At 65.6% G+C, this 56846-nt stretch carries 57 protein-coding genes, 1 tRNA gene and 2 pseudogenes (1 of these 60 only partly in view); 45 read left to right on the top strand and 15 right to left on the bottom strand.

Translation table 11 applies throughout. The features are described 5' to 3' along the window. The 3 genes and pseudogenes from ctaD to IPK20_01690 all read left to right on the top strand — a co-directional run. Positions 1–519 carry the 3' portion of a cytochrome c oxidase subunit I gene (gene ctaD, locus IPK20_01700; protein ID MBK8015528.1) on the top strand. The gene continues 1062 nt to the left of window position 1, outside the view, so only the last 519 of its 1581 coding nucleotides appear in the window; its start codon lies beyond the left edge, outside the window; it ends in the stop codon at positions 517–519. Positions 520–648: 129 nt separating this feature from the next. Next, on the top strand, positions 649–1227 hold the full coding sequence (locus IPK20_01695; GenBank protein ID MBK8015527.1) for a cytochrome c oxidase assembly protein: 579 nt from the start codon (positions 649–651) through the stop codon (positions 1225–1227). Positions 1228–1251: 24 nt separating this feature from the next. Then, a pseudogene (locus tag IPK20_01690) lies at positions 1252–2099 on the top strand (cytochrome c oxidase subunit 3). Between the two features lie 163 nt (positions 2100–2262). Here the strand turns inward: IPK20_01690 and IPK20_01685 are convergent. Then, on the bottom strand, positions 2263–2460 hold the full coding sequence (locus tag IPK20_01685) for a twin transmembrane helix small protein (GenBank protein MBK8015526.1): 198 nt from the start codon (positions 2458–2460) through the stop codon (positions 2263–2265). 138 nt (positions 2461–2598) lie between these two features. Here IPK20_01685 and IPK20_01680 point away from each other — a divergent pair, with 138 nt between their 5' ends. The 4 genes from IPK20_01680 (at position 2599) to IPK20_01665 (ending at position 5457) form a co-directional block, all read left to right on the top strand. After that, the gene (locus tag IPK20_01680; protein MBK8015525.1) at positions 2599–3321 is read left to right on the top strand and encodes an SURF1 family protein; all 723 of its coding nucleotides are present in this window, start codon (positions 2599–2601) and stop codon (positions 3319–3321) included. 1 nt (position 3322) lies between these two features. After that, a complete protein-coding gene (locus IPK20_01675) occupies positions 3323–3856 on the top strand; it encodes a cytochrome C oxidase subunit I (GenBank protein ID MBK8015524.1) in 534 nt (177 codons plus the stop codon). Between the two features lie 105 nt (positions 3857–3961). Continuing rightward, positions 3962–4855: a protoheme IX farnesyltransferase gene (locus IPK20_01670; protein ID MBK8015523.1), complete on the top strand. Its 894-nt coding sequence runs from the start codon at positions 3962–3964 to the stop codon at positions 4853–4855. Beyond that, a complete protein-coding gene (locus IPK20_01665; protein ID MBK8015522.1) occupies positions 4849–5457 on the top strand; it encodes an SCO family protein in 609 nt (202 codons plus the stop codon). Before IPK20_01670 ends, IPK20_01665 begins: the two co-directional genes overlap by 7 nt. Before the next feature lie 220 nt (positions 5458–5677). Here the strand turns inward: IPK20_01665 and rpoH are convergent, their stop codons facing one another. The 4 genes from rpoH to ftsY form a co-directional block, all read right to left on the bottom strand. After that, a complete protein-coding gene (gene rpoH, locus IPK20_01660) occupies positions 5678–6532 on the bottom strand; it encodes an RNA polymerase sigma factor RpoH (GenBank protein ID MBK8015521.1) in 855 nt (284 codons plus the stop codon). Between the two features lie 119 nt (positions 6533–6651). Then, positions 6652–7557, bottom strand: a complete 906-nt coding sequence (locus IPK20_01655) for an ABC transporter permease (GenBank protein ID MBK8015520.1) — start codon at positions 7555–7557, stop codon at positions 6652–6654. Then, the gene (gene ftsE, locus IPK20_01650) at positions 7554–8207 is read right to left on the bottom strand and encodes a cell division ATP-binding protein FtsE (GenBank protein ID MBK8015519.1); all 654 of its coding nucleotides are present in this window, start codon (positions 8205–8207) and stop codon (positions 7554–7556) included. The genes IPK20_01655 and ftsE overlap by 4 nt, the downstream gene beginning before the upstream one ends. Before the next feature lie 6 nt (positions 8208–8213). Further along, entirely contained in the window at positions 8214–9179 is a 966-nt protein-coding gene (ftsY, locus tag IPK20_01645) for a signal recognition particle-docking protein FtsY (GenBank protein ID MBK8015518.1), read from the bottom strand. A gap of 157 nt (positions 9180–9336) precedes the next feature. On the opposite strand from ftsY, the gene IPK20_01640 reads away from it, so the two are divergent. Genes IPK20_01640 through IPK20_01620 form a run of 5 tightly spaced genes read left to right on the top strand, consistent with a single transcriptional unit; the run spans position 9337 to position 13378 of the window. Further along, positions 9337–10722 (top strand): insulinase family protein, encoded by a 1386-nt coding sequence (locus tag IPK20_01640; GenBank protein MBK8015517.1) that lies wholly within the window; start codon positions 9337–9339, stop codon positions 10720–10722. Positions 10723–10736: 14 nt separating this feature from the next. Beyond that, a complete protein-coding gene (locus IPK20_01635; GenBank protein ID MBK8015516.1) occupies positions 10737–12080 on the top strand; it encodes an insulinase family protein in 1344 nt (447 codons plus the stop codon). After that, positions 12077–12619, top strand: a complete 543-nt coding sequence (rsmD, locus tag IPK20_01630; GenBank protein MBK8015515.1) for a 16S rRNA (guanine(966)-N(2))-methyltransferase RsmD — start codon at positions 12077–12079, stop codon at positions 12617–12619. The genes IPK20_01635 and rsmD overlap by 4 nt, the downstream gene beginning before the upstream one ends. Further along, entirely contained in the window at positions 12616–13095 is a 480-nt protein-coding gene (gene coaD, locus IPK20_01625) for a pantetheine-phosphate adenylyltransferase (protein ID MBK8015514.1), read from the top strand. The genes rsmD and coaD overlap by 4 nt, the downstream gene beginning before the upstream one ends. A 19-nt stretch (positions 13096–13114) precedes the next feature. Next, the gene (locus IPK20_01620) at positions 13115–13378 is read left to right on the top strand and encodes a YfhL family 4Fe-4S dicluster ferredoxin (GenBank protein ID MBK8015513.1); all 264 of its coding nucleotides are present in this window, start codon (positions 13115–13117) and stop codon (positions 13376–13378) included. 29 nt (positions 13379–13407) lie between these two features. On the opposite strand, the gene IPK20_01615 is transcribed toward IPK20_01620, so the two are convergent. Beyond that, positions 13408–14370, bottom strand: coding sequence for an ABC transporter substrate-binding protein (locus IPK20_01615; protein ID MBK8015512.1), 963 nt, complete (start codon positions 14368–14370; stop codon positions 13408–13410). A gap of 413 nt (positions 14371–14783) precedes the next feature. Between IPK20_01615 and IPK20_01610 the strand changes: the two genes are divergently transcribed. Next, positions 14784–15893 carry a spermidine/putrescine ABC transporter substrate-binding protein gene (locus IPK20_01610; GenBank protein ID MBK8015511.1) on the top strand — a complete coding sequence of 370 codons (1110 nt, stop codon included), beginning with the start codon at positions 14784–14786 and terminating at the stop codon, positions 15891–15893. Next, positions 15890–18721, top strand: coding sequence for a response regulator (locus tag IPK20_01605; GenBank protein ID MBK8015510.1), 2832 nt, complete (start codon positions 15890–15892; stop codon positions 18719–18721). The genes IPK20_01610 and IPK20_01605 overlap by 4 nt, the downstream gene beginning before the upstream one ends. 123 nt (positions 18722–18844) lie before the next feature. Here the strand turns inward: IPK20_01605 and mutM are convergent, their stop codons facing one another. The 5 genes from mutM to IPK20_01580 are packed head-to-tail and all read right to left on the bottom strand — an operon-like array spanning position 18845 to position 23601. Beyond that, positions 18845–19660, bottom strand: coding sequence for a bifunctional DNA-formamidopyrimidine glycosylase/DNA-(apurinic or apyrimidinic site) lyase (gene mutM, locus IPK20_01600; protein ID MBK8015509.1), 816 nt, complete (start codon positions 19658–19660; stop codon positions 18845–18847). Positions 19661–19666: 6 nt separating this feature from the next. Further along, the gene (locus tag IPK20_01595; protein MBK8015508.1) at positions 19667–20509 is read right to left on the bottom strand and encodes a DUF4340 domain-containing protein; all 843 of its coding nucleotides are present in this window, start codon (positions 20507–20509) and stop codon (positions 19667–19669) included. Between the two features lie 25 nt (positions 20510–20534). After that, positions 20535–21890 (bottom strand): GldG family protein, encoded by a 1356-nt coding sequence (locus IPK20_01590; GenBank protein ID MBK8015507.1) that lies wholly within the window; start codon positions 21888–21890, stop codon positions 20535–20537. Continuing rightward, complete coding sequence (locus IPK20_01585; protein ID MBK8015506.1) at positions 21887–22630, bottom strand: ABC transporter permease subunit; 744 nt, start codon at positions 22628–22630, stop codon at positions 21887–21889. Before IPK20_01585 ends, IPK20_01590 begins: the two co-directional genes overlap by 4 nt. Next, a complete protein-coding gene (locus IPK20_01580) occupies positions 22627–23601 on the bottom strand; it encodes an ATP-binding cassette domain-containing protein (GenBank protein ID MBK8015505.1) in 975 nt (324 codons plus the stop codon). The genes IPK20_01585 and IPK20_01580 overlap by 4 nt, the downstream gene beginning before the upstream one ends. A 210-nt stretch (positions 23602–23811) precedes the next feature. On the opposite strand from IPK20_01580, the gene IPK20_01575 reads away from it, so the two are divergent. The 13 genes from IPK20_01575 (at position 23812) to IPK20_01515 (ending at position 35622) form a co-directional block, all read left to right on the top strand. After that, positions 23812–25629: a tetratricopeptide repeat protein gene (locus IPK20_01575; protein ID MBK8015504.1), complete on the top strand. Its 1818-nt coding sequence runs from the start codon at positions 23812–23814 to the stop codon at positions 25627–25629. 31 nt (positions 25630–25660) lie between these two features. Next, positions 25661–26314 (top strand): outer membrane lipoprotein LolB, encoded by a 654-nt coding sequence (lolB, locus tag IPK20_01570; GenBank protein MBK8015503.1) that lies wholly within the window; start codon positions 25661–25663, stop codon positions 26312–26314. Beyond that, positions 26311–27144 carry a 4-(cytidine 5'-diphospho)-2-C-methyl-D-erythritol kinase gene (gene ispE / locus IPK20_01565; protein MBK8015502.1) on the top strand — a complete coding sequence of 278 codons (834 nt, stop codon included), beginning with the start codon at positions 26311–26313 and terminating at the stop codon, positions 27142–27144. Before lolB ends, ispE begins: the two co-directional genes overlap by 4 nt. Before the next feature lie 10 nt (positions 27145–27154). After that, a tRNA-Gln gene (locus tag IPK20_01560) sits at positions 27155–27231 on the top strand. 25 nt (positions 27232–27256) lie between these two features. Beyond that, entirely contained in the window at positions 27257–28207 is a 951-nt protein-coding gene (locus IPK20_01555; GenBank protein ID MBK8015501.1) for a ribose-phosphate pyrophosphokinase, read from the top strand. 118 nt (positions 28208–28325) lie between these two features. Then, a complete protein-coding gene (locus IPK20_01550; protein ID MBK8015500.1) occupies positions 28326–28973 on the top strand; it encodes a 50S ribosomal protein L25/general stress protein Ctc in 648 nt (215 codons plus the stop codon). A gap of 106 nt (positions 28974–29079) precedes the next feature. Further along, entirely contained in the window at positions 29080–29688 is a 609-nt protein-coding gene (gene pth / locus IPK20_01545; GenBank protein MBK8015499.1) for an aminoacyl-tRNA hydrolase, read from the top strand. Between the two features lie 88 nt (positions 29689–29776). Continuing rightward, on the top strand, positions 29777–30871 hold the full coding sequence (gene ychF / locus IPK20_01540; protein ID MBK8015498.1) for a redox-regulated ATPase YchF: 1095 nt from the start codon (positions 29777–29779) through the stop codon (positions 30869–30871). A gap of 208 nt (positions 30872–31079) precedes the next feature. Further along, a complete protein-coding gene (locus IPK20_01535; protein MBK8015497.1) occupies positions 31080–31364 on the top strand; it encodes a ribbon-helix-helix protein, CopG family in 285 nt (94 codons plus the stop codon). A 14-nt stretch (positions 31365–31378) separates the two neighbouring features. Next, a complete protein-coding gene (locus IPK20_01530) occupies positions 31379–31672 on the top strand; it encodes a type II toxin-antitoxin system RelE/ParE family toxin (GenBank protein MBK8015496.1) in 294 nt (97 codons plus the stop codon). A 487-nt stretch (positions 31673–32159) separates the two neighbouring features. Then, positions 32160–32861: a hypothetical protein gene (locus IPK20_01525; protein MBK8015495.1), complete on the top strand. Its 702-nt coding sequence runs from the start codon at positions 32160–32162 to the stop codon at positions 32859–32861. A 115-nt stretch (positions 32862–32976) separates the two neighbouring features. Next, positions 32977–34725 carry a caspase family protein gene (locus IPK20_01520; GenBank protein MBK8015494.1) on the top strand — a complete coding sequence of 583 codons (1749 nt, stop codon included), beginning with the start codon at positions 32977–32979 and terminating at the stop codon, positions 34723–34725. Between the two features lie 93 nt (positions 34726–34818). Beyond that, a complete protein-coding gene (locus IPK20_01515) occupies positions 34819–35622 on the top strand; it encodes a hypothetical protein (protein MBK8015493.1) in 804 nt (267 codons plus the stop codon). 375 nt (positions 35623–35997) lie between these two features. Here IPK20_01515 and IPK20_01510 read toward each other — a convergent pair. Continuing rightward, positions 35998–36168 (bottom strand): annotated as a pseudogene (locus IPK20_01510) (VapC toxin family PIN domain ribonuclease). Positions 36169–36227: 59 nt separating this feature from the next. Between IPK20_01510 and IPK20_01505 the strand changes: the two are divergent. The 11 genes from IPK20_01505 (at position 36228) to IPK20_01455 (ending at position 46857) form a co-directional block, all read left to right on the top strand. Further along, positions 36228–36461, top strand: a complete 234-nt coding sequence (locus IPK20_01505) for an alcohol dehydrogenase catalytic domain-containing protein (protein ID MBK8015492.1) — start codon at positions 36228–36230, stop codon at positions 36459–36461. Then, positions 36458–37210: a zinc-dependent alcohol dehydrogenase family protein gene (locus tag IPK20_01500; protein MBK8015491.1), complete on the top strand. Its 753-nt coding sequence runs from the start codon at positions 36458–36460 to the stop codon at positions 37208–37210. The genes IPK20_01505 and IPK20_01500 overlap by 4 nt, the downstream gene beginning before the upstream one ends. 440 nt (positions 37211–37650) lie before the next feature. Next, positions 37651–38469, top strand: a complete 819-nt coding sequence (locus tag IPK20_01495; GenBank protein ID MBK8015490.1) for a nickel transporter — start codon at positions 37651–37653, stop codon at positions 38467–38469. Between the two features lie 119 nt (positions 38470–38588). Then, a complete protein-coding gene (locus IPK20_01490) occupies positions 38589–39080 on the top strand; it encodes a tetratricopeptide repeat protein (protein MBK8015489.1) in 492 nt (163 codons plus the stop codon). 181 nt (positions 39081–39261) lie between these two features. Continuing rightward, positions 39262–40170: an N-acyl homoserine lactonase family protein gene (locus tag IPK20_01485; protein MBK8015488.1), complete on the top strand. Its 909-nt coding sequence runs from the start codon at positions 39262–39264 to the stop codon at positions 40168–40170. A 104-nt stretch (positions 40171–40274) separates the two neighbouring features. Further along, positions 40275–41213, top strand: a complete 939-nt coding sequence (locus IPK20_01480; protein MBK8015487.1) for an ABC transporter ATP-binding protein — start codon at positions 40275–40277, stop codon at positions 41211–41213. After that, entirely contained in the window at positions 41210–41911 is a 702-nt protein-coding gene (locus IPK20_01475) for an ABC transporter permease subunit (GenBank protein ID MBK8015486.1), read from the top strand. The genes IPK20_01480 and IPK20_01475 overlap by 4 nt, the downstream gene beginning before the upstream one ends. A gap of 3 nt (positions 41912–41914) precedes the next feature. Further along, positions 41915–43420, top strand: coding sequence for a Gldg family protein (locus tag IPK20_01470; GenBank protein MBK8015485.1), 1506 nt, complete (start codon positions 41915–41917; stop codon positions 43418–43420). Next, positions 43405–43974, top strand: coding sequence for a DUF4340 domain-containing protein (locus IPK20_01465; GenBank protein ID MBK8015484.1), 570 nt, complete (start codon positions 43405–43407; stop codon positions 43972–43974). The genes IPK20_01470 and IPK20_01465 overlap by 16 nt, the downstream gene beginning before the upstream one ends. A 69-nt stretch (positions 43975–44043) precedes the next feature. Then, positions 44044–46224 (top strand): TonB-dependent receptor, encoded by a 2181-nt coding sequence (locus IPK20_01460; protein MBK8015483.1) that lies wholly within the window; start codon positions 44044–44046, stop codon positions 46222–46224. 153 nt (positions 46225–46377) lie between these two features. Further along, the gene (locus tag IPK20_01455) at positions 46378–46857 is read left to right on the top strand and encodes a TlpA family protein disulfide reductase (GenBank protein ID MBK8015482.1); all 480 of its coding nucleotides are present in this window, start codon (positions 46378–46380) and stop codon (positions 46855–46857) included. Positions 46858–46877: 20 nt separating this feature from the next. Here the strand turns inward: IPK20_01455 and IPK20_01450 are convergent, their stop codons facing one another. From IPK20_01450 to IPK20_01440, 3 genes are all read right to left on the bottom strand, one after another. Then, positions 46878–47450, bottom strand: coding sequence for a thioesterase (locus IPK20_01450; protein MBK8015481.1), 573 nt, complete (start codon positions 47448–47450; stop codon positions 46878–46880). Between the two features lie 900 nt (positions 47451–48350). Continuing rightward, the gene (locus tag IPK20_01445) at positions 48351–49136 is read right to left on the bottom strand and encodes a DNRLRE domain-containing protein (GenBank protein ID MBK8015480.1); all 786 of its coding nucleotides are present in this window, start codon (positions 49134–49136) and stop codon (positions 48351–48353) included. Between the two features lie 306 nt (positions 49137–49442). After that, entirely contained in the window at positions 49443–49748 is a 306-nt protein-coding gene (locus IPK20_01440; GenBank protein ID MBK8015479.1) for a hypothetical protein, read from the bottom strand. Positions 49749–49896: 148 nt separating this feature from the next. On the opposite strand from IPK20_01440, the gene IPK20_01435 reads away from it, so the two are divergent. From IPK20_01435 to IPK20_01405, 7 genes are all read left to right on the top strand, one after another. Further along, positions 49897–50106 (top strand): hypothetical protein, encoded by a 210-nt coding sequence (locus IPK20_01435; protein MBK8015478.1) that lies wholly within the window; start codon positions 49897–49899, stop codon positions 50104–50106. Next, positions 50096–50896 (top strand): SDR family oxidoreductase, encoded by an 801-nt coding sequence (locus tag IPK20_01430; GenBank protein MBK8015477.1) that lies wholly within the window; start codon positions 50096–50098, stop codon positions 50894–50896. Before IPK20_01435 ends, IPK20_01430 begins: the two co-directional genes overlap by 11 nt. Positions 50897–51019: 123 nt before the next feature. Further along, complete coding sequence (locus IPK20_01425) at positions 51020–51547, top strand: SRPBCC family protein (GenBank protein MBK8015476.1); 528 nt, start codon at positions 51020–51022, stop codon at positions 51545–51547. 82 nt (positions 51548–51629) lie between these two features. Then, the gene (locus tag IPK20_01420; GenBank protein ID MBK8015475.1) at positions 51630–53618 is read left to right on the top strand and encodes a hypothetical protein; all 1989 of its coding nucleotides are present in this window, start codon (positions 51630–51632) and stop codon (positions 53616–53618) included. A 13-nt stretch (positions 53619–53631) separates the two neighbouring features. After that, positions 53632–55359 (top strand): hypothetical protein, encoded by a 1728-nt coding sequence (locus tag IPK20_01415; GenBank protein MBK8015474.1) that lies wholly within the window; start codon positions 53632–53634, stop codon positions 55357–55359. Next, positions 55338–55838, top strand: a complete 501-nt coding sequence (locus IPK20_01410) for a hypothetical protein (GenBank protein ID MBK8015473.1) — start codon at positions 55338–55340, stop codon at positions 55836–55838. The genes IPK20_01415 and IPK20_01410 overlap by 22 nt, the downstream gene beginning before the upstream one ends. A 262-nt stretch (positions 55839–56100) precedes the next feature. After that, positions 56101–56718, top strand: a complete 618-nt coding sequence (locus IPK20_01405) for a PEP-CTERM sorting domain-containing protein (GenBank protein MBK8015472.1) — start codon at positions 56101–56103, stop codon at positions 56716–56718. The last annotated feature ends 128 nt before the right edge of the window (positions 56719–56846 follow it).

The following is a 56846-nucleotide window of genomic DNA, read 5'->3' as shown; positions in this document are numbered from 1 at the left end:
GTGGGCTTCCTGTTCGTGTTCTCCATGGGCGGGTTCACCGGACTGGTGTGCGCGATCACGCCGATCGACATACAGATCCAGGACACCTACTACGTGGTGGCGCACTTCCACTATGTGCTGGTGGCGGGTTCGCTCTTCGCGCTGTTCGCCGGCACCTATTTCTGGCTGCCCAAGTGGACCGGCCACATGTACGACGAGCGTCTGGGCAAGCTGCACTTTTGGCTGTCGATGATCTTCTTCAACATGACGTTCTTCGTGATGCACTTCCTCGGTCTCGCCGGCATGCCGCGGCGGATCCCGGATTACGCCACCCAGTTCGCGGACTTCAACATGATCGCCTCGATCGGCGCGTTCGGCTTCGGCCTCACGCAGCTCATCTTCCTGGCGGTGGTGGTGAAGTGCATCCGCGGAGGCGAAAAGGCGCCGGCCAAGCCGTGGGAGGGCGCCGATACCCTGGAGTGGACGCTGCCGTCGCCGGCGCCGTACCACAGCTTCGAGACGCCGCCCATCGTCAAGTGACCGGCACGATCGTCACTTCGTCATGAGCGGCACGGGCGACGTTCGCGGGGCAGGCAAGGCCAGGACACTGGGCTTGCTGCTCGCGATCGCCGCCGTGTTCTTCGCCGCCATCATCGTGCGACGTCTGCTATGGCCGTGATCCGCGAGAACCGCCGCATGCTGGGCAAGCTCCTGATCGTCGCGTGCGCGATGTTCGGGTTCGGCTTCGCGCTGGTGCCGTTCTACAAGAAGCTGTGCGAAGCAACCGGGCTCAACAATCTGCAGCAGGCAGACGAGGTGGCCAACACGCAGGTGGACCGTTCGCGAACGCTGATCCTGGAGCTGGACGCCAACACGCGCAACGAATTGCCGTGGAAGTTCCGTCCGACCCAGTCGAGCGTTCAGGTGCACCCCGGACAGCTCGTGCAGGTCACGTACGAAGTCCGCAACGAATCCGATCAGCCGGTGAAGGGACAGGCGATCCCCTCGTACGGTCCTCAGCTCGCGGGTCAGTATTTCCGCAAGCTGGACTGTTTCTGTTTCGCCACGCAGGAGTTGAAGCCGCGCGAGGTTCGCCAGATGCCGGTGGTGTTCGTGATCCATCCCGACCTGCCCAGGGACGTCGGCACGATCACGCTTTCTTACACGTTCTTCAGAGTCGAGGGGCCTGCCGGTTCCTCGCCGTCCGGCACGGCGCGGAACGCGACGGGCCAACGCACCGGAACCTGATTCTCAATGGGGGAGTAGAAAACGATGCAAGCCGCGCAACACTATTTCATCCCGAGCCCGTCCCACTGGCCGATCGTCGGCTCCGTCGCGCTTGCCTTCATGGGGTTCGGCGCAGCCTTCCTCATGAACGACATCGCGGCAGGCCCGTGGATGCTGGCCATCGGCCTCGCGATCCTGGCGTGGATGATGGTCGGCTGGTTCGGCACCGTCGCACGCGAGAGCGAGAGCGGCCGTTACGGTCCGCAGGTGGACATCTCGTTCCGCTGGAGCATGAGCTGGTTCATCTTTCCGAGGTCATGTTCTTCGCGGCATTCTTCGGTGCGCTGTTCTACATGCGCGTGCTGTCGGTGCCGGACCTCGCCACCGTGGACACGGGTGGGCTGCTGTGGCCGGACTTCAAGGCGGGCTGGCCCGTCTCGGGCCCCGGCATCGAAGAGACGTTCACGCCGATGGGTGCCTGGGGCATTCCTGCCATCAACACGCTCATCCTGCTCACGTCGGGCGTGACGGTCACCTGGGCTCACTGGGGTCTCAAGAAGAACAATCGCACCCAGCTCAATCTGGGACTCGCCGCCACGGTCGCGCTGGGCATCCTGTTCCTGTGTCTGCAGGTGTACGAGTACGTGCACGCTTTCCACGAACTCAACCTGACGCTGTCGATGGGTGCCTACGGCGCGACCTTCTTCATGCTCACCGGCTTCCACGGGTTCCACGTGACCATCGGCACCATCATGCTCATCGTGATCCTCGGCCGCTGCCTCGCGGGACACTTCAAGGCGGAGAACCACTTCGCGTTCGAGGCCGTGTCCTGGTACTGGCACTTCGTGGACGTCGTCTGGCTGATGCTGTTCATTCTCGTCTACTGGTTGTAAGCCCACGCCGTCACGATGCTGTCTCGCGAAGGCGAGGCAGCATCGTCAGCCCGGACTCTCCCGTCAGCCGGGTCTTTGATCTGCGTCTCGAATTCGAGGTCAGAAAATGAAATCGCCGCACGTGTCACGTGCGGCGAGCCATGGCCGGCGGCAGCGCCGGAATTCAGAGCCGGCCCTTCGGAAACCAGCCGAAGTAGTAGCCGCCCATCAGCAGCAGGAACAATCCCACCGACAGCGCAATGCGCAGAGTGAGTGCCTTCACGGTGCGCTCGGTGCTACCCTTGTCGCGCACGAGATAGAACAGTGCCGAGCCGAGACTGGCCAGGATGAGCACGATCACGGCGATGACGAAGATTCTCATGGCGAAGCACTCCTCCCGTAGGGTTTCGAGTGTAGCGAAACACCGGGCTTCATTGGAAAGCAATTCGATGCATCCGTCGCAGTTCGACGAATCGGACAAGCCGTCCACCGCGTTTGCATTTTCGCGCGAGGCCGGCCGATGAGCGCGCGGCGGCCGCGATGGATCGTGAATCTCGCGACGGTGATCGGCCTCGCGATCACGATGACTGCCTGCTATTGGCAGTACCAGAAGGGTCACCGCAAGGACATGCTCGCCGCGGAGTCGGAAGCAGCGCTGGGCATGGCGCCCGTGCAGGTGGGGAAGGAGCACTCCAGCCCGGACGCTCTGCGCTGGCGGCGTGTCTTCGCCGAGGGGAAATTCCTGCCGCACACGGTGATCCTGCTGGACAACCAGCCCCACGGCGCACAGCCGGGCTACGTGGTCTTCACGGCGCTCCGCCTCGATGGCGGCCGCCACCTGCTGGTCAAGCGCGGCTGGATTCCCGGTTCGCTCGACCGGTCGCAGCTGCCGGAGGTGACCACGCCTGCGGACCGTGTGAAGATCGAAGGCATCGCCTATCCGCCTTCCAGCCGTTTCGTCGAGTATGGTGACGCGGGTTTGAACCAGCGTGTGTGGCAGAACGTCAACGTGGAACGCTTTGCCGCCCGCTTCGGTCTGGATTTCGAGCCGCTCATCCTCCAGCAGGAAGGGGACATGGGCGACGGGTTGCTGCGGGAGTGGCCCAAACCGGCCACCGGTTCGGCAAAGAACTTCGGGTACGCGCTCCAATGGGGCGCGATGGCACTGTCAATCGTCATCTTCTATGGCCTCTCCGTCTACCGCAATCGCAAACAACAAGGCACCCAAGCGGGGTCGCCGTAGCCTGTTCCTGCTGGCGCTGCTCTGCGCTGCTCCGGTCATCGCGTCGTACTTCCTCTATTTCGCGTGGAAGCCCGCCGGCACGCGCAACTATGGCGAGCTGATCGCTCCGGCCGTGGTACCGGAAATCGCCGCGGCGGATCCCTCGCGACCGGATGTCGCAGGCCTGAAAGGCAAGTGGGTTCTCCTGAGCGTGGACGGCGCGGAGTGCGGAGATGCATGCCGCACGAAGCTCTGGCAGATGCGTCAGGTGAGACTCACCCAGGGCAAGGAAATGGATCGGATCGCACGCGCGTGGCTCGTCGACGACGGCGGGGTCCCGGGACAGCCGTTGATGGGCGAATATCAGGGAACCGTGCTTCTGTCTCCCTCCATCGCACCCAGGCTCTCGGAAATGCTCAAGGACCGGTCGCCGCGGGACCACCTGTTCCTCATCGATCCCCTCGGCAATCTCATGATGCGGTTCCCCAAGGACCCGGACATGACCAAGGTGCGAAAGGACCTCGGGCACCTGCTGCAGGTGTCGCGGATCGGTTGAGCGCATCCGCGGTTGCGGGCATGCGAAAGTCCGGGGCGGGAGCGCGGACTGCCCCGGCGCGGTGATACACTCGCGCGCTCATTTGAAGTTGTTCCGGAGATCAGGATGGCGTCCAGTCTGACCTTGCCCACGATCGGCTCACGCCTGCAACAGTTCTACCAGCTCACCAAGCCCAGGGTCGTGTCGCTGATCGTCTTCACCGCGGTCATCGGGATGTTCCTGGCCACGCCGGGATGGGTGCCGCTGCAGCCCCTGCTGGGGGCGACCATCGGCATCGGCCTCGTCGCCGGGGCCGCAGCCGTGATCAACTGCCTGGTGGAACAGAAGCTCGATGCCCTCATGGCGCGCACTCGCGCCCGGCCCCTTCCCATGGGGCAGCTCACCTCCCTGCAGGCGCTGGCATTCGCTTCGGTGATCGGCGGCCTGGGCATGTGGATCCTGTACACCTTCGTCAATCCGCTCACCATGTGGCTCACGGCAGCCACGTTCGTCGGCTACGCCGTGATCTACACGGTCCTGCTCAAGCCGGCCACACCCCAGAACATCGTGATCGGCGGCGCGTCCGGAGCCATGCCGCCGGTGCTCGGCTGGGCCGCCGCCACCGGCCAGGTGACGCACGAGGCGTTGCTCCTGTTCCTCATCATCTTCGTCTGGACGCCCCCGCACTTCTGGTCGCTGGCCCTGTACCGCCGCAACGAATACGCGAAGGCCGGCCTGCCGATGCTGCCCGTGACCCATGGCGAAAAATTCACGCGGCTCAACGTCCTTCTCTACACGGTGGCGCTGGTCGCCGTCACGATGCTCCCCTTCGCGGTGCGCATGAGCGGCTGGGTATACCTGGCCGGCGCCATGATCCTGGGCGGCATCTTTCTGCGGTACGCCTGGCGGATCTACGTCACGTACTCCGATGCCCTGGCGCAGAAGACCTTCCGCTACTCGATCGTCTACCTCACCGCGTTGTTCGCCGTGCTGCTGGTGGACCACTACCTGGGCTGGTGAGCACCGCGCGTCGCAGTTTCGTCCTCGGCACGGCGGGACTGGCCCTCGGGACCTTGCTGGCTGCCTGCGGCCGCAAGGAGGGTCCCCGGTTCCAGTCGACGGACATCACCGGGGCCGAATTCGCCCGGGACTTCACGCTCAAGGATCACAACGGAACCACGCGCACGCTGGCGGACTTCCGGGGCAAGGTGGTCGTGGTCTTCTTCGGTTACACCCATTGCCCCGACGTGTGTCCCACGACCCTCATCAAGCTCAAGGCCGTGATGGGTCTCCTCGGACCTGACGCCGCCAAGGTCCAGATGCTGCTCGTGTCCGTGGACCCCGAGCGTGACACCCCCGAAGTGCTGAAGGTCTACACGACCGGATTCGATCCCACCTTCCTGGGTCTTGCAGGCACCCGCGAAGAACTGGAGCGGACAACCAAGGAATTCCGGGTCATCGCCCAGAAGCAACCCGGGCAGACGCCGGAGACCTACACAGTGGATCACTCCTCGGCGCTGTACGCCTTCGACACGACCGGCAAGGTGCGGCTGTACATCACAGGCAGTGCCACGCCCGAGGCCATGGCAGCCGACCTCAGGTTGCTGGTGGCAGGCGCCTAGGAAAGTTCTGCGTCCGAGGGGCGATGGCTGATGAAGCCGGCTGCACTTCCGGCGTGGCCCCGCGCACCTCAGCCCGTGTCTGCGCCGCATGCGGTCGCGGCCACCGGAGTCCGCCTCGGCATTCGGTCCACCCGTCTGCTGTTCGCAGCGTTCGCAGGCACTGCCGAGCACAAACGAAAACGGCCTTCCGAGGAAGGCCGTTCGTTCGACCGGGGTCCGGTCAGGCGGCTTCTGCCATGGCCAGACGCAGTTTCTTCATTGCCTGCACTTCGATCTGGCGGATGCGCTCCGCCGACACACCGAATTCCTCGGCCAGTTCGTGCAGCGTGGCCGTATCCGTTTCACGCAGCCACCGGGCTTCGATGATTCTGCGGCTGCGTGGATCCAGCGCTGCCAACGCCTGGGCCAGACCTTCGGTGCGCACCCGTTCCGTCTGGGCGTTTTCCAGCAGGCGGCCTGGTTCGTCCTCCGGGTTGGACAGATAGGCGATCGGGCTGAACACCTCCTCGTCGTCGTCTGCCGGCTCCAGCGCCACATCGCCGCCACCCAGCCGGGTTTCCATCTCCACCACTTCCTCGGGTTTCACCCGGAGTTCCTGCGCCATGGCGTCCACTTCGTCCGGCGTGAGGGTGTTCAATCCCGCCTTCATGCTGCGGAGATTGAAGAACAGCTTCCGCTGGGCCTTGGTCGTTGCGATCTTGACGATGCGCCAGTTGCGGAGAATGAACTCGTGGATCTCGGCGCGGATCCAGTGCACGGCAAAGGAGACCAGACGAACGCCGCGTTCCGGGTCGAAGCGCTTGACCGCCTTCATCAGGCCGATGTTTCCTTCCTGGATGAGATCGGCCTGCTGCAATCCGTACCCCATGTATCCCCGCGCGATCGCCACCACCAGCCGCAGATGCGACAGCACCAGCATGCGGGCAGCTTCCAGATCTTCGTCGTTGCGATAGCGCCGGGCGAGATCCGTCTCTTCCTCCTGCGAAAGCAGGGGAAAGCGGCCCACCGACTGGATGTAGCTGTCGATGGTGGCCGGGGACGGAACCGGGGTCGCAAGGGACAGGGCGGTGGACATGGTGGTCATGGGGCTCTTCATCCTCCTGATGGACAGAATGCTAGCACTCTCAATCTATGAGTGCCAAACATCGGTCCGGGTTCCCGGATCTGGAGCCCTGATTCAACAAAAACCCGGGCTCACGGCTCCAGCCGGCGGAGAAAGAAGGTGGCCGACAGCCACGCCCCGCACCACCCGAGCACGGCGGCGCCTCCGCAGAGAAGCCCCACTTCGACCGGGGCCAGGCCCAGCAGGCTGCCGCGCGGGGAAACGAGTCCCACCGCATCACCGAGATTGTGTTCGAGGACGCGGATTGCAAGGGCGATGAGGCCCCAGCCGAACAAGCCGCCGAGGAGCGATTGGAGCGCTCCGAAATACAGGAAAGGCCGGCGGATGTAGGCATTCGTCGCGCCGATGAGCTTGGAAACCTCGATTTCCTCGCGTCTCCCCAGGATCTGCAGGCGGATGGTGTTGAAAGTGACGGCCAGCAGAGCCACCGCCAGGATCACGGCCAGGATCGCAGCCGAAACCCTGCCCGCGAGCAGCGTCGCGCCCAGCTGGCGCGCCCAGGTGCTGTCGAGCTGGGCATATTCCACCCCGGGCCACTCCTCGGCCGCCTTCTTCAAACCCTCCAGTTCGGCGGCGGCATCCTTGCGCGCCGACACGATGAAAGCGTCGGGAAGGGGGTTGCGGCCCAGTTCGTCGACGACGTCCACGAGGCCGGCGGACTGCTTGAGGTCGTCCAGGGCCTTGTCCTTCGACACGAAGCGCGCGCGGGCCACCGCCGCGTGGGCTTGAAGTCTGGCCGAGATGGCCTCGATCTCGCCCGAGGCCGCGGACGTGCGCAGGAAAAGGGTGAGCTGGGGCTCCGGGGCCGCCCGGGGCAACAGCTCGGAGACGTTCTTGAGGACGGCGTGAAGCCCTGCCGGCAATGCCAGCGCGAAACCCATCACCAGCACGTTCAGTACCGTCGCCGGACTATGCCTCACCAGCCGGCCCAGGGCATCCCTGACAGCGAGCACGTGCTCACGAATCCAGCGCCTCATGCGGCGACGGCTCCTTCCCGCAGATCCACCGTGCGGTGGTTGACGCCCGCAAAGGCCTCCGCGGAGTGGGTGGAGACCATGAGCGTCACTCCCACCTGATGCAGCGTTTGGAACAGGGACACGATCTCCCGGGCGTACGCTTCGTCCAGATTGGCGGTGGGCTCGTCGGCCAGGATGAGGGCGGGACGGTGAACCACCGCCCTCGCGATACAGACCCGCTGCTGCTCGCCGCCCGAGAGCGCGACGGGGTTCTCCCGCTCACGGTCCCGAAGACCCACGCGTTCCAGGGCAGCGCGCACACGGCGCCCGATGTCGGCTCCTTCGAAACCGGCTATCCGCAATGGCAGGGCGACGTTCTCGAAGACGGACCGGTCGTAGAGAAGCTTGTGGTCCTGAAACACCAGGCCCAGGTTTCGCCGCAGATAGGGGATGGCCGCCACGCTGAGCCGCGCCAGATTCTGGCCGCTCACTTCCACCAGGCCCGAAGTGGGGCGCTCGATGGCAGCCACCAGCTTGAGCAGCGTGCTCTTGCCGGCGCCCGAATGGCCGGTCAGAAGCACGAAATCGCCCTTGGACACCTCGAGAGATATGCCGCGAAGGGCCTCCCGTCCGCCGGGATAGCGTTTGACGACATCGGTCAGTCGGATCACGGCCGGTCAGTCGATCATGGCGTCGACGAAGGCCCTCGCCTCGAACGGCCGGAGATCCTCCAGGCTCTCGCCCACACCGATAAACCGGACCGGTACCGGCCGTTCCCGTGCGATCGCGGCGATCACCCCGCCCTTGGCGGTCCCGTCCAGCTTGGTGAGCACGAGACCGCTCAGGCCGATGGCGTCGTCGAACGCCTTCACCTGCGCCACCGCGTTCTGGCCGGTGTTGGCATCCAGCACCAGGAGGGTTTCGTGGGGCGCCCCCTCCATCGCCTTGTGCGTGACCCGCCGCACCTTCTTGAGTTCTTCCATGAGGTGAAGCTGAGTGGGCAGACGGCCCGCGGTGTCGGCCAGCACCACGGTGATTCCCTTCGCCGCGGCCGATTGAACGGCATCGAATATCACTGCGCCGGGATCGCCGGACTGCTGCGAGACGACCGTGACGTTGTTGCGGCTGCCCCATTCCGCGAGTTGTTCCCGCGCGGCCGCACGGAAGGTGTCGCCCGCAGCCAGAAGGACCGAGTGGCCCTGCGCCTGGAACAGATGGGCCAGCTTGCCGATGGAGGTCGTCTTGCCTGCGCCGTTGACACCGCACAGCAGGATGACGAAAGGCCTTTCCGCGCCGATCGCGAACGGACGCTCGAGCGGTGCGACGAGGTCCGCCAGGGCCGCCTTCAATTCATCCCGGACGGCCTCGGGTGTGGCTGCTCCGGACTTGCGGACGCGCGCCCGGGTGGCGTCGATGAGGTGGCGCGTGGCCGCCACGCCGACATCGCACGAGATGAGGATGGTCTCGAGTTCTTCGTAGAAGCTCTCGTCGATCCTGGCCGAACTGGTGAAGAGCTCCTTGAGCTGTCCGCCCAGCTTTTCGCGCGTCGCGGCCAGGCCGTCGCGCAACCGCTGAGTCCACGAACGCGACGGTTCGGCGGACTCCTTCTGGTCCTTGTCCTTGCCCTTCAGGAAACTCAGCATGGTGTTAGAGTGTCACAGCTGCCGTCCGGCGCACGACCAATGCAATGCGCATCGCTCGACCGAGCCGGTCATCTGGTGGGTGCGGTGGGTGCATGCGTGAGTGCGCATGCACCGCCAGCCCGAATTCTACATTGCCGATCTCTCCCTCCACCGACTCATGACACGTTTCGACAGCCTGACGCGCCGCTTCGCCGGTGCGGCACTGCTGGGAACGCTTGCCGTCCCGCTTCCGTCCCCCGCAGCACAGGGCGATGTCCGGGATCGCGTTCTCTCCAATGGAATGAAGATCATCGTGATGGAAGATCACCGGGCGCCCACGGTCGCCTCGATGGTCTGGTACCGCGCCGGCAGCATGGACGAGAAGAGCGGAACCACCGGCGTCGCCCATGTGCTCGAGCACATGATGTTCAAGGGGACCCGGGACAATCCCGGGGACAAGTTCTCCAAGACCATCGCCCAGGCCGGCGGACGCGAGAATGCCTTCACCAACAAGGACTACACGGCCTACTTCCAGCAGCTCCACAAGTCCAAGCTGCCGATCGCCCTGGGCCTGGAAGCCGACCGCATGCAGAACCTGGTGCTCTCCGACGAAGAGTTCGCCAAGGAGATCCGCGTGGTCATGGAAGAGCGGCGCATGCGCACCGACGACCAGCCGCGTTCCCTGCTGTACGAGCAGTTCAATTCCGCCGCCTACGCCGTTCATCCCTATCAGTGGCCCATCATCGGCTGGATGAACGATCTGGAGAACATGACCGTCGCCGATGCCCGCGAGTGGTACCGGACCTGGTACACGCCCAACAACGCGCTTCTCGTGGTCGTGGGCGATGTCGAACCCGAGGAGGTCTTCCGGCTGGCCGAGGAGAAGTTCGGACCGCTGGCCGCACGCGACCTTCCCGTACGCAAGCCCGCGGTCGAACCGCCCCAGCGAGGGACGAAGCGGCTCGTGGTCAAGGCGCCCGGCGAACTTCCCTATCTGCTCATGGGATGGCACGTGCCCGTTCTGCGCGATGTCGGGAAGGACTGGGAGCCTTACGCGCTGAGCGTTCTGGTGGGCATTCTCGACGGCAACGACGCGGCTCGCCTGGATCGCACCCTGGTGCGGGAACAGCGCGTCGCGGTGAGCGCGGGCGCCAGTTACGACAGCGTCAATCGGGGTCCGGGCATGTTCTTCATGGACGGTGTCCCGGCGGCCGGCAGGACCGTGGCCGATCTCGAGTCCGCGCTGCGCCAGCAGCTTCAGCGCGTGGTCGACGAAGGCGTGAGCGAAGTGGAACTGGATCGCATCAAGGCGCAGGTCATCGCGCAGCAGGTGTACGAGCGCGACTCCATGTTCTATCAGGCCATGCAGATGGGCATCCTGGAGAACGCAGGTCTTCCGTTCGATTCCGATGAAGTGCAGTCCCGCCGGGTGCGCGAGGTGACCTCCGAGCAGATTCGCGACGTCGCGCGGCGCTATCTCGTCGACGAACGCCTGACCGTCGCCGTTCTCGAACCCCAGTCTCTCGTGAAGCAGGCCGGAACCGTGCCTGCCGGGCACGATTGAGGAGCTGCATCTCCATGTTCTCTTCCCGTTTCACCGTCACCGCGTTCCTGCGATTCGCCGCGTGGGGTCTGTGTCTTGCCGCATCGCATTTCGCGCATGCGACGCTTCCCATCGAGGCCTGGACGCTGCCCAACGGCGCCCGTGTCCTCTTCGTGGAGAACCGCGCCCTGCCCATGCTGGACGTGAGCGTCGATTTTCCTGCCGGTTCCTCGCGCGACGATCCGGCCACGTCAGGGCTCGCGGGCATGACGGTCGCCCTCATGCGGCTGGGCACGCAATCTCTCGACGAAGCGAAGATCGCAGCAGAGCTGGCGGACGTCGGCGCGCAAATGGGCAGCCGGTTCGACACCGACCGCTCCGGCTACGGACTGCGCACTCTGTCCAGTGCGAAGGAGCGCGAGCGTGCGCTGGCGGTCCTCGCCGACGTGCTGCAGGCGCCCACGTTCCCGGCCGACGTCCTGGAGCGCGAGAAGAACCGGCTCGCCGCCGCATTGAAGGAAGCCGACTCCAAGCCCGAGACCATCGCCCAGCGGGCATTCAGCGCGGCCGTGTACGGGTCCCACCCGTACGGGCTGCGGGGTTCCGGTGAACGCGCCACGCTGGAACGCCTGACGGTGGCCGACCTCGAGCAGTTCTACCGGCAGTGGTTCCGATCCGACTGGGCCGTGGTCGCGCTCATGGGAGACATCTCGCGGGAGGAAGCCGATGCGGTCGCGCGGCGCCTCACCGAGCGCTTGCCCCGGGCCGGCGGGCCGGTCCCCCCGCTGCCCGCAGTCGAGGATCTCGCGGCTCCCGTGCAGCGTGTCATCGACCATCCGGCAAGCCAGAGCCACATCCTCGTCGGCCAGCCGGGCATCACCCGCACCGATCCCGACTACTTTCCGCTCTTCGTGGGCAACTACATCCTGGGCGGGGGCGGATTCGCCTCACGCATGGTGGAGGAGGTGAGGCAGAAGCGCGGCCTCGCCTACAGCTCCTACAGTTACTTCTCGCCGCTGGAGCAGCGCGGTGTCTTCCAGATCGGCCTGCAGACGAAGAAGGAACAGGCGGCGCAGGCCCTGGAGGTCGTCCGGGATACCGTCACACGCTTCGTGGCGGAGGGCCCCACGCCTGCCGAGCTTGAGGCGGCCAGGATGAACCTCGTCGGTGGATTTCCCCTGCGCATCGACTCCAACAAGAAGATCCACGACTATCTTGGCCTCATCGGCTTCTACCGGCTGCCGCTCGACTACCTCGACCGGTTCGTGGAGAACATCGAGTCGGTGAGCGTCGAACAGGTGCGGGATGCCTTCCGCCGCCGGGTGAACCCCGATCGCATGGTCACCGTCGTCGTGGCCGGGGCCGTGCCGCAGAAGTGAGGGCGCAGCAGGTCCGGATCATCGGCGGCCTGCATCGCAGCCGCCTCATCCGCTTTCCGGACAAGCCGGGGTTGCGTCCCACCCCTGATCGCGTGCGCGAGACGCTCTTCAACTGGCTCGGACAGGATCTTGCCGGACGTCACGTCCTCGACCTTTTTGCGGGCAGCGGGGCGCTGGGGCTCGAGGCCGCCTCGCGCGGCGCCTCGACCGTCGTCCTGGTGGAACGGGATGGCGCGGTGGCCGAATCCCTGCGCGAGAACGTCCGTGCACTCTCTCTCGCGACGGCCCAGGTGGTCCGGATGGATGCGCTAGAATTTCTGCGCACGGACCAGCGGGTTTTCGACGTCGTCTTTGCCGACCCCCCCTACGCGGACGCGGATCCGCCGGGCCTCGCGGCGAAGATTTCATCGCATCTGTCACCGGAAGGTCTGGCGTATCTGGAGGCTCCCTCTCCGATCGCCGATCTCGCGGGCTGGCACGTGTTGCGCCGGCTCAAGGCCGGCAACGTCCACGCGCACCTGCTGCAGAAGACTCCATGAGACGTGCCGTCTATCCCGGGACCTTCGATCCCATGACCCGTGGCCACGAGGATCTCGTGCGCCGCGCTTCCCAGCTGTTCGACTACGTCGTCGTCGCCATTGCGGAAAGCCGCGTGAAGAAGCCGTTCTTCACGCTGGAAGAGCGGGTCGGCATGGCGCGCGAGGTCCTGGCGCCGTACCCCAATGTGGAAGTCTGCGGATTTTCCGGGCTGCTCATGGCCTTCCTGAAGCAGGCCGACTCGCGCATCATCGTCCGCGGTCTGCGCGCCGTGACGGACTTCGAGTACGAGTTCCAGCTCGCGGGCATGAACCGCATCCTCTATCCCGATGTCGAGACACTGTTCCTGACCCCTGCCGAGCAGTACCAGTTCATCTCGGCCACCATGGTCCGCGAGATCGCCACGATGGGCGGCGACGTTTCGCCCTTCGTCAATCCGCTCCTACTGGACCGGCTGCGCGCCAAGGCGCAGGACTGACCCTTCCGACGCTGCGACCATGGCGCTGCTGATCACCGACGAATGCATCAACTGCGACGTTTGCGCGCCCGAATGCCCGAACGACGCCATCTCCATGCGCGAGCTGATCTTCGTGATCGACCCGCAGCGCTGCACCGAGTGCGTCGGTCACTTCGCGCAGCCGCAGTGCCAGGAGGTCTGCCCGGTCGACTGCGTCCTGCCCGATCCGGACGTGGCCGAATCGAAGGACCAGCTCGAGGTGAAGTACCGCGCCTTGATGCTCCAGAAGGCCAAGGGCGGTTAGCCGGACTCTTCGCAGTTGCTTCGAGGTTCTCAGGGGATCACGTGTGCAGTCGACAGGAATTCGTTGGTCCAGCGCGGATCTGCGGGGACCTCCGCACGCTTTGCCGTGGCCCCGATCCTGTTCTCCTCGAACGTGCCGAGGGTCTCCCCTCGGCGTCGTGGCGGCGCGATCAGCGGGCTGACCAGCCGCCACTTCGAGGATTCGACGGCTCCGTCGAGATGGGAGTTCGCCGCGAGCAGCGCATCCAGACAAGGTGATGCCGCGCGCACGCATGCGGCGTAGGCGCGTTGGACGATCTCCACGGTCCGCGCCACCTGGCGTGGTGACTCCGCGATCGTCCGCCGCGCGAACACCAGCACGTTGCCGTAAGGGTTCACCCCCAGATCGCGCCATGCCAGGCTGCGAAGCCGATCGCCGAAGGCGGATTCGAACTCGAGGACATGGTGGTAGAACGTACTGGCCGCCACGTCCGCCCTGCCTGTCAGCAAGGCATCCACCTTGGAGTTGTTCGGGGCGTCCACCCAAGTCACCGTCAGATCCTCCTTTCCGTTGAGGGCGAGGAGATACGGCCACAGCCGGCGGGCCAGTTCGTTCGGATCCGCCGCGATCCTTGCACCTCGCAGGTCCTCCAGGCCTCGGAGCGGGGCGGTCCGCCCCGACAGGAAAGCCAGCGGAGACTCGGAAACGATCGCCATGACGGCCACCGGGGCGTTGTCATGGGTGGGCGATGCCTGCACCGCACCGAAATCCGCCACGGCCGCATCGCACTCGCCGCGTCCCAGGCGTGACAGCGCATCCACCGAGCCACCCCCGGGAACGAGCGTGGCCGCCAGCCCGGCATCGGCGAACCAGCCTTCGCTGCGTGCGAAGTACAGCGGTGCGTGATCGGCCCCGGGCGACCAGTTCAGGCAGAGGGTCATGCGGTCCGCAGCAAGAGCGCTCGCGGCCAGGCATTGGAGGACCAGACACAGGAGGGAAGGCAGGATCTTCATGAGGAGCGGGGCAGGGCAGCGCCGAGTCGATGCCGGGCAGGGTCCGAGCAGCAGAAGCTGAAAGAGTTCCTGATAGCTTGGCCGCGGGCCGTCCTGCCCGCAAGGCCGGGCAGGTGTCGCTTGCCACGGCTGCAACCCGGTGTCTTCGGCCCTGCAGGCAGCCTGCCTCGAGGCCTGCGTCGGGACCCTCTGGCAAATTCACCACTCAAGATGACAGGTACTGCGCCGATCATCTGTCGATCGAGAGCCGGCCTCCTGCTCTCTCCCGTCCGGGAGGGAAAAGGCGCGGCAGAACAATGGAACCGCGACTGCAGCATGGGTGGAAGCACCTCATCGTCATCCGGACGGGCGCGCTCGTCCCGTGCGCCGTTGCGCCGCGCTCTTCGAGGCCCGTCCGAGCTACGGGGGTACCGTTGATCACCGTCAGGCGCGTGCTCCGGGCCGCAGGCATCGCCCTGTGGGGGATCGTCGCCACGTGGGGCGGCGGATCGGTTGCCGCCGGGTCCGAGAAGCAGTCCGACGCCGCGCCGGCCGAGGAGCGCGTGCTGCGCATCTTCAACTGGGCCGACTACATCGCACCGCAACTGCTCGAGCAGTTCCGCGCGCGCTACGGCGTGCGGATCGAGTATTCCACCTACGGATCCACCGAGGAGCTGTTCCGCGCGGTGCTGGACAATCCCGGTCATCACGACATCATCGTCCCGACCAGCTACGCCGTCGCCCAGCTTCGTGGCAAGGGCATGCTCGCGACCCTGGACAAGTCGCGCATTCCCAATCTCCGCAATCTGGATCCCCTGTTCATGAGCCCGACTCACGATCCGGGGAGCCGCTACTGTGTGGCGTACCTCTGGTCCAAGCTCGTCGTAGGCTACGACAAGCGCCGGGTGAGCACCCCGATCCGCCACTGGGCGGACCTCTTCGATCCCCGCCACAGGGGCCGCGTCGCGCTGCTGGCCGACAATCGCGAAAGCATCGGCATCATCCTGCTGATGCTCGGGTACAGCCCCAACACCACGAATCCGGTGGAGATCGCCAAGGCCCGCGACTTCCTTCTCGACCATCGTTCGCACATCCACTCCTTCGCCGATGACACCGTGCAGGATCTCCTGATCGCGGGCGAGGCCGACATCGTGCTTGAGTGGGAAGGCGACATGGTGACGGCGGAACAGAAGCATCCCCACCTGGCCCATGCCGTGCCCGCCGAAGGGTCGCTGCTCGTGACCGACAGCCTTTGCATCGCGCGTGGCGCGCCTCACAAGGCCACGGCGGAACGATTCATCGACTTCATCCTCGACGGCGCCAACGGTGCGGTCCTCTCGCGCGAAACGCGATATCCCACGCCGAACCGGGCAGCCCAGGCCCTCATGACGCCGGCCGAGCGGCAGCGTCTGGGAATGACCGACGAGATGCGGCACCGCCTGTTTTCCCTTACCGACGTGGGGACCAACGTTGCCGTGCTGTACGACGAGGCGTGGAGCAGGATTCTGGAGCGCCCGGCCCATCGTCAAAGGGGGACGCCGTGACGCGAGGCGCGCTCCGCCGGTTTGCCGTCCGTCTGCAGGGCCTTTCCCTGCGCACCCAGTTGCTGGCGGCGGTGGGTGTGGTGGTCGTCCTGGGCGCCTCCATCGCCCTTGCCGGCTACATGAGTCTCAGGAATCTCCAGGCCGGCATGGAGACCATGCTCGTCCGGACCAGCCAGCTGCGCGAGGCCGGACTGCAGGTCCAGAAGGCCTTTCTGCTGGTGCGCGTTTCCGAACAGGCCTTCCTGCAGGAGTGGCACACCGCCGGCCTGCAACCGGCGGTCGAGGAGCACGTGACGGCCCTGCGTCTGCGCCTGAAGGAAGCGAGGGCCCAACTCGCGAGCATCCGCGCGCATGCCACGGGCGTGGACGAGAGACGCGAGTTCGAAGCGGTGTCGGACCAGCTGGCCGGGCTGTTCGACGGCTACGAGATGGGTTTCAACGAGGCGCTGCAGAAGATTGCCATGCGGGCCGCCGGCGACGGGCTCGAGACCGATCTGCGCACGCGCGTCGGCGCGATCGCCGCAATGGCGGAGCGCACCGGCGACCGCCGGCTGCAGGAGCTTGCGCACGATCTCGAATCGGCGCTGCAGAACTACCTCGCGTTCGGAAGGGCCGAGTACTTCGACCGGGCGCGCATCACCGTGTCGTCCATCGTGGCGCACCCTGCCGCAACCAAGGCAATGAGGCGGCTGGCCTCCGCGTATCTCGCGCGGCACGTGGACCTCACCGAACTGCAGACGGCGGTGGAGGTGAAGACCGCGGCGTTCCTGGACACCACCCGGGAAATCCTGCGCACCACGGAGGAGATCGGCCGCAAGGCGGAACTGGCGTCGTTGTCGGCCGAGCGCGAGCTCGCCGCCATCAGCCGCCGCGGCGTGGGAATCCTCCTCCTCGCCACGCTCGCCTCCGCGGTCGCATCGCTGCTGGTCACCGCATGGTTGAGCCGGCGCATCGCCCAGCCGCTTGAACGCCTGAGCGAGGCGAGTCTCGCACTGGCGGGCGGTCACGTGCCCAGTCCGCTGGCCGTGGAAGGCAGCGGCGAGATCGCGCAACTGGGGCAGGTCTTCAATGCCATGGTGCGCGACGTCACCGCACGGGCGGAACAGCTGTCGTCCATCAACCGCGAACTCGGCCTGGCGATCGAAGAGGCGCGCGAGGCGCGCGAGGCGGCAGAGACCGCAAGCCGGGCGAAGAGCGACTTCCTGGCTGTCATGAGCCACGAGATCCGCACGCCCATGAACGGTGTGCTGGGCGCCGCCGAACTTCTGCTCGACACCGAACTGCGCAGCGAACAGCACACGCTCGTGGACACCATCGCGCGTTCCGGCCGCTCGCTCCTTTCCGTGATCAACGACATTCTCGATTTCTCCAAGATCGAGGCGGGCCGCATGGAACTGGAATCGGTCGCCTTCGATCCGCGCATGGTCATCGAGGACGTCGTCGAACTGCTCGCCGAGCGCGCCGACGCCAAGGGGCTCGAACTGGTGAGCCGCCTGCCGGCCTATTCGCAGCACCTGGTGCTGGGCGACCCCGGCCGGCTGCGTCAGGTGCTGAGCAATCTGGTCGGCAATGCCATCAAGTTCACGGCCGCCGGCTCGGTGACGATCCGGATGGAGTTCGGGACTTCGGCCAATCCCGAACTGGTGCGCTTCGAAGTGGTGGATACCGGCATCGGCATTCCCGCGGCCAAGCTCGGCACGGTGTTCGAGGCATTCTCGCAGGCCGACGTGTCCACCACGCGGCAGTACGGCGGAACGGGGCTCGGTCTGGCCATCGTCAAGCGGCTGTCCGCGCTCATGGGCGGCCAATGCGGCGTCGACAGCACCGAGGGGGCCGGCTCCACCTTCTGGTTCACGGCGCGCCTGCCTTCCCTCACGGTCGATGTTCCGGTCGAAATGCCGGGTGCGGCGGAGATGCAGGGCAAACGCCTGCTGATCGTCGAAAGCCGCATCGCCACGCGCGAATCGCTCGCCTCCAGCCTGGAGAGCTTCGCGGCGATCACCACGTGCGCGTCCGACACCGTCGAGGCCGCACGTCTGGCGCAGGAAGCATGCGACAACGATTCGCCGTTCGACGCAGTGCTGGTGAGTTTTCCCGACACTGCGGACGACGCGGCACGCTTCGTCGATGCCATGCACGCGCTGCCGTACGCGCGCCAGCCGCGCATCGTGTGGCTCATGAGCGTGTCGCAGGCGGCGCTCGAGGCACCACGTCTCAAGGCCGTGGACGGCTACGTCATCAAGCCCGTGCGGCTGCAGCCTCTGCTGCAGAGCCTGCAGATCGCGCTCGCCGCGAGAGACGAGCCGGCGCCGGAAACGGTCGTGGTCGCGACCGACACGCCGGCGCTGCCGGGCTCGGGGTTGCACGTGCTGGTGGTGGAGGACAACCCGGTCAACCAGAAGATCGCGTGCGCCATGCTGCACAAGATGGGCTGCACCTTCGATCTCGCACAGGACGGTTCCGAAGCCATCGCGATGGTGGAAGGTCTGGCCTACGACCTGGTCCTCATGGATTGCCAGATGCCCGTGATGGACGGGTTCGAGGCGACACGGGAGATCCGCGTGCGCGAACTGGAAGGACAGGGCGCGTGGGGACGGCCCAGGACGTTCATCGTGGCGCTCACCGCCAACGCGATGAAGGGTGACCGCGAACTGTGCCTGGCCGCGGGCATGGACGACTATCTCTCCAAACCGGTGACGCGGGACACGCTGGTCGAGACTGTCCGCAAGGCCGCGGAGAAGAAGGCCAGCCTCATGGCCGGCGGCGTGCATCTGGCCGACGAAGACTTCCTGGACGATCTGCTGCCGGCGCAGGCGCGCAGCGCCTAGGCCGGTCCGTCCCACGGCCAGGGGCGCGCGGCTCGGCATGGGACGTGCGCTGCGTGAAACGCGGCGGTGGCCGCGGGGCGCCCCCGGCGCCTCGCCGGTCCGCGACCGGTCCCACCAGGGACGCTACCGCTGGCAGCCCGCGCAATAGAAGGTGGCGCGCTGGCCCTGCCGGAACATGCGCACCGCCGCACCGCATCGCGGGCAGGCTTCGCCTTCGCGGCCGTACACGGCCGATTCCATCTGGAAATACCCCGGGCTGCCGTCGCCGTTCACGTAATCGCGCAAGGTCGATCCGCCCGCTTCGATGGCGCGTCGCAGCGTTTCCTTGATGGCCTCGGCAAGAACGTCACAGCGCGCTCGGGAGAGCCGCCGCGCGGGCGTCTTCGGATTGATGCGTGCCCGATGCAGCGCTTCCGAGGCGTAGATGTTGCCGACGCCCGTGACCAGCGTGCCGTTCATGATCACCAGCTTGATCGCGGCGGCGCGGGCGCGCGTGACGGCATGGAGGTACCGGCCATCGAATTCCACGGTGAGGGGCTCCGGCGCCAGCTGCGCCAGCAGGGGATGCGCGTCTTCGCCCGGGGGCAGCCAGTGGATGCTGCCGAAACGCCGCGGATCGTGATAGCGCACGATCCGGCCGTCGTCGAGCTGGATGTCCACATGGTCGTGCTTCACGGCGGGCACGGCGGCGTCCACCACGGTGAGGCTGCCGGACATTCCCAGGTGGACCATCACCGTGCCGCGGTCCGTCTCGAGCAGAAGATACTTCGCTCGCCGGCGCAGGGCCCTGACACTGGCTCCGATGAGATCCTGCGGCAGCGTTTCCGGGACCGGCCAGCGCAACCGCCGGTCGCGCACGGTCACACCGACGATGCGGCGCCCCAGCAACCGGCTTTCCAGCGAGCGCCGGGTGGTTTCGACCTCCGGCAGTTCCGGCACGGCGGGTTATTTCTTACGGGACGGCGCGAACAGACGGCCTGCCTGTTCGGCCGCGAAGACGAATTGCAGCTTCTCGTCTGGACGCACCAGCACGAGTTGCGGCACGCGCTGCGCGATCACGAACTCGACGGTGCGGCCGTCCTTCAGCACGAGTTTCGCGACATCCCCCTTGGGGACTTCGCCGACGGGCTGCGTGGCGAGACTCGACGCGTAACGCCATTCTTCGATCCACTGCTGCAGTTCGTCCTGTGACGGACGTTCGGCCTCCGCGGGCGCGGGAGACAGCACGAGCTTGCCGTCCTTGGGCAGCGCGCTCATGTTGCCCACGGTGATTCCCGCCGGTACTTCGTCCTCCGCGAGCAGCATGTGCGAGGCGAGCGAATCGGGCCGCGTGGGCAGGCCGAATCCGAACGTGGGCGTGATCAGGTACACGGCGCCGTCCGTCAACACGTACTGCTCGTTGGTGAGCGAGTTCACCGTGCCGAACGCGAACTCCTGCTTGTTCAGCGTCACACGGGCGAACGGCTGGTCGAGTTCGAAGCGCGCGAGATCGGTCGCGGGGAGCTTCTGCTTCGAAGTCGCCGCCGTCAGATCCACGAGGCGGCCGATCTGCGAGTTGTCGACACGGGCAGGGAAGGGCGCCGTCTGCTTCCATTGCTTGCCCTGGCGCTCCAGCACGAACTCCGGCAGATCCTTGCGCACGATGCGGACCGAGGTGATGTCGTCGCGCTTCAACGTGGACAGAGCCGACTGCGGCTCGGTCTTTTCGCCGGGTTGCAGGACCATCCAGGCGCCGAGTCCGGCGACCACGAGGGCCAGCAGGAGATTGATGACGAGGGATCGCTTCATGGATCGGACGGCCGCCGCCGCCGGGTCAGCTGTGGCGGCGGCGCCACCAGATCATGCCGCCGGTGAACAGGAAGGCGCCGGGAATCGCGAGCAGGAAGGTGAGCATCAGGAACAGCAGTTCCGAACGCGACAGCGTGAGCGAACCGTCGATGATGGCCTTGGGCTGCAGCGTGATCAGGTTCTCGTCGCCCGAGAGCCAGTTGATGAAATTGATGCCCAGGTCCAGGTTGCCCAGCAGCCCTGCATACGTGTTGGCGAGGAAGTGTCCGCTGCCCGTCACGACGATGCGTTGCGACTTGCCCTCGACCTCGCGCTCCAGCGCCGCGACGACCGTGATCGGCCCCTTGATGTCCCGGGCCTTGTCGAAGCCCACGTCGCCGCTCAGTTCGCCCATCTCCACCCAGCCGGACTGCGCCACTTCCACCAGGGGCGTGACCCGCCAGGTGCGGTCGTCGTCCGCCACCGCGATGCGGCGTGCGCTGGGGAAGGCGGAGTTCAACGCGAAGTCGCGCGTCGCCGGATGATTGCCGTACGCGAATGCGATGGACAGCGTGGCGGAGGCCTTCAGCGCGTTGGCGGCCGGGTCCACGACGACGCCGGGCCCGAGCTGCAGGCGCAGCAGGTCCGCGATGGGCTGCAGGCCGTGCAATGGTTCCTGGTCGATCATCCAGAAGATGCTGCCGCCCTTCTCGATCCATGCCTTGATCTTCTCGACTTCCACCGGCAGCAGATCCACCTGGGGATTCGCGATCACCAGCACGGCGGCGTTGTCCGGCACCTGCTGGGCGGCGGCGAGATTGAGCGGGCTCACCTTGAAGCCTTTCGTTTCGAGCCGCTTGCCGAACTCGCCGAGATCGTGATTCGCGATGCCGGACGGTTTGCGCTCGCCATGACCGTCCAGGAACATGATCGTCCGTTCGGTCTTCCGCGCGAGCCGCGCGAGCAGGTTCGTGAGCGACTGCTCGTCCAGGCTCGTGAGGTGTTCGCTGCGGCCGTCGTACTCGACGATCATCTCGCCGTCGACGCGGATGTTGGCCGCGCTCACGGCCTTGGGCTGCTCGCGCGGATCGATGAAGGCGACCTCGATGTCCTTCTTCACGCGCTGGTATCTGCCGATGAAATCGGCGATCCGCAGGCGGAGGTTGCCCAGCGTGGGGTTCTGCTCGGTGGCATAGCCGGTGATCCGCACGGGGCCCTTCAGCAATGCGAGCGTCTGCACGCTGCCTTCGCTCAGGCTGTTGCGCGAGTTCTGCGTGAGAGCCCAGTCCTTGAAGTGGCGCTGCGCGAGCGGCGCGACCAGGAGAACGGCGGCGACCAGCAGGGCGGCGAAGACGCCGTTCTGGATGAGATGGGCGATGCGGGTGCGGCGGGAGACGATCATGCGGCGAGCCGGTCGCGGTCGAGACGGCGGACGCTCAGGGCGAGGAACAGCCCGGTCAGCAGCACGAAGTACGCGAAGTCGCCCGTGTGGAAGGTCCCCTTGGCGAAACTCTCGTAGTGCTTGAGCAGCGACAGCAGGTGCATGGGGCTGTTCGGGTCCGACGCGCCCATGTTGATGATCCACAGCAGCAGCAGGGCCGCGAAGGCGGAGACGGCGGCGACGACCGGTTGCGCGGTCAGCGACGACAGGTACAGGCCCACCGCGGCGAACGCGCTGGCGAGCAGCACGAGCCCCAGCAGATTGGCGCCCACGAGCCCCAGGTCGATCCGGCCGCCGGCGTACAGCGATACGGCCATCACGGCCAGCAAGACGCACGCGAGCAGCAGGAACGTGACCAGCCCGAGGAACTTGCCGAGCACGATTTGCGTGATGCTCACCGGCGCGGACAGCAGGAAGGTGAGCGTCTGGTTGCGGCGTTCTTCCGCGATGAGGCGCATGGAGAGCAGGGGCACGATCATGAGCAGGATGATCGCGGCGAGCCCGCACGTGGGGCTCACGATGAGCTCGGTGGCGCCGGGCGGATTGGGGTACTGGGCGAGCTGCGGCTGGATCTCCAGGAAACGGTCCAGCCCCACGAGAAAGCTGTAGCCGAAGATGATCTGCAGCACGGCGAGCACCACCCACGCGAGCGGAGAGCCGAACAGGCTGCGCAGTTCCTTGGCGGCGATGACGAAGATCATGGCGCGGCCGTCTCCGCGGATGCAGCGGGAGCGTTCTCTTCCTCGCGCTGAGTCAGTTGCACGAACACTTCCTCCAGCGACGTCTCGACGGGCGTCAGCTCCGTGAGCCCCCAGTCCTGTTCCACGCTCGTGCGCACCAGCAGGTCCGTGGGATCTTCGGCGGGTTCGTGGAACAGACGGAAGTGCGCGCCACCCAGGGCCTCCGCTGCCTTGACGCCTGCCAGCGAGGACAGACGCTCGACCGCGGGCGGCCGGCGGAAGGCGACGGTCAGCGCATGACCGCCGCGGTGCTGCTTCAGCGCCGCGATGGTGTCGGTGTAGACCACGCGTCCGGCGCTCAGGATCTGCACGCGGTCGCACACCGTCTCGACCTCGGGCAGGATGTGCGTGGAAAGGATCACGCTGTGGCTGGCGGCCAGCTCGCGGATCAGCGCGCGGATCTCGCGGATCTGGTTGGGGTCCAGACCCACGGTCGGCTCGTCAAGCACCACCACGTCCGGATCGTGCACGATGGCCTGCGCGATTCCGACGCGCTGCTGATACCCCTTGGACAGCGTGCCGATCAGGCGATGTCCCATGTCCGGCAGGCCGCACCGGGTCTTCGCGCGCTGAACGGCCTCGGCGATCTTGCCGCGGGGCACGCGGTGCAGCCGGGCCGCGGTGCGCAGGTATTCGTCGACGGAGAAGTCGCGGTACAGCGGAGGCGTCTCGGGCAGGTAGCCGATCCGCGCCTTGGCGCGCGTGGGGGATTCCAGCAGGTCGACGCCGCAGACGCGGATCTCCCCGGCCGTAGGCGCCAGGTTCCCCGTGATCATCTGCATGGTGGTGGTCTTGCCCGCGCCGTTCGGCCCGAGCAGGCCGAGGACCTCTCCCCGCTGCAACGTGAGCGAGACGTCCGAGACGGCGTGGCGCGTACCGAAGTTCCGCACGAGCTTCAATGCGGATAGGGTCGGCTCAAGTCCGGCGTTCAAGGCAACGTTAAGGGATTTGAATGGATCGGGTTTGAATCGGTGCCGCGCACGGTCACGACAGCGGTGCGCAGCTTGTGAGTGCTCCGAAATATACCTAAACTGGCCCGGCGCGTCCAAGAACTAAGGCGCGTGGGGTGTCTCTAAGACAGGCGCGCGCGAAGGCCGATCCTCCCCGCCGGCCCACCCGTCAACTTCTTCATCGGTGTCGTCATGCCCATGCGCCTCCAAGTCCTCTTCGTCGCCCTGACACTGTCGCTGCCGGCGTGCGCGCAGCATGGCAAGTACCGCATTCCCGTGCAGCACGGCGTGGATCGCCTGTCCGCCGGGCCGCGGTTTCCTGACGCGCTGCTGCTCGCCCAGACGGACGGGGCCGAAGAAGTCGGCATCCAGCCCTCGGCCGGCGCGCCGGCCGACACGGAGAAGCCCGGCCGCCTGCCGTCGCATGCGCTGACCCGGGAATTCCTCTACAAGTTCCTGCTCGCGGAGATCGCCGGGCAGCGTGGCAACGTCCGGCTCGCGTCGCGCGCCTATCTCGAACTTGCCCAATCCACCCGCGATCCCCGCGTGGCCCGGCGCGCGACCGAAATCGCCATGTACGGCCGCTTCGGCGACATCGCCGCGGAGGCCGCCAGTGTGTGGCTGGAGATCGAACCCGATTCCCAGCAGGCGCGGCAGACGCTCATCGCCACGCTCGTGGGCAACAACAAGATTTCCGACGCCAAGCCGCTGCTGCAGAAGCTGCTGGCCGCCGACAAGGGGCGCGCCGGTTCCCTGTTTCTGCAACTGCATCCGCTCCTGAGCCGTTACCCCGACAAGGCCGCGGCGCTCAAGCTGATCCAGGAACTCGCTCAGCCCTATCCCGGCGTCGCCGAGGCGCATCTGGCCGTCGCCCAGTCGGCTTTCGGGATGGAGAACTACGACCTCGCCGAAACCGAGCTCGCCGAGGCGCTTCGCATCAAGCCCGACCTCGAACCGGCGGCCCTGCTGAAGGCGCAGTCGCTCCAGCGCACGTCGCTGGCCAAGGCCGCCGAGTACCTCAAGAGCTTCGTCGCCCTCAATCCCAAGGCCAGGGATGCCCGCCTGCTGTACGCGCGCCTGCTGGCCGCGGACCGTCACCCGAAGGAAGCCCGGCAGGAGTTCCAGCTGCTCGAGAAGGAACTGCCCGGCAACTCGGAAGTGGTCGTGATGATCGGCCTGCTGTCGATGCAGATGCAGGACTTCGCGGCGGCCGAAGCCAAGCTGAAACGCGCGCTCGAGCTCAACTACCGCGATCCCGACAGCCTGCGCTTCTACCTCGGTCAACTCGCGGAGGAGCGCAAGCAGTTCGACGAGGCGCTGGATTACTACTCGAAGGTCCAGTCGGGAGAGCAGGCGGTTCCGGCGGCCACGCGCTACGCGATGATCCTGGGCAAGCAGAACCGTGTGGACGAGGCGCGCAAGTATCTGCAGTCGCTGGATGTGCAGAACGACCAGCAGAAGACGATGCTGATCCAGGCCGAGGCCCAGGTGTTGCGCGAGGCCTCGCAATACCAGGAAGCCTTCGATGTCGTGAACGGCGCGTTGGACGCCCAGCCGGACAACCAGGACCTGCTGTACGACGTGGCAATGGCCGCCGAGAAGCTCAACCGCATCGACGTGCTCGAGCGCAACCTGAAGCGGCTCATCGAGCTCAAGCCCGACCATGCGCAGGCCTACAACGCGCTGGGTTACACGCTGGCCGATCGCAACCTCCGGCTGGAGGAAGCGCAGGGTTACATCGAGAAGGCGCTCACGCTGTCGCCCAACGATGCCTTCATTCTCGACAGCATGGGCTGGGTCCACTACCGGCAGGGCCGGCTCGACGAGGGCCTGGACTTCCTTCGCCGCGCCTATGCCCAGCGCCAGGACCCCGAGATCGCCGCGCATCTGGGCGAAGTGATGTGGATGAAAGGGCAGAAGGGCGAAGCCGAGCAGTTGCTGCGCACCGCCCTGCAGGACCACCCCACGAACGAAGAGTTGAAGGGCGTCGTCGCCAAGCTGCTCAAGTGACCCGGGCCGCTGCCGGCGCACTGCCGACACCGTGATTTCCCGGACGCTCCTTCTCCCGGCCCGCCCATGCGCTCCCGGCGCTGCCGATTCAGGCCGGCGCGCCGCCGTCGGCCGCCTGGCGGCACTGACCGGGGTGGCGCTGGCCCTGAACGGTTGTGCCTTCCTGTTCAAGAAGCCCCCTGTGGAAGGCAAGCCGGTGCCCGAGCGTTTCGAACTCGAAGGCAAGATCGCCGTGCGTTACGGCGACGACGGCTACAGCGGCACATTCCGCTGGCAGCATGCCGGTGAGCGCGACCGGGTCGAGCTGTTCACGCCCATCGGCACACTCCACGCGAGGCTCTTGCGGGAGCCTGCCGGGGCGATCCTCGAAACCGCCGACGGCAAGCGCGCGGAGGAACCCGATGCCCAGACGCTCTCCCTCCGCATCCTCGGCTGGGAACTGCCCCTGACCGAACTGCCGTTCTGGCTCTTTACCCGGCCGGCGCCCGGTGCCGGCGCCGCCGACGTCGAATCCGGTCCCGAAGGGCGGCCCGTCCGGCTGTCCCAGGGGCAGTGGCGCGTGACCTACCGGTCGTATTTCGCGTCCAAGGCGCCGTTGCTGCCTGAACGGCTCGACCTGGAGAAGCCCGGTCTCAAGGTGAAGCTGATCGCCAGCCACTGGGGCGAACCGGAGTTGAATCCTTGAGGGAAATCTGGCCGGCGCCGGCCAAGCTCAACCTCTTCCTGCACGTGACCGGCCGCCGGCCGGACGGATACCACACACTGCAGACGGTCTTCCGCTTTCTGGACCATGGCGACGACCTGCGCTTCGAAGTGCGCGAGGACGGGCTGATCCGCCGCGCATCGGGGCCGGCCGAAGTGCCGCCGGAGGACGATCTCGTGGTCCGGGCGGCCCGGCTGCTGCAGGCCGAGACCGGCAGCCGGCTCGGAGCGGACATCCATCTCCTCAAGCGGCTGCCCTTCGGTGGCGGGGTGGGGGGCGGCAGTTCGGACGCGGCCACCACGCTGATCGCCCTGAACGTGCTCTGGCGCACCGGTCTGGAGCGGGGACGGCTCCAGGCGCTGGGATTGCGGCTCGGGGCCGACGTGCCGGTTTTCGTGTTCGGGCGCAGCGCATTCGCGGAAGGCGTGGGCGAGAAGCTTCAGGCCATCGAGCTGCCGCCGGCGTGGTACGTGGTCATCAACCCGCCCGTGCACGTGTCCACGGCGGCGGTTTTCAGTCATCCGGAATTGACGCGCCATAGTGATCCAGTCAGAATGGCGACCTTTTTTTCGGGGCATACCCGCAACGATCTGCAGCCGGTCGTTTGCAGGCTGTACCCTGAAGTGGCCGAAGCGCTCGCCTGGCTGGAAAGCTTCGGTCCCGCCCGGATGACCGGTTCGGGCGCCAGCGTGTTTTGCGGGTTCCCGTCCCTGCGCGAAGCGCAATCGGTGTGGGACAGAAAGCCTGTGAACTGGCGGGGGTTCGTTGCTCAGGGAATGGACACTCACCCCCTGCTGGAGCCGGGTACGTAGTCGAAGATATTGGGGAGTCGCCAAGTTGGTTAAGGCACCGGATTTTGATTCCGGCATTCGAAGGTTCGAATCCTTCCTCCCCAGCCACCACAGCCCGCCCTACTGACCGCTCATGGCCTACGACAGCCTGATGGTGTTCACCGGCAACGCGAATCCGCGGCTTGCCGAAGACGTCTGCAAGAACCTGAACATCCACCTGGGCCGCGCCACCGTCGGGCGGTTCAGCGATGGCGAGGTGATGGTGGAACTGCTGGAGAACGTCCGCGGGAAGGACGTCTTCGTGCTGCAGTCCACCTGCAACCCCACCAACGACAGCCTGATGGAAGTGATGCTGATGGTCGACGCGCTCAAGCGTTCGTCCGCCGGGCGCATCACCGCGGCAATCCCCTACTTCGGTTATGCGCGCCAGGATCGCCGGCCGCGCTCCGCCCGGGTGGCCATCAGCGCCAAGGTCGTTGCGAACATGCTCCAGTCGGTCGGTGTCGACCGGCTGCTGACCATGGACCTGCACGCCGACCAGATCCAGGGCTTCTTCGACATCCCCGTGGACAACATCTACGCCGCACCCATTCTGCTGGGGGATGTCTGGAAGCAGGGGTTCCAGGATCTCATCGTGGTCTCGCCGGACGTCGGTGGCGTGGTTCGCGCCCGTGCCCTGGCCAAGCGCCTCGAATCCGACCTCGCCATCATCGACAAGCGCCGTCCGCGCCCCAATGTGGCGACGGTCATGAACATCATCGGCGATGTCGCCGGCCGTACCTGTCTCATCATGGACGACATGGTCGACACCGCCAACACGCTGTGCGAAGCGGCGCGCGCCCTCAAGGAAAAAGGCGCGGCCAAGGTGCTCGCCTACTGTATCCACCCGGTGCTGTCCGGCAAGGCCGTGCAGCGCATCGCGGATTCGGTGCTGGACGAGATCGTGGTCACCGACACCATTCCGCTGCGCGAGGAAGCCCGGGCGTGCCCCAAGATCCGGCAACTGGGCGTGGCCGGTCTGCTGGCCGAGACCATGCGCCGCATCAGTAACGAGGATTCCGTCTCGTCGTTGTTCATGGAGTAGGCGCCGCCTGCTCCTGAGGGTGGAATCGAAGGAAGCGTTCGCCGAACGCTTCTTCCGGTTCCGGTGAAGAATCGGTGCCCGCTGGTCGCGGCAGGCGCCGGGTCAAAGGAGAAACAACATGCAATTCGAAGTGATCGCGAGCCCGCGGTCTTTGCAGGGAACGGGTGCGAGCCGCCGCCTGCGCCGCAAGGGGCTGGTACCAGGCATCGTCTACGGAGGCGGCAAGGAACCCCAGGCCGTCGAAATCGACCATCAGGCGCTCTCGCTGCGTCTGCGCAACGAAGCGTTCCACGCCTCGGTGCTGACCATGAAGGTGGATGGCCAGGTCGACCGCGTGCTGCTGCGTGACGTGCAGATGCACCCCTACCGCCAGGAAATCCTGCACGTGGACTTCCAGCGCGTGGCCAAGGACCAGATCATCCACGTGAAGATTCCGCTGCACTTCGTCAACGCGGATGCCGCGCCTGGCGTCAAGTTCGGTCACGGCATCATCAACCACGTGATGAACGAAATCGACATCCAGTGTCTGCCCGACCACCTGCCGGAGTTCATTGCCGTGGATCTGGGTGCGATGGAACTCGGCAGCAGCGTGCACCTGGCCGACATCAAGTTCCCCGAGGGCGTGGAGTCGGTGCAGTACAAGCGCGGCGACAACGCCGTGGTGGTGACGATCCAGGTGCCGGGCGGTGCGGTGGAAGCCGAAGCCGAGACGGCGCCTTCCGCAGCCACGGTTCCCGCGACTGCGCAGAAGGCCGAGAAGAAGTAATCTCGTCCTGGTGTCGGCAAGAGGCCCGCTCGGGTGCGCCCGCAGCGGGCCTTTGCGCATCTGAACCCCTGTCACGAACGACCCCCACTCTCGAAGCTCCGGACACATGCGACTGGTCGTAGGTTTGGGCAATCCCGGCCGGGAATACGAAGCCACGCGCCACAACGCCGGGTTCTGGTTCGTGGATGCCATCGCGGACCGCGAAGGCGTTTCGCTGCGCAACGAATCGCGCTTTCACGGGCTGGTCGCGCGCATCGCACGCGGCGGGCGCGAATGCTGGCTGCTGGAGCCGTCCACCTACATGAACGCCAGCGGCCGTGCGGTGGGCGCGCTGTGCCGCTTCTACAAGATCGAACCGCAGGAGATCCTCGTCGTGCACGACGAGCTGGATCTGCCGCCCGGTGGCGTCAAGCTCAAGAAGGGCGGCGGCGCGGCCGGGCACAACGGCCTGAAGGACATCATCGCCCACATCGGCCAGGCCTTCTGGCGGCTGCGCATCGGCATCGGGCACCCGGGCGATCGCGCGCAGGTGATCAACTTCGTCCTGCAGCCGCCCCGCAAGGAAGAAATGCCCGGCATCGAATCGGCCATCAACCGCTCGATCGACGTCTGGCCCATGGTGTGGGAAGACCGTATGGAAGCCGCCATGCACGCGCTGCACACGCGCCCGGATGCGCCGGCAGCGGACGCCAAACCCACGAAGGAAAAGCAATGATGCGCGGGGAGTTTGTCGCCACACCGCTCCGCGGCATCTTCGAATCGAATCGCAACCTGCGCCTGGACGCGCGGGCCCAGGAGACATCATGAGCCTCAAATGCGGCATCGTCGGACTCCCCAACGTCGGCAAGTCCACTCTGTTCAACGCGCTCACCAAGGCGGGCATCGCGGCGGAGAACTACCCGTTCTGCACGATCGAACCCAACGTCGGCATCGTCGAGATGCCCGACCCGCGGCTGGACAAGCTGGCCGGCATCGTCAAGCCGCAGAAGGTGCTGCCCGCCACCGTGGAATTCGTGGACATCGCCGGTCTCGTGGCCGGCGCCTCGAAGGGCGAAGGCCTGGGCAACCAGTTCCTCGCGAACATCCGCGAGACCGACGCCATCGCGCACGTCGTGCGCTGCTTCGACGACCCGAACGTCGTGCACGTGGCCGGCAAGGTGGACCCGCTGTCGGATATCGAAGTCATCAACACCGAGCTCGCGCTCGCGGACCTCGCCAGTGTCGAGAAGCAGCTCGCCAAGTACACGAAGGTGGCCAAGGCCGGCGGCGACAAGGAGGCCCAGCGTCTCGTGGCCGTGCTGGAGAAGCTGCAGGTCGTGCTCGACCAGGCCAAACCCGCCCGCACGCTGGATCTCGCCAAGGAAGAGCTTGCGGTCATCAAGCAGTTCTTCTTCCTGACCATGAAGCCCACCATGTACGTGGCCAATGTCGAGGAAGGCGGCTTCGAGAACAATCCGCTGCTCGACCGCGTACGCGAACACGCCGCGAAGGAAGGCGCGCCGGTCGTCGCGATCTGCGCCGCCATGGAAGCGCAGATGGCGGACCTGTCCGACGAGGACAAGAGTCTCTTCCTCGCCGACATGGGCCTGGAGGAACCAGGCCTCAATCGCGTGATCCGCGCGGCCTACGAACTGCTGGGCCTGCAGACCTACTTCACCGCCGGCGAAAAGGAAGTGCGCGCCTGGACCATCCACCAGGGCGACACCGCGCCTCAAGCCGCCGGCGTCATCCACACCGACTTCGAGCGCGGCTTCATCCGTGCGGAAGTCATCGCCTACGACGACTTCATCACCTGCAAGGGCGAACACGGCGCCAAGGAAGCCGGAAAGATGCGGCTGGAAGGCAAGGAGTACGTCGTGCGCGACGGGGATGTGATGCACTTCAGGTTCAACGTGTGACGGCAATGCCAGCGAGTCCGGGATCTTTCTGGAATGCGTGCGATTGTCGAAGTATCGGCGGGAACCCTCACGTGTCGACCTGACACGGTCAGAAAGCCAAGCTACGCGACTCGCTATTCGCCGGGCGCAGTGCACGGGAGATGGGGTGTGACACCGGTGTGCTACATTCCCCGGACCTTCTAACTCGACCCGACCGGCTTGGATCATCATGGGCACAACGACTATTCGTATTCCCGAGCAACTCAAGGAGAGGGTCGCGCGGGCGGCAGAACGATCCGGCAAGAGTGCTCACAGTTTCATTCTCGAGGCGATCAGCGAGAAAGCCGAGTTCGAGGAGCAGAGAGTCGACTTCGTCGCCACGGCCGAGAAGCGATACGACGCCATCGTGGCATCCGGAAAGACGATCCCCTGGGCGGAAATGCGCGAATACCTTGCGCGTCGAGTGGAAGGTGAAGTGGTGCCTCGTCCCAAGGCACGACGACCTGCAAGGTGAAGAGGCCTACTCGGATTGAACTTGCGCCGGAGACAGCGAAAGATTTCGATCGCATCCTGAGTCACCTGCTGACGCATGAAGTCAACGAAGCTGCCGCCCGGATCCAGGAGATTCTTGCCGCAATCGATGTGCTCGCAACCAATCCGCTCATTGGCAGACCAGCTGAGAACGACCTGAAGGAACTCGTGATCGGCAAAGGTTCACGCGGATACGTAGCCCTCTATCGCTATGCCGAGCAGTTGGACATCGTGTACATCCTGGCGATCCGAGGCCAGAGGGAAGCCGGGTATGGAAGAGGTGTCGCTTGATTCTCGACACCGTACTTCCAGAGCCGAGGGGAACGGCGCACCAATGAGATCACCTACCGTTTCAGTGGAGGCGTGATTGCAAGACCCGTCCCCGGTCTTCGCGGGAGGCCAATTTCTGGTGCACCCTGCCAAGACGAAACCGCCGATGTGCGGCACCGTTCCGGACGCCCCGATTCCGACCAGACGCTGGCCCGGCACCCGGCTCCGATGGAGCTTCTCACGTCGCCAAGTCCGCAAGCCCATCTCAAGGCGCTGGTCCAACACTTATGTTCAGGGCTACGTGCCGAGCACCAAGGTACTTGTGATTTTTTCACATTGCACGGAGTTTCCTGACCGGCACATACTGTGACGACGTGGTGGGCGCACGTGACGGGGAGGGTGCATCGAAATGATTTTCATGCGTCTCGTTAGCGTGTCTTTCACATTACAGAGGAGGTCGAGAATGTTAGCCGTCAGACTCTTGTCGACTCTCGGTTAGAGCCCCGCGATGGTGACCAAGTGGCTTCACCTTTCGGAACTGGGCGGGGACCCATGGGTGCTGCCCATCTGGACTGCCGTGAACAAGGCCGTCGAGGCCAAGAAAGTTCAAGCACTCTCAAAGGATCAGCGGGAGTTGGGGGTCCATGTCTCTGCCCGGCTAAACATTCTTCCCCGCATTGCTAGCCGGATCAACACCGAAGCCAAGGTCCTGTGCGATATCGCGAAAACCCACAAACCCGAGCACGTCTTCACCGCTACAACGCACGGCGCCGCGCTACATGTAGATGACGATCTCAAGTACCAGCTGATCGCAGATATCAACGCCTTCCTGGTTGAAGTCAACTCCTGTGCGGAGCTGATGAGTAAGTTCCTTCAACTCCTGTACGCCCAAGCCGGAATACCCATCCCGGATAACAAGCTCACCGACATGCTTCGGCAAATACTGTCGAAATCCAATGTCTCCGGAGATTGGTTCACGATCCTCGACAGAAACAGAAATTTTGTCACCCACAACGGCACGCCGTATATCGCGATCGATGTATCGAACCAAGAGACATGGGACCTTCTGATCATGAAGGAGAATCTGGTCAAGTTCGATGACACCAAGAAGTTCTTTACGCTGTCTGAGCTAGGGGCCGTGGCGGAAGGTTTCTCTAACGCGAGGGTCGCGTTACAGAAGCATCTGATCGATCTATATGCTGGGCTCTAACTTCGCGTTCGAGCAACCAGCCGCAGGCGCGTTTCGTGTGCGTGCGGTGCCCTCCTCGCTACGCTCGTTGGCCGAAGCTCAACCCGTGCGTTAGAACTCACAGGAACCTCGTCCGATGCACGACGTCCGATTTCTCCTTAAGACGCACTATACGAATAGCCGCGCCCTAATCGTTGGCATCGATAAGTACACGAACGCTTCCCCGCTGTCCTACGCCGTTAGTGACGCAAGCGAAGTAAGCAGAATTCTCGTGGATGAGTTGGGTTTCCCCGCACCAAGCATTACATACCTGACCGACGCGGAAGCGACCAAAGACAAGATCCTCAGGGCGTATCTCCGTTTCACGGCCGAAGACATTGACATCGATGAACGTCTACTGGTTTTTTTCGCCGGGCACGGATACACGAGAACTGGGAGCCGAGGTGAGATTGGATATCTTGTCCCCTCTGATGCAGATCTGTCCGATTTGGCGACTCTTATTCGATGGGACGATTTGACTCGCAACGCTGAACTCATACGCGCGAAGCACATTTTGTTCATCATGGATGCATGCTACGGTGGCTTGGCACTGACGCGCCATCTGCAACCAGGTAGCACGCGATTTCTCAAGGACATGATGCTGCGGCATTCGCGCCAGGTGCTGACAGCTGGCAAAGCTGATGAAGTCGTCGCCGATGCTGGAGGTCCTATACCAAATCATTCCGTCTTTACGGGCCATCTCATTGAAGGACTGCGCGGAAACGCTGCAACAGCAGAGGGTGTCATTACCGCAAGTGGGTTGATGGCTTATGTATACGGAAAGGTCGCCAATGACAAGAATTCGAACCAAACTCCACACTACGGTTACTTCGACGGTGACGGCGACTTCATTGTTCGTGCACCCAATCTCACCGAACTAGAGGTACCGGAGAACAAAGATATAGATCGACTGATCGCTGTTCCATACCCCGACGAGCATGCACAACCGGAAACAACAGCGACCAAGGTTCGTCGGGTAAAGGCCCTGCTGGCAACGGATTCTGCGTCGATAGAATTGCATGACTTCCTCATTGACGAAGTGCGCCAGTTTCTGGCCGCTACGTCGGAGGACGACTTCCTCGCTGAAGGCCATTTTTCGCAAGAAGAGTTCTTGCGCCGTCTTACACGCTACGAAGAGGTTAGCGCAGATATTGCGGTCCTACTCGCGTGCGTTAGCTATTGGGCAAAGCCAATTCACAAGGCCACGTTGCAGAAGATACTCGCGCGTTCCGCAGACCGATTAGAGCTGCAAGGTGGATTGGCCGTTTGGCTGGCGTTGCGCTGGTATCCGCTGCTTCTGGAACTGTACAGCTCGGGTATCGCCGCCGTCGATGGGCAACGCTTTGATTCCCTGGCAACCATCTTCTACACGCCCATTCTCACATCAGAGTATCAGGATCGAACAGAAACGTTCGTGGAAAGAACGGGGCGAGGCTTGCTTGAACTGCATCGAAGTAGTGTCCTCAAGCAGATCCCCGGGCACGAAAAGAACTATGTCCCACTAAGCGAGTATCTCTTCAAGATTCTTCAGCCTAAATTGGACGATGTCCTGTTCCTTGGGAAGAACTACGAGCAGGCTTTTGATGCCTTTGAAGTCTTCTTTGCGCTCGCCATTGCTGACATCGACCTCCTTCGGGGTGGTAGTGGTTGGGGCCCGGTTGGTCGATTCGGTTGGAAGCACAAGTCTCGCGACAATGGTCCACTCGCTAGAGTCGTAGCGGAGGGCCGTGCGCAGCAAACTGCGTGGCCGCCGATCCAAGCAGGGCTATTCGGCGGGAGTTCCGAGCGATTCGAAGCCGTCGCGGCAGCGTATACGGCAGGCATCTCCAAGCTGGGGTGGTGGTGAGTTCTAAGTCCCAATAACCAGCCCTCTACGAGCAGGCGAAGCCCACTCGTGGAGGGCTGGCTAGCGGGATCGTTGGGCCCCGCTACCGGAACTGTGACTCCCGAACAAGTTTTCCAGAACGAACTTGAAGTCTTCCGTACTGAGGCGGAGGCAGGGACGCAATTCTTCTACGCCTACCTCACGGTGCATGCTGTCGCAGCGGGAGACAGCCAAGTTCACCGTACACTGAACTCAGCTCCTCTCTTCTGGAACACTACCCTTGGTGCGCTACAGACTGCCACATTCATCGTACTCGGGCGCGTGTTCGATCAAGACTCGCCGCACAATATTGATAAGGTTCTAAGCATTTCTCAGCGGCATCCGGAGATCTTTGGAACGGCGGCACTAGCAAAGCGAAAGCAGGGTTCAAGTAAAGCACGTCCAGACTGGCTTGATGGATACCTTGAAAGTGTCTATGTTCCAAAAGCGTCGGACTTCCGCCGGCCGCGGAGATACGTGAGGGAAAAGCGCAAGATCTACGACCGTAGCTATCGCGATCTACGACGCAAGGTGTTCGCGCATAGGGAACTCAGTGAACGCGCGGCGGTAGAGGCGCACTTCGCCGGAACCAACATTCGGGAGCTTCAACGCCTGTTCGCGTTCCTCAATTCGTTTCACGAAACCATGTGGCAGCTCTTCTTGAACGGTCGTAAGCCCAATCTTCGCCCGCGTCGCTACTCCGTGAAAAGGATGCGAGACTTTCCGTCACCTGAAGAGCGACGGAAGGGAGTGCAAGAGCGCATTGTTCGAGAAGCGGAGGCGTTTCTGTTGGCTGCAGCCCGCGTGGCCCAACCCTCAGTTCGACCGGACCGTTCAATTGCGGTGCTTCGTGCCAGTGTTGAACGGTCCGGTCATTAGACGCGTTATCCCTCTCTCAATGATCCACCCCCCTGACATCATCGGCCGAGGATTCGAGTCGAGAGATCTCGACTACAAGGGTCCGTGCGCCTGGGATGAGGGCGACAAGAAAGCCTGTTGCGAGATCGTGCAGTTAGTGTCAGGTCCTGCATTCACGTATCGCGCTGAATCGCCCCGCGTTTCCCGGAGACCTCCGGGTCGGAGCTGGGCCGCCCTGGTCGATTTTCGTTCCTACTGATCGCACGACCGCTCCCAACTCTGCCGACGACAAATCGCTAATTGGCTGCGGGAGTCGGCGGGGGTTGAACTGGTTGACCCCTTCGGGCGTCGACTACTCAACCTCGTATACCGCTTTCCAGGGGCCCCGCGGTCGAATCACTTGCGCGCAGTCTGGAACGGATTGAGCACCTGGACTTTGAACTGCTTGAAGTCGGCAACGTAGCGTGTGACAACGGTCAATTTGTGAACTCTTGCCGTCGCAGCAATCATTGCGACCTCATAGAGAGCGTCGGACGCGCCGTGCATGAGCCGAGCTCACGTCTGCCGCACGTCATCCCCGTCCCAAGGGTCGCCTTGCGGCGCCACAACACAGCAGGAGGGCTCGAATGAAAGCTGCGCAACTCATTGCCATCGGTCCCGCGGAGAAGTCCGTCCAGTGCATCGACGTCCCAGATCCCGGCGCGCCGGGTCCCGGTGAAGTGCTGGTCGACGTCGTCGCCTGCTCCATCAATCCGGCGGACATCCTGTCTATCGAAGGCAACTACGCATCGAAGCCGGCACCGCCGTGTCCGCTGGGCATCGAGGGCGCGGGCACGGTCGCGGCGGTGGGGAGGGCGTGACCCACCTGAAGGTCGGCGACAAGGTCATGAGCCTGGTACGCACCAACTGGGTTCAGCGCATCCGCGACAAGGCGCAGGCGTTCGTGCGGCTGCCACCGGAGGTGGATCTCGCACAGGCCGCGATGTTGAAGGTGAACGTCGCCACAGCGCACATGATGCTCATCAGCTACGTGGACTTGAAGCCCGGCGACTGGGTGATCCAGAACGCCGCCAACTCCGGCGTCGGAGTGGATCTGATCCGGCTGGCAAAGGTCAGCGGCGTGCGCACGGTGAACGTCGTGCGCAGAGCCGCACTCGTCGATGAGTTGAAGCAGATGGGCGCTGACTTGGTGGTCGTCGACGGCCCTGATCTCGCGCGGCGTGTCGCCGAGGCCACGGGCGGTGCGGAGATCAGGCTCGGCATCGATGCCGTCGCCGGCGCCGCGGCGGGACGTCTCGCGCAATGCGTGGCCGAGGGCGGCACGGTCGTCAACTACGGTCTGATGTCCGGCGAGCCCATCCAGGTCGACGCGTTCCAGTTCGTGTTCCGCGACCTCCATCTGGTCGGATTCTGGCTGGCCAAGGTGATGCGGAACATGGCTTTCGAGGAGATCCAGGCCATGTACGCGAAGCTCGCGGAGCGGCTCGTCGACGATACCCTCCATGTGGCGGTCGAGGCCAGCTATCCGCTGACGCAAGTGGCCGAAGCTCTGGCCCACGCCAAACGGGAGTCGCGCGGGGGGAAGGTGCAGTTGCGGCCCAACGCTTAGGCCGCCGGGGCCGGGCCTTCGCGTCCCGACCGCGGAGTGGCGTGGCACCGATTGGAGGGCTGCATGAGTGAGACTGGGCAGGTGTGCCGCACAATGCGTCTCCCCGGACAGGGCGACGTTTCTCCAGTTTCGCCCGTCACGAACTCGCCGCGCGACTTGCCCGCGAGGTCGGCAGCCTCGCTGCGGGACTTGCCCGTGACGACGCCGCTCGCGAGCGAGAATGGGGCAGCCCGCCGAGCCCCTCGCGCGCGTAGCCGCACTTCGTGAATCCGATGTAGGCGAAATTATTATTTTCCCTTACACTCGAAACCAGACGGGAAGTTGTCTTCGCTCTCTGCTTGATCCCGGCTCCGTGTGCAACCTGACCGGACACATGGTTCGCATCCACCGATGCTGTCTCGGCGGCTTCGGTGGGTCCTTTTCGGAGGAATTGTCGAGCGATGCACGAACTTCCGTCGGAATGGCTGGCGCTTTGCGTAGCCGTGACTTTGCTGGGCGCACGGCACGGGCTCGATGCCGATCACCTCGCAGCAATCGACGGCCTCACACGACACAATCGTGCCCGGAATCGCGCCTTTGCCCGCTACTGCGGCGCGCTGTTCTCCCTCGGTCACGGGATCGTCGTCATCGCGATCGCAATCGCCGTGGCAGCGGCGCGAACACGCTGGACTCCCCCCGGGTGGCTGGACCTGACAGGCGCGTGGATCTCCATCGGCTTCCTGAGCGCGTTGGGTTTGGCCAATCTGTTTGCTGTGGTCCGTGCTGCCCCGGGCGAACCGGTGGCGCCGGTCGCGATGAAGACAGCGCTTCTGCGCCCGCTGCAGCGGGCGGGGCGCCCGTACTCCGTGGCGCTGGTGGGCGCGCTGTTCGCGATTTCGTTCGATACCGTCAGCCAGGCCGCCCTGTTCGGCTTCGCGGCCACCCAGTTCGGTGGCGTGCAGCACGGCATCGTCCTCGGTCTCCTGTTCACGGCCGGCATGGCGGCGACCGATGCGGCGAACGGACTGTGGATTTCGCGCCTCCTCGCGCGGGCCGACACCCGGGTCGCACGCGCCAGTCGAGTCCTCGGTCTCGCCATCGCGGGCGTGAGCCTCATGGTGGCCGGGGTCGGCGCAGCGAAACTGCTGTCGGCCGACTTCGAACAGTGGAGCGCGGACAAGGGCACCGTGCTCGGGGTGGCGGTGCTGGTGGTGGTGCTGGGTGCATTCCTCGCCGGTACGCTGCGGCAGCCGGGCGTCGGCAAGGTGGTCTCGGAATGAAGCGGGACGGCAGGTGCCTGCCGTTCCACCCGCTCGACTCGGGCCGATCCCCGAGGGCGCGCATCGGCCCGCAGCCCATCCTGACCATCGTGCGCGCTTCTCCGGGCTGCGTCACAGACATGGCGGGCATCCGCCTGTGGTGGGCCGTTGTCGCGATCTGGGTTGCGCTGGCATCACCCGCGCAGGCGATCCTGACCGAAGAGAACAGCGGACTCGATCAGGATCCGAACTTCCGCGCGGCGAAACAGGCGGTGATGGATCAAGACTGGGATGCCGCCGTGACAGCCCTGGGTCTGGTGGTCGCGGACCGACCGGACAGTGCGGATGCGCACGCCTGGCTCGGCTACAGCCTGCGGCGCGCCGGCAGGTTCGATGCGGCGCTGCGGGCCTATGGCGAAGCGCTGCGTTTGTCGCCCCGGCATCTCGCCGCACGCGAGTATCTCGGCGAGGCGTATCTCGCCCTGGATCGCCGTGCCGACGCCGAGCTGCAATTGCGCGAGTTGGATCGCCTCTGCGGGGTCACCTCTTGCGAAGAGGCGCGGCAACTGCGGCGCGCCATCGAGGAGCACGTACCGGTCCGGTCGGGCCATGACCCCGGTTCGCAGCGCTGACGGTTTCGTAGGTAGGACACAAGAGGGTGGTTTGTTGTAGTCGACAGGGTGGAGTTTCACGCTCCAGTCACCTTGCACTTCCGTGTCGGCATGACGCAGCCAACAGACAGAGCTGCGCTTGCCGTTTCCGGCAGTCAGGGATCTCAGTGCAGTAAAGTCATCAACAACAGGAGAGGGCAAAATGAGCAAGAGTAGCGGCATCACCCGAATGTTGAAGGTTCTCGGTACGGCGGCGGTCCTCGCAGCTGCCCTCAGCCAGTCCGCAGTGGCACAGACGAAGGGCGTGAAGCTCTACGTCTTCAGTTCCGGCGCACTTACCATCGGCAAGGGGATTCTGCAGAACCTCGCGCCGAACGATCCGCCCATCCAGATTCCGGTGGGTTTCTTCGTCATCAAGCATCCGAAGGGCACCGTGCTCTTCGATACCGGCAACAACGACAAGATCATCACCGACGGCAGCTACTGGGGGCCGGCCATCAAGGCCCTGAACCCCGTACGCACCCCGGACGTGGCCATCGACGTGCAACTGGCGAAGATCGGCGTCAAGCCGGATGACGTGACCTACGTGGTGCCGAGCCACCTTCACCTGGATCACGGCGGCAACATCGCCAAGTTCCCCAACTCGACGCTCCTGATCCAGCGCGACGAGATCAAGAACGCGTTCTGGCCCGACGACAACACGCAGGGACCTTACATCTACGACGACTTCGGCTATCTGCGCCAGGGCCGCTATGACGCGCCGCTGCCCAATCGCGGCAAGCTGGTGCAGCTCGATGGCGACCTCGACCTGTTCCGCGACGGCAGCGTCATGATCAAGAAGTGGCCCGGTCACACGCCTGGCAGCCAGATGATCGTGCTGCGCCTGGCCAAGACGGGTACGCTGGTGCTGACGGCCGACACGATCTACTTCCGCGAGAACGTCGAGAAGAACCTCCCGCCGAACGTGATCCTGGCCTGGAACCCCACCGGGATCCTGCGGGCCTACGAGTACGTCCGCTTCCTGCAGGCGACGGAGAACGCCGACTACTTCACCTCGCACGACCCGGACGCCTTCAAGGCGATGAAGAAGGCTCCCGAGTACTACGAGTGATCTGAAGCGGGCATCGGGGCGCGTTGCGGCGCGCCCCGCCTGTTTCATTGCGCGCGGGGTTCACTACCCCCGCGTTCCATTTTTCGTTCCCTTGCAGCCAGAAAATGTCCCGGGTCCTCGAGATAGACCACCTCACGAAGCGCTATGGTCGCCGCGTTGCCGTGGATGACGTGAGCTTCAACCTGGAGGCGCACGAGGTGCTGGGCCTCCTCGGGCCGAACGGCTCCGGCAAGAGCACCATCCTGCGCGTACTCACGGGCTACCTGCGGCCCACCTCCGGCAGCGTGCGCATCTCCGGGATCGACGTGTCGAAGGATTCCCTGGCCGCCCGTCGCGAGGTCGGCTATGTGCCCGAGGACGTGCCGCTCTACACGACCATGGATGTGGATGAGTTCCTGCGCTTCATGGGCAGCATCAAGGGGCTGTACGGTGCCGCGCTGACCGCTGCGGTCGACAGTGCGGTGCAACGGCTGTCGCTGCAGAGCGTCCGGCGGCTCGCGATCGCCAAGCTCTCCCGCGGGTTTCGGCAACGGGTGGCAATCGCCCAGGCACTGCTCGGGGCTCCGACCCTGCTCGTCCTCGACGAACCGACCAACGGGCTCGATCCGCGGCAGATCATCGAGATCCGGGAGATGATCGGCGATCTCGCAAAGACCCACACCGTGCTGGTGACTTCGCACATCCTCGGCGAGATCGAGAAGGTGGCACAGCGCGTGGCGATCCTGCTTGGCGGCAAGCTGCTCGCCCTCGACACACTCGCGGCGCGGGGCGACCGGCGCGTGCGCGTACGCATCGACGGCGCTTCACCCGACGCCGCCGTCGCAGCGCTGGCGGGTCTCGACGGGGCAGTGCTGCACGCGGCCAGCGCGGCCGCGTCTGCCGGCCAGCAAATTCTGACCATCGATCTGGAGGAGGCCGGCGTGGTGCGCGAGGTGGTAGCCCGGCTGGTCGGTGCGGGCATCGGTATCCATGAGGTGGGTGCCGCGGCGTCCGACCTCGAGACGCGCTTCCTGCAACTCACCGGTCGGGGTGCCGCGCCATGAGTGTCTTCGTGCCGCTTCTGCGCAAGGAATCCAAGGCGTTGTTCTCGTCACCCGTCGCCTGGGCGCTGATCGCCGTGTTCCTGCTGCTGATGGGTTTCAGCTTCGCCGCCACGCTGTTCCTCACCAAGAGCGCAACGCTGATCCACGTGCTGTTCCAGGCCTCGGTGCTGCTGTTGCTGATCATTCCCGTGATCACCATGCGCCTGTTCGCGGAGGAACGCCGGCAGGGCACTCTGGAACTGCTGCTGACTGCGCCCGTCTCCGAGATCGAGATCGTGCTCGCCAAGTGGCTGGCGAGCTTCGCCGTGATCGTCGCGATGCTCGCGCCCACGCTGCTCTACGTGGTGATCCTGGGTCAGTTCTCCGACCCCGACCTCGGGCCTATCTACAGCGGCTATCTCGGCCTGCTGCTGCTGGCGGCGGGCTTGCTCGCCGTCGGGCTCGCGATTTCGGCGATGACGGCGAATCAGGTCGTCGCCGCCACCATCTCGCTCGGCGTCTTCCTGCTGCTCTGGATGGTCGATTCCCTCGGCGCACTGCTGCCAGATCCGTACGACCAGATCGTCACGAACGCGTCGCTGCTGGCGCACTTCACACCGTTCGCGACCGGTGCCCTGTATCTGTCCGACCTCGGATTCTTCATCGCGCTTACGCTCTTCGGCCTGTTCCTGAGCCTGCGTTCGCTGGAGCGGCGCTGAGCCATGACGACGACCGATACCGGCAATCTGCTCTGGTTCGCGGGCTGGTTTGTGGCGCTGGCCCTCATCTTTCTCGCGGGTCTGCGGCTGCCGCTGCAATCCGCCGCGTCCGGCCGCGGCGCGCGCTTCCGCTCCGTGGGCGCGATCGTGGCGGCTGCCGCGGTGCTGTTCGTGGCCAACGCGGCGCTGGTCTCCCGCGATACGCACATCGATCTGACGCGGGAGCGCGTGTTCACTCCCTCGCAGCGCGCGCTCGAGGTGGCGGACCAGATCGACCGCGACGTGCAGCTCACGTGGTTCTTCCAGGCCGGCGACCAGAACGGCGGCCGGGTGAAGGAGATCGTGCAGCTCATGGGCAAGCGCAACAGCCGCCTGAAGGTGCGCACGGTGGATCCGGACAAGCAACCGAGTCTGGCCGAGAGCCAGGGCGTGCGGCTCTACAACGCGGCAGTGATCGAGGTCGACGGGCGCCGGCTGCTGGTGCAGAGCACCGACGAGAACGAGATCGCCGTGGGCATCCTCAAGTTGCTGCGCAAGGCGACGGTCACCATCTGCTTCGTCGAGGGCCACAAGGAGCTGGGGATCGTCAATCCCACCCGCAGCGAACACTTCGAGACCGGTATCGGCAGTAACGATCGCGACGCCGAATCGATGGTCACGGTGACGATTCCGCGCGGCCTCCTGCTCGCCGCCAAGTCGCTGGAATCGCTGGGCTACCAGACACGCCGGATCCTTCCCGCCACGGGCGAGGGCATTCCGCAGCCGTGTTCCGTGGTCGTGTCCGCCAACCCCCGCAGCGAGCACACGCCCGAGGAGATCGCGAGCTTCGAGCGCTATCTGGCGCACGGCGGCTCGGTGCTGTTGCTGTACGACCTGGGCTTCGACCTCCAGCCGGCACTCGCGGGCCTGGTGGAGAAACTGGGCGTGCGCCTCGACCCCCGCGCCGTGCTCGATCCCACGAGCCACTACGCGACCGACCTCGAGATCGTCGCGGTGCCGACCTACGAGAACCATGTGATCACGCGCCGCCTCTCCCTGTCCTTCTTCCCGGGGGTTCGGCCGCTCGAACTGGTGCCGCCGGCCCAGGGGATCACGACGGCGCCCCTGTTCACGAGCAGTCAGGACAGCTACCTGCAGGCCCACGCGGACGGCGTGAAGACCGTGGCGGCGGGCACCCGGGAACGCCGGGCTCACGTGCTCGGCGCGGCCGCCGAAGGCACCTGGCCCGGTGGTGACGCCGCGCATCCGTTCCGGGCCGTCGTCGTGGGCGACAGCGATTTCGCGAGCAACAAGTACCTGCCGAGCGTCGCGAACGCCGATCTCGTGCTGTCGATCGTGCGCTGGCTGGCGCGCGAGGAGCGCGCACCGGCGGCCCGGTCGCGCATTCCCGTGGCGCCCGTGGTGCAGCTCACCAAGAGCCAGATGCAGTGGATCTTCCTGCTGGTCGGCGTGGCCCTGCCGCTGGGCGCGGCGCTGATCGGCGTGCGTAACTGGTGGCGGCGTCGGTGAGCGCGTCGGCACGCACGGTCTTCTGGCGCGTCGCACCGGTCGGAGCACTGCTGTTCCTTTGCTGGCTGGCCCTCGATGGCGGACGGCCCGAATATCGACACCTGATCCGGACCGAGTCCAAGGGGCTGCTCAGCGTGGCACCGGAGGCCATCGACCGGGTCGTCGTCACGCTGCCCGGCGCGGAGCTGCGGTTCGCGCGGCGCGGCGGCGGCTGGCTGGAAGAGGGCCGCAACCTCGCGCTCGAACCCGAGGCCTCGCACCGGCTCGACGTGGCCGTGAAGATCATGCGGACCTCGCCGCCGATCCGCGAACTCACGGCGGCGGAACTCGGTGCCGGGGATGCGGCGGAGTTCGGGCTGAACCCGCCGCGGGCCGTCATCTCCCTGCGCGAGGGAACGTCGGAGCGAATGCGCCTGGCGCTCGGGAAGCCCAATCCGCAAAGCATGCTGCGCTATGCGCGGGTGAACGACAGCAGCAGCGTGTACGTCTACTCGGGCTTCATTGGGGAAGAATGGGAGGCCGTCGCCGGGCTCGCGCCGCCCGTGAAGCGCTAGGCGAACTGCGGGTCGCCGGGCAGCCGCGTGACTGCGGGATTCGATTCCTCGGGGTCCGGACGACGCACAATGCGGCATCCGGGAACTGCCGTTCTAGCGGCGGGCGCGCTGCTGTCGCTGGCTGCGTTCGCGAGCCGCGCGGCGTCCGATGCCGCCGCAGTGACGGCGGGCACGGTGACCGTCGTCGGCCGCGAGGTGGACTCGCTCGGGGGTCTGCGCAACGAAGTGGTGAAGATCGAGTCCGTGTCGGCCCGGGACATGGCGCGCGTGAACGCCGCGAACGTGCTCCAGGCCGTCGAGGGGCGACCCGGCGTGTCGGTGCAGGTGGAATGCTCGATCTGCAACGTTCGCAACGTCGTGCTGAACAATCTTCCGGGGCGCTACACGACGCTGTCCATCGACGGTGTGCCGCTGTTCTCCTCGCTCTCCAACGCCTATGGGCTCGACAGCGTCGGCATCGCCGGCCTCGAGCGCATCGACATCGCCCGGGGTGCGGGCGCGAGCCAGTTGTCACCGGAGGCCCTCGGCGGCGCCGTGAACCTGGTCACCCGCCGTCCGACGGGTGCCGAGGCCGTGCTGCAGTGGCAGAACGGAACCCACGAGGAGCGACGCGGCGACCTGTTCGTGGCTCGACCTTTCACGGGCGGAGCGTTCACCGTGCAGGGCAACCTGAACGAGCACGACGCCGTCGACGGCAATGGCAACGGCATCTCCGAATACACCGGCTATCGCCGCCGCATCGGCGGCGTCGGCGTGTTCCTCGACGATGCCGGGGGATTTCGCGTGCGCGGCCGTCTGGACGTCATTGACGAAAAGCGCGGCGGCGGTGCGCTCGGGCCGGACCACGACCGCATCCGTGCCGACACGGCCGGAAACCCCTTCGACTTCTCCCGCGGCCGCGGCGGCTCACCGGTCGCGTCCGGCTGGGTGAACCCGTCCACCGGGGCGATCATCCCCTACGACGGCGGACGGGCGGGCTTCTCGGAGATCATCGACACCAGCAGGGTCCAGAGCCTCGTGACCGGCGATCGCAGCACCGCCCTCGGCCGCCTGCGCATTGCGCTGGGGCACGCGAGGCATCGCCAGGATTCGTTCTACGAGGGCGACACGTACGATGCGCGCCAGCAGCAGAGCTATGCGGGCGTGCAGTTGCAGAGCCGTCTGGGGGACACGCTGCTCGACGCGGGTGTCGACTACCGACAGGAGAACCTGCGCAGCCTTGGTCGCGTTGGCGGCACATTGTCGGTGGACGGCATCGACAACTATGTCTACCGCGTCCCGGCATTGTTCGCCCAGGCGCAGCGCAGTGCCTTCGCCGAGCGCCTGGAAATGAGCGCCTCGATTCGCGTCGACCGCCACAACGTGTTCGGCCGCATCGCGAGCCCGCGCGTCGGACTGCTCTACCATCACGACGACACCTGGACCAGCCGGCTGGCGGTGGGGCGCGGCTTTCGCGCGCCAACCTCGTTCTTCGAACAGGACCACGGCATCCTGCGCACGACGCGAGTCCTGCGTCTCGTCGAGCGCGCCGAGCAGGCGGACAATGTCGGCTACTCGCTCAGTCATGCCACCGACCGGTTCTCCGCCGTGCTCTCGCTCACCCACAACCGCATCCGCCACATGGCCCTGCTCGATCCCGACGGATGCCTCGCCGCCGGTGGCACGCTGGTGACGGCCGGCAGTGCCGGCTGCGTGACGCCGGTGACGGTCTTCGGCAGCGCCTCGGCCGACACCCGCATCGCCGGGTGGGACGTCACGGCCACCTGGCGCGTCACGCCGTCGCTCGACGCGACCGCGGGATTCGAGGACTACCACTACGGCTTCACGTCGACCCCGCTGTTCGCCGGGGGCGCCGCGAAGAGCCCGCTCGTATTCGCCCGCCCGCGGAACCGGATCCATCTGCGTACCGACTATGAGGCGCACGGCTGGACGGTGGTGATGCGTGCCACCTGGACCGGTCCCATGGCGCTCGACCGCTTCTATGACTACGACAGCACGCCCCGCTTCAACTTGGACGGCACTCCGAAGCTGACGCGCAGCCCGTCGTTCTGGACCCTGGATGTGACCGCGCGCTATGCAGTCGGCACGCGCCTGTCGCTCCTGGCCGGCGTCACCAATCTGTTCGACTACCGGCAGACGAATCGCGAGGACTATCTGTGGGTGGACCGCACCGGCAATCCCGACTACACCCAGATCTGGGGCCCGAACGTGGGCCGGCGCCTGTATGTGGGTGCGCGCTTTGACCTCTAGGGAGACTCTGATCTATTCGCGCGGATCGCGTTGCCGCCGCCCTGCGGTGCCGGCAAGGCGCGACGTGCAGCCCGTATCGGGAATACGGGCCAGCCGAGCAACACCGTCGCGACCGTGCGAATAGATCAGAGTCTCCGTAGGGTCGTACTCGCCGTGGCGATCCTGGCCGCCCCGCCCGGCGCGCAGGCGGGGCCGGATCGGGCCGATTTCGAACTGGGTTCCCTCGACGGAGCGTGGATTCGCCTGTCGGCGCTCCCGCCCCGCGTCACCGTCGTCAATTTCTGGCGCAGCGACTGCCCGCCGTGCCGGCGCGAGTTGCCGGCGCTGCGGTCACTGTCCCACGGACGCAGCGATGTGCGGGTCGTGGCCGTGGCCTTGCAGGGACGCAATGACACCGAAGCGTTCGCGCGCGAGGTGCCCCTGCCGCCCATCGTGCTGAACGGGCCCGTCGACCCGCTTTCGATCCTGCGACGCTTCGGCAACCGGACCGGGGCGCTGCCTCACACCGTGGTGCTGACTGCGGAGCGGCTGCCCTGTGCAATGCATACGGGAGAGGTGTCGGAGGCATGGCTGGCCACGGCCATCGCAGCGTGCACAGACGCCGCGACCTCGGGTCGCCGAACGACGCCGTAATGCCGCAGCGGCGCAGGAGTTCAGTGCACGTGGGGTGCGGTGTCCGCGCCGAGCGTCTCGACCACGTAGAGCTCCGCGGCCGGCGCGCTCATCAGGGCTTCATAGCGCGCCAGGGGCGTATCGGTGCGATTCCATTCGTCGAGCCGGGCGCGCAACGTGTCCGGAATGGTGAAGCGGAGTATCTCTTCGCTTTCCCGGTCCCGCACCAGGACGACGCCCAACTGCCCGTATCCGGCCGGCTGCATCGACACGCGCAGCGTCCCGCGGCCCGGTGTGGCGAGTGTCGACAACAACAGTCCGTCGGCGATGCAGGGGCAGGGACTGGTCGGCCCGTCGAAGAGCGTCACTTCGAGCTGCCGTCCCTTCGCCTGCAGGCGCTCTCGCGCATCGAGGCCGATGCGCACGTTCAGCGCCACATAGCTGCCGAAACCGCCGTGGATCCGTTCGCCCAGCCTGACGAATTCCTCCGCGCTGTCGGCCCGCGCCACGCTCGGCCACAGCGACAGTGCGTACACCGTGATGAGCGATGCCATGACCAGGCGCCACCCATGCCGCAACTCCGAGGCCGCCTCGCGCGCGTCCGTCTTCTTCATGCATTCGTCTCCTGGGTCCGGCACGTCCCGATACTAGCCCGGAAATTCAACTCGGCAGGAGGAGAAACCTCCCTTTCCAAGCATTCTTCGGATGACTGGGAGGAGGTTGCACCACGCCAAAGTGTACCGGCAGCCGGATCGATTTCGGCAAGCCCGGAGGTCGGGGTGATCGAGGCGGATTCCGCGGGCGATGCCCCGCCGCCCGGAGCGAGCGCGAGAACGAGGCGATCCTGGACAAGCTGCGCGCAGCGCCCCGTCCCGAGCGGGAAGCATGGTGTCGCGGCGCTCCCGAGAAGTTCCCAGCGCCTCGGATGGACCTCCTTGTGCATCTGACGCTTGCCTCGATCATCATGGGATACAAGCCAAGGAAGTGACACCGGGGCACATGACACGCGCTGCACCGCGCGGGGATGGAACACGAGCGTGGGCTCGTCGACCACGACCTGGCTTGCCGGTCCAGCGGTGCCCGGGTGCTCGATGCGGCGGGACCCGCGACGCAGAACAAGACGGGTGCATCGGCAGCGGATGTGGAGAGGATGCACCCGGCCTGCGTGAAGTCGGCAATGCACCAGGATCAGATGCCGTCCTGGAATGCACACCCGAGGGCTTTCAATCGATCGTTTCGAGGCATGGCGTTTGTCCACGGCCGCCCTTCTGCGGGTCGGTAGTCGCCTGCGATGAGTGCCACGTCCCCGCGGGGAGGCCACCCATTGGATGGCGGCCTGTATTTCCAGAAGTGCCGCTCGAAGGAGAACCGGGAAGTGGAGACGGAGGAGACGGTCGACGACTCGTCCTGAGATGTGCCGCTGGCGGGGCCGTCACCGCCTGGGCAACGACCCCGCGCATGGCAATGAGGACCGCAGCGTGCGAGATCGTTGCGTCACACCGTGACAGTGCCGTTCAGGCGCCCGGCCTCCGGCGACGCGAGAGCCAGCCCACGGCACCTATGCCGCCAAGCATCAGCGCATAGGTCGACGGTTCGGGCACCGCCGTCACCGACAGGTACGGGCGCTGCCAGCCGTCGGCGGCATTCGACGAGGCGTACAAAGACGCGAAGTAGCGGTCGCGGGCGCCCGGCTTCTCGATTTCCACGACGCCGCGCTGCGACAACTCGACACCCTTGTTCGACGCCGGGTCGGCGAGCCAGTCACGCACGAGCGCAGTGGCGTCGAAGCTCACCCAGCGGTTCACGCTGTCCTGCGTCACAGATGAGACTACCGGCGCGGCCACCGCAGGTGCCGTCTCCCAGGTCACGGTGGTCTCACTCCAGTTGCCGGTCACCCGGCGCAGATCGGTGGTTACGGGGTTGGCCGCGGTCGGGCTTTCGAAGGCGCCCAGCGCCGGTAGCGCGTAGAGGTTGATGGTCGCACTGCCGACCTGGGCAGGCGTCAACGCGAGCAAGCCGAGATCGAACTGCAGCAGCGAGCGGATGCCGTGCGCGCGGTTCTCACCGCCCGGTCCGGTGAACGGATCGGTTTCGCCGGCACCGAGGAAATTGCCGAACGGTACGGTGGGTGCAGGGACCAGCGCCGACAGCGTCTCCGTATCGAGGTTGGTGACACGTGGCGCCGGAATGTTGAAGACACCGGCCACGCCAAACTCGTAGACGAAGACGTCCTTGCTGCTGGCCTCGTCGGGTTGGAGGGTAACCACCGTGGCTGCCTGGCTGCTTCCCAGGTACGCCATCGCCGCAACGGCCAGGACTGCCGGGCGCCAAGTCGAAGTCGCTTTCATGGATGCTTTCCTTTCGTCGAGTGAATGCGGTCATGGAGGGCCACGCGGCCCCCACTCCGAATACGCAGCAACCAGCCAACCGGATGGATCCCCGCCTCTCGGCAAACGGTGTGACTCAGTGCAGGGACGGCACTGCCGAGGTCTTTCGATGCATCATTCCAAGGCGTGGCTTCACTGATGGGCTACCGGCCAAGGAAATGACAACGGGCGCATGCCATGGGCCCCAAGTTCCGCCTCCCGTCGCCATCAGCGGCAGGATCATCCCTTGTCTTCCAGCCCCGACGGCGCGAGGCCAGCAAGCCATGGGTCCACGATGGAGGGCGAACGCCCTGCGATTTCCGCGCGATCCTTCCTCAACATCGAACGCCGCACGAGGCCACCGCCCCAGTAGCGCAGTGGTTCCTGCGGAAAACCTGGCGCGCTTCGATTGACCAGGGCGTTGTCCTTGCAACGGCTGGTGCGCTCCAGCGCGCGTTCCGCCAGGATGCGTCCGCCGATCCGGCTCGGGTTGACGCCACTGCCGCTCCAGCCGATGCCGTAGGCGATGTGCGGTGCGCCAGGCAAGGTCCCTGGCCCGGAAACTTCATGAGGTGGGAGGCGAAACCTCCAAAGCCTGAGGCAATCCAGGCATCTGCGAGATGTTCGGGAGGAGGCTTCGCCATGCCGACGTGTACCGGCAGTCGGATCGATTTCGGCAAGCTCGGAGGTCGGGGTGATCGACGCGGATTCCTCGGGCGGTGACCTGTCGAGCGACGGCGGGCTGATGCTGGTGCGGCAAGTCGATCAGTGCATCGAGCTGATGCGCATGGCGGCGGGGAAACGCAGCGACCCGCGGGAGTGCCGCACAATACGTCCCCTCGGTCAGGGCGACGTTTCTCCAGTAGCGCCCGTCACAACAACAGGACGTCCAGATGTCGATTGATACGAATGCAAAGCCCGTGGCCGTGGTCACCGGTGGCGCTCGCGGTATTGGCTTGGCCATTGGCAAGTGGTTCCTGGCCCACGGGTACCGGGTCGCCTTGCTCGATCGGGACACGGCGGGGTTGGATCGGTCCGTGGCCGAGATCGGTCAGCCGGATGATCTGCTTGCCGTGTATTGCGATGTGTCCATGGAAAGCCAGGTGGCGGACGCTGCGAGGCAGGTCGCGTCCCGGTTCGGACGCGTGGATGCGCTGGTCAACAACGCCGGAATCGCCATCTTCAAGCCTGTCCAGCAGACGACCTTCGCCGAATGGCGCGAAGTCATGGCGACCAATCTCGATGGCGTGTTCCTGTGCAGCCAGGCTTTCAGCGCCTTGATGTCGCAGGAGCGCGGCGGTGCGATCGTCAACATCGGTTCGATCTCCGGATTGCGGGCGAGCACCCTGCGGCTGGCCTACGGCACGAGCAAGGCGGCGCTCATCCACTTTACGAAGCAGCTTGCTGTCGAGCTTGGCAACTGCGGCATCCGGGTGAACGCGGTGTGTCCGGGGCCGGTGGATACGGCGATGGCCAAGCTGGTGCACACGGCGGCAATCCGTGCGGACTACCACGACGCCATTCCGCTCGGCCGGTACGGGACGGAGGAGGAGATCGCCGATGCGGTGGGTTACCTCTGCAGCAGTCACGCGAGCTTCATCAACGGCCAGTACCTGTCCGTCGACGGCGGATTCGACGCCGCCGGGGTCGGCCTGCCCACGTTGCGGGGTCGAGTGCCTCAGTCGGGAAACTGATTCTGCCTGGAGCGCGAGGAGACGTGTCGCGCTCGCTGGAGCACGGCACTGGTATCCTCCGGCCGGAAAATCCGAGCAAGAGGTAGCCTGTCTCGCTGTCCAACGAACTCGAAGGAGCCTGCCATGTTCAAGCTCGTCGCTGCTGTCGTTGTTCTCCTGATCCTTGGTGCTCTCGTCTTCGCGGCCACCCGCCCCGACACCTTTCGCGTCCAGCGTTCCGCCAGCATCAAGGCGCCCCCGGAAAAGCTCTTTCCGCTGATCGAAGACTTCCACCAGTGGGAAGCCTGGTCGCCGTGGGAAGGGATCGATCCGGATCTCAAGCGCACCTACAGCGGGGCCCCGAGCGGACGAGGGGCCGTGTACGAATGGAACGGGAACAAGAACGTCGGGCACGGTCGTATGGAGATCGTGGAGTCGACGCCACCGTCCAAGGTCGTCATCAAGATCGATTTCATCACGCCGTTCGAGGCGCACAACACCGTCGAATTCACGCTCGTGCCGCGCGGCGATTCCACCGAGGTGACGCAGGCGATGTACGGGCAGAACTCGTTCATGGCCAAGCTCATGGGCCTGTTCTTCAGCATGGACAAGATGGTGGGGGACAAATACGAGCAGGGGCTTGCGACGCTGAAGCGCATCGCGGAGAAGTAGCCGTATCCGTGCAAGAAAGGTCCTGTGAATGCGCGGGACCGCATGCATCGACCCGACCTTCCCAAGCCAGGGAGACGTACGAATGCAACGAATGCTTCGAGGTGCGGCGGCAGCCGCGCGCATCCTGTTGTTGGCGATAGGTGTCCTGCAGATTTCCGAGCCCGCCTTCGCGCAGCAGCGCCTGATACGGATCATGGCGCTCGGCGACTCCTACTCCTCCGGCGAGGGGGCGCCGGATGGCTATGACGCCCCGAGCGTGGTCGACGCCGCCAACTGCAGTCCGACGCGCGTCGACCAGCCCGCGCGCTGGGACGCCAACGCGGGGCTGCGGTCGGACCGTGTGGCCAGGATCACCGATACCGCGTGTCATCGTGCTGCGAGGAGCTGGCCGATCCTGGCGGCAGACCGGCTGCGGGCACAGGTGCCCGAATCGGTCTCGCTCACATCGCTCGCATGCAGCGGGGCGGAGATCCCGGATCTGGTCGAGCGGCCGTATCGGGGGTTGGGAGAAGACCCCGGCACCTGTCTCACGGACGAGTCCGGCCGGCAGATCGCATTCGGCGCGCTGTGCGATCTGGAGCGCCACGTGCGGCGCACCGAGGAGGAGCGGCTGGCACGCGAAAGCCCGGGCACGGCCTACGGCGGAGTCATGCTCGACGGGGTCGTCATGACCATCGGAGGCAACGATGTCGGCTTCGGCCCGACCGTCCAGCACTGCCTGTTCACTCCGCTCCTGACCGGCTGCCAGCACATGCCCACGCTGATTCCCGGGGCGAGCACGGACGTAGACGCTGGCGCGGAGGAACTCGATCGCCGCTATCGGCGGCTGGCCGACGCCATCGAACGCGTGAACCGGCGCTATGTGGCGCTGTTCCGCAGGCCGCTGATTGCCAATGTGTTCCTGGCCGAGTATCCGTCGCCCATGACCTACGACGACGGCAGCGTGTGCGGCGGACCGTCGCGCCCTACCTTCGATCTGTTCGACCGCGTGAGCCGGGAAGAGGCGCGCTGGGCCAACGACGTGGTGGTTCCGCGGCTCAACCAGAAGGCGGCCGACGGAGCGCGCATGATTCAGGACGAGGGCGGAGGCGCGTACGGGTTCTTCGTGAAAGGCGTTGCCGCGCGCTTCAAGGGCCATGGGTTCTGCGCGACGGATCGCTGGATCAATCTCGTGAAGGATTCGATCCGCGACCAGGGCGACTGCACGGGTGCGGCGCATCCCAACGCGCGTGGCCAGATCGAGATGGCGGAAATCGTGGCCCCCGCGCTGCAGGTGCTTCGCCCACCGGCCGTCCCGGTCTGGTCGTTGAACGTCAACGGCCCGGATCCTGCCACCGTCCACAACGCGCAGGGGTTGAGGCTGGCGTGGAAGGTGTTCGATTCCCGTGCGGCGTTCGTGCAGATCGCCCACCGTGCGGTGTCCCCCGCGGACGCCACAGGGCCTGCCGTGTCACCTCCCATGGTCACGCCCGATTCCCTGGGCACACCGCCGAGGCTGCCCCATCGTGACCACGCGGAACGCTGGCAGATCGACAGGGCCGGGAACCTTCTCACGAGCACCGTGAGCAGTCCGGATCGAGCCACGGACTACGCACTGCGGACCTGCACGCCCGCGATGTGCTCCCACTGGTCCGGGCCGCTGCGCGTGACGAGCGTCGCGGAGCAGCAGGCGGTGCGCACCGCCCGGCCGTCGGTGGCCGTGCAGGTGGTGAATCGCGACAACCTGTTCACTCAGCGTCTGCGGGCGCGCTGGTCCGGCGAAACACGTGCGAACGGTTTTCATCAGGTGAGCTATGTCCTGAGTACCGGCGGAACCCAGCAGACCTTCGACGTGCCCGCGGGCCGTGGCGAACACGAACTCAGCGGCGCGCGCTCCGGCACGTGGAACGTGAAGTTGCGCGAATGCGTCCGGGCGCTGGTCTCCGGAGGCGAGTTCGTGGGCCGCATCTGTTCGCGCTGGAGCGACGTGGTCGCGGCGACGATCGAGCGCCCCATGCGCCGCGAGACTCCGGAGCGTGCACGTCGTGCAACCGATCCCGCCCGGCTGCGTCCCAACCTCCCCACTCGATGATCCGGAGCCTTTCATGAGCACGAGGTCCCACAAGCTGTCAGTTGTTTCGCTCGCCCTGTTTGCGCTGCTCCCTGCCACGGCATCGGCCTTCGATGTCCTCGGCTGCAGCTACCGGCCACCGGGCAACCCGAACGGTTTCATCGACTGTGTGAACAAGACCGCGGACCGCCGGGTGCGGGATGCCGAAGCGCGGCTGAACGATCGCATCGACGACAAGAACGAAGAGATCGCGAAGCTTGCCGCGCAGGCCGACGATCTCCGCCGCCAGAAAGACGCTGCCGAGGCGCGAGCACGCGGTCTGGACGAGCGGCTCGCGGCCGCCGGGCGCGAGGCCGAGGAACTGCGCGCGGAGTCGCAGCGGCTCGTGGCCGCCGCTCGCCGGGAAGTCGAGCAGAGCGCCAACCACGCACGAACGCTTGGCGAGCAGCGGGTCCTGACCGCGGCGCGCGACCTGCGCGTGGACGAGTTGTTCCGCTGCATCGAAAGGAGCGGTGCGATGGGGCAGTTCCAGGGCGACATCCAGCGCCTCGTCAGCGATTCGGCGTCCATGCCCCGCGTGATGCACCAGCGGTTCTCGGCGGCAATGGAACCTCTGGCGCAGGCACGGGCGCGCCAGCTCGAAGCGCTCTCGCAGGGGGGCGCGGCCAGTCTGACCCCGGCGGCCGCCTGGGCGGAACTCCGCTCCATCGCCGAGCGGGATCCCCTCGGCCGTTGCCTCTTCCAGCACATGGATCCTGTGGCTTCGCGGCTTGCGCAGGGTGCACAGGCGTTGCAGGCACAGGTCGCGCAGCAGCAGATGCTCCTGTTCGAGCGGCACATGAAGCCCGCCGCGGAGCGCGCCATCATGAAGGGCCTGGACATCTTCGTGGGGCGCGCCCTCAAGCGGATCGAGACGGCGCACCTGCAGGATCAGACTCGTGTTGCAGCCCTCGGGGATTCGGGGGTGTTCGTGCGCACGGACGACAAGGCCAAGTACGAGTTGCTGAAGGACGTGTTCGCGCTCGACGTGGAGGGCATCGCCAGCGCCGCGTTCCTGGAAGGACTGCTCCTGCCGCGCATGGACAGGACATCGGCCGCGCTCGAGCAGGTCAGCGCCGAGCCGCTGCGCGACCGCTTCGGTTTCGTGACGCCTCAGGCCAGGGCGGCCGCGCGGAACTGGCACACCGTGGTTGCGCCCGATGCGCGCATGACCTCCCGAGTGCAACTGGAGATTGCGCTGGGCGTGCTCCGCTCGATGGGGGACAACTACATCGACAGCGACGCCACCACGTTGGGCATCCCCGGCGGAGGTGTCATCGTCGACGCCGCCTTCGAGGGCATCGAAGACGTCACCGACATGGTGATGAACGTCTCGCACGGTTCCAGCGGCCTCGCCCCGGAAGTCGGCGCGGGCGCGTACTCGGCGCCCCGCCAGGCGGCCGAGTCCGGGCAGCGCTGGGGCAATCTTCCCGTGAAAGCGGCCGCGAAGTGGGCGGTACAGAAGGCGGCCAAGATGGCGTGGGGGAAGGTCATGGACAAGGTCAGCGACATCGTGCGGCAGAACGGCGAAGAGGGACTGCAGGCGGTCATGGACGAGATGCGAGCCCGCAACCCTGCGGACGCGAGCCTCGCCGACCAGCTCGAGCGGCTGGCCCTGATGAAGCTCGGCGCCAGCTACCTGGAGAGCCTGGACACCGCGCTGGCGCGGCAGTATGGCGGCATCTCGAACCTGGTCGACGCATGCGTGCCTCCCGCCGAGTGAGTTGCACATCGGGTGCCCGGCCCGGCCGCTGGATCGTCACCCTGGCCGTGGCCGCTGCGCTTCTCGGCTGCAGCGAGAGGCCCCAGGACACGTCTTCCGCTGCGCCCGGCGCCACGGCCGGAACCGTCGACGTCAACGGTCCCGAGTTCAAGCGGCGCATGCAGGCCCGGCTCGACGAGATGAAGAAGGACGAATCCGTCCGGGAGGAGGCGCCGTGGTTCGGCAAGACCGGGCTTTCCGACGACGAGGAGCGCGAGCTGCCCCGATATCTGCGCCGGGAGTTCGGCGCGCTGCTGTCGGAACCGGGTGCGCTGCAGGCGAGGGATCTCGAGTACCTCGGCGTCTTCGTCGAAGGCGTGGAGACGGTCCACTACTGGCGCATCCATCACGGATCTCCCGAACCCAAGTTCGCGTACGTGGTTTCGGCTCCTGTCGAGCGTGCGGTGATGGGGTGGGGAGACCGAAAGCCGCCGCGCTGAGGCCGGTCGTCATCTTCGAGCGGACCGCAACTTCCCCCGCGGACCGCTCGCACGCCCTTCAAGAAAACCTTTGCGGCCATTGAACAAACGGGGTTGGGGCGTATGATCGAAGCCGTCTGGCCGACAAGACGGACCCGTCTTGGAATGGCTCGTCGGCTTTTCCCGCCTCGTGCGGACGGACAGACAGAGAGCCTCACCACTCGTTTGCCTGACGGTGCTCGCTCGCCACCGTGCGCAAGGCAACGCATCCAGGAGATTCGTCATGGCCCGCGTATCGAACCCGTTCAAGGTCTGGCTTCAATCCGTGCTGGGAGCTGTTGCCTTCACCGTCTGTCTTCCCGCCCTCGCGGACGTGAAGCTGACGCTGGAACGCCTCAGCGATACGCAGGTGATCCTTTCGGGAAGCGGTGAGATGGGCGCCGTGCTGCCTCCGGAGAATGTGCACTCACTTTACCTGCAGGATCCCTTTACCAACGCGCCTGCTGCATTGTCTGTCCACAGCATTCTCGAAGACTCGGAACTGCACACGGGCGACTTCTATTTCAACTTCGCGAATGCGGCCGGAAGCGGCATCGGCGGAGCGTTCAACAACACGATCTACATGGGCAGGGACATCGGAGTGCTTCCGTTTCCCACGATGCCCTCGGGCGAGCCGTTCGGCGGGACGATGTTCCTGGAGCTCAATCCCGGCGAATCGTTTGCGCCGATCGGCGCCACGGGTGTGGTCTATTGGGGAACCACCAACGGCAACGTTTCCGGAGTGCTCTCCGGTTCGTGGGAGATGGTGGCGCCTACCCTCGTTCCGGAGTCCTCGTCGATCGTATTGATGGCGGCCGGGCTGGGTCTGCTCCTGGCCTTCCGCGGCCGCCGCAGAGGCTGACGGAGCAGCGATCCCCACTCCGGAGGCCCTTCACGCGTTTTCCGACTTTCGCGAGGCTACCGCGCCGCTCTCCATTGTCGGGGTCTGTCTCGCCAGAAATACTAGCGCGCCTTGCACCTTGCCGAGCG

It is taken from the genome of Betaproteobacteria bacterium (genome assembly GCA_016713305.1).
Taxonomy (GTDB): domain Bacteria; phylum Pseudomonadota; class Gammaproteobacteria; order Burkholderiales.
This window is presented reverse-complemented; position numbering and strand designations above follow the sequence as displayed.

Bases quoted from the DNA above. Each gene is read 5' to 3' on its own strand.
- IPK20_01615 (MBK8015512.1), bottom strand. From the start codon at position 14,370: ATGAAGATCCTGCCTTCCCTCCTGTGTCTGGTCCTCCAATGCCTGGCC.
- IPK20_01595 (MBK8015508.1), bottom strand. From the start codon at position 20,509: ATGAAGCGATCCCTCGTCATCAATCTCCTGCTGGCCCTCGTGGTCGCC.
- IPK20_01430 (MBK8015477.1), top strand. From the start codon at position 50,096: ATGTCGATTGATACGAATGCAAAGCCCGTGGCCGTGGTCACCGGTGGC.
- IPK20_01480 (MBK8015487.1), top strand. From the start codon at position 40,275: ATGTCCCGGGTCCTCGAGATAGACCACCTCACGAAGCGCTATGGTCGC.
- IPK20_01685 (MBK8015526.1), bottom strand. From the start codon at position 2,460: ATGAGAATCTTCGTCATCGCCGTGATCGTGCTCATCCTGGCCAGTCTC.
- IPK20_01445 (MBK8015480.1), bottom strand. From the start codon at position 49,136: ATGGCGTACCTGGGAAGCAGCCAGGCAGCCACGGTGGTTACCCTCCAA.
- ychF (MBK8015498.1), top strand. From the start codon at position 29,777: ATGAGCCTCAAATGCGGCATCGTCGGACTCCCCAACGTCGGCAAGTCC.
- IPK20_01670 (MBK8015523.1), top strand. From the start codon at position 3,962: ATGGCGTCCAGTCTGACCTTGCCCACGATCGGCTCACGCCTGCAACAG.
- ftsY (MBK8015518.1), bottom strand. From the start codon at position 9,179: ATGCTGAGTTTCCTGAAGGGCAAGGACAAGGACCAGAAGGAGTCCGCC.
- pth (MBK8015499.1), top strand. From the start codon at position 29,080: ATGCGACTGGTCGTAGGTTTGGGCAATCCCGGCCGGGAATACGAAGCC.
- IPK20_01420 (MBK8015475.1), top strand. From the start codon at position 51,630: ATGCAACGAATGCTTCGAGGTGCGGCGGCAGCCGCGCGCATCCTGTTG.
- IPK20_01470 (MBK8015485.1), top strand. From the start codon at position 41,915: ATGACGACGACCGATACCGGCAATCTGCTCTGGTTCGCGGGCTGGTTT.
- IPK20_01490 (MBK8015489.1), top strand. From the start codon at position 38,589: ATGGCGGGCATCCGCCTGTGGTGGGCCGTTGTCGCGATCTGGGTTGCG.
- IPK20_01640 (MBK8015517.1), top strand. From the start codon at position 9,337: ATGACACGTTTCGACAGCCTGACGCGCCGCTTCGCCGGTGCGGCACTG.
- IPK20_01425 (MBK8015476.1), top strand. From the start codon at position 51,020: ATGTTCAAGCTCGTCGCTGCTGTCGTTGTTCTCCTGATCCTTGGTGCT.
- IPK20_01460 (MBK8015483.1), top strand. From the start codon at position 44,044: ATGCGGCATCCGGGAACTGCCGTTCTAGCGGCGGGCGCGCTGCTGTCG.
- IPK20_01635 (MBK8015516.1), top strand. From the start codon at position 10,737: ATGTTCTCTTCCCGTTTCACCGTCACCGCGTTCCTGCGATTCGCCGCG.
- rpoH (MBK8015521.1), bottom strand. From the start codon at position 6,532: ATGTCCACCGCCCTGTCCCTTGCGACCCCGGTTCCGTCCCCGGCCACC.
- IPK20_01520 (MBK8015494.1), top strand. From the start codon at position 32,977: ATGCACGACGTCCGATTTCTCCTTAAGACGCACTATACGAATAGCCGC.
- IPK20_01550 (MBK8015500.1), top strand. From the start codon at position 28,326: ATGCAATTCGAAGTGATCGCGAGCCCGCGGTCTTTGCAGGGAACGGGT.
- IPK20_01620 (MBK8015513.1), top strand. From the start codon at position 13,115: ATGGCGCTGCTGATCACCGACGAATGCATCAACTGCGACGTTTGCGCG.
- IPK20_01590 (MBK8015507.1), bottom strand. From the start codon at position 21,890: ATGATCGTCTCCCGCCGCACCCGCATCGCCCATCTCATCCAGAACGGC.
- IPK20_01695 (MBK8015527.1), top strand. From the start codon at position 649: ATGGCCGTGATCCGCGAGAACCGCCGCATGCTGGGCAAGCTCCTGATC.
- IPK20_01655 (MBK8015520.1), bottom strand. From the start codon at position 7,557: ATGAGGCGCTGGATTCGTGAGCACGTGCTCGCTGTCAGGGATGCCCTG.
- IPK20_01585 (MBK8015506.1), bottom strand. From the start codon at position 22,630: ATGATCTTCGTCATCGCCGCCAAGGAACTGCGCAGCCTGTTCGGCTCT.
- IPK20_01485 (MBK8015488.1), top strand. From the start codon at position 39,262: ATGAGCAAGAGTAGCGGCATCACCCGAATGTTGAAGGTTCTCGGTACG.
- IPK20_01475 (MBK8015486.1), top strand. From the start codon at position 41,210: ATGAGTGTCTTCGTGCCGCTTCTGCGCAAGGAATCCAAGGCGTTGTTC.
- IPK20_01450 (MBK8015481.1), bottom strand. From the start codon at position 47,450: ATGAAGAAGACGGACGCGCGCGAGGCGGCCTCGGAGTTGCGGCATGGG.
- IPK20_01495 (MBK8015490.1), top strand. From the start codon at position 37,651: ATGCACGAACTTCCGTCGGAATGGCTGGCGCTTTGCGTAGCCGTGACT.
- IPK20_01410 (MBK8015473.1), top strand. From the start codon at position 55,338: ATGCGTGCCTCCCGCCGAGTGAGTTGCACATCGGGTGCCCGGCCCGGC.
- IPK20_01575 (MBK8015504.1), top strand. From the start codon at position 23,812: ATGCCCATGCGCCTCCAAGTCCTCTTCGTCGCCCTGACACTGTCGCTG.
- IPK20_01555 (MBK8015501.1), top strand. From the start codon at position 27,257: ATGGCCTACGACAGCCTGATGGTGTTCACCGGCAACGCGAATCCGCGG.
- IPK20_01405 (MBK8015472.1), top strand. From the start codon at position 56,101: ATGGCCCGCGTATCGAACCCGTTCAAGGTCTGGCTTCAATCCGTGCTG.
- IPK20_01535 (MBK8015497.1), top strand. From the start codon at position 31,080: ATGGGCACAACGACTATTCGTATTCCCGAGCAACTCAAGGAGAGGGTC.
- coaD (MBK8015514.1), top strand. From the start codon at position 12,616: ATGAGACGTGCCGTCTATCCCGGGACCTTCGATCCCATGACCCGTGGC.
- IPK20_01415 (MBK8015474.1), top strand. From the start codon at position 53,632: ATGAGCACGAGGTCCCACAAGCTGTCAGTTGTTTCGCTCGCCCTGTTT.
- IPK20_01680 (MBK8015525.1), top strand. From the start codon at position 2,599: ATGAGCGCGCGGCGGCCGCGATGGATCGTGAATCTCGCGACGGTGATC.
- IPK20_01505 (MBK8015492.1), top strand. From the start codon at position 36,228: ATGAAAGCTGCGCAACTCATTGCCATCGGTCCCGCGGAGAAGTCCGTC.
- IPK20_01525 (MBK8015495.1), top strand. From the start codon at position 32,160: ATGGTGACCAAGTGGCTTCACCTTTCGGAACTGGGCGGGGACCCATGG.